Source organism: Pseudomonas sp. GW822-FHT06B12, from assembly GCF_058799675.1.
Genome location: NZ_JBXALR010000014.1, coordinates 1 through 56,458 on the forward strand (window position 1 = coordinate 1; position 56,458 = coordinate 56,458).

Annotated in this window: 53 protein-coding genes and 2 pseudogenes (1 of these 55 cut by a window edge); 38 read left to right on the forward strand and 17 right to left on the reverse strand. The window is 59.0% G+C overall.

The window, feature by feature from the left end; translation table 11 throughout:
• Window positions 1-257: 257 nt before the first annotated feature.
• Window positions 258-1,733, reverse strand: coding sequence for an inorganic phosphate transporter (locus AC1RKH_RS24500; RefSeq protein ID WP_493063392.1), 1,476 nt, complete (start codon window positions 1,731-1,733; stop codon window positions 258-260).
• A gap of 377 nt (window positions 1,734-2,110) precedes the next feature.
• Window positions 2,111-2,311 (reverse strand): hypothetical protein, encoded by a 201-nt coding sequence (locus AC1RKH_RS24505; RefSeq protein ID WP_071551521.1) that lies wholly within the window; start codon window positions 2,309-2,311, stop codon window positions 2,111-2,113.
• A 720-nt stretch (window positions 2,312-3,031) separates the two neighbouring features.
• Here AC1RKH_RS24505 and pcaR point away from each other — a divergent pair.
• The 11 genes from pcaR to pcaC all read left to right on the forward strand — a co-directional run bounded on the left by pcaR (window position 3,032) and on the right by pcaC (window position 13,901).
• Window positions 3,032-3,874 (forward strand): pca regulon transcriptional regulator PcaR, encoded by an 843-nt coding sequence (gene pcaR / locus AC1RKH_RS24510; protein ID WP_123428260.1) that lies wholly within the window; start codon window positions 3,032-3,034, stop codon window positions 3,872-3,874.
• Between the two features lie 186 nt (window positions 3,875-4,060).
• Entirely contained in the window at window positions 4,061-5,407 is a 1,347-nt protein-coding gene (gene pcaK, locus AC1RKH_RS24515) for a 4-hydroxybenzoate transporter PcaK (protein WP_493063393.1), read from the forward strand.
• A 283-nt stretch (window positions 5,408-5,690) separates the two neighbouring features.
• Window positions 5,691-6,548 (forward strand): CoA transferase subunit A, encoded by an 858-nt coding sequence (locus tag AC1RKH_RS24520; RefSeq protein WP_493063394.1) that lies wholly within the window; start codon window positions 5,691-5,693, stop codon window positions 6,546-6,548.
• Window positions 6,545-7,327 carry a CoA-transferase subunit beta gene (locus AC1RKH_RS24525; protein WP_493063502.1) on the forward strand — a complete coding sequence of 261 codons (783 nt, stop codon included), beginning with the start codon at window positions 6,545-6,547 and terminating at the stop codon, window positions 7,325-7,327. The genes AC1RKH_RS24520 and AC1RKH_RS24525 overlap by 4 nt, the downstream gene beginning before the upstream one ends.
• Window positions 7,324-8,529 carry a 3-oxoadipyl-CoA thiolase gene (gene pcaF / locus AC1RKH_RS24530; RefSeq protein WP_493063503.1) on the forward strand — a complete coding sequence of 402 codons (1,206 nt, stop codon included), beginning with the start codon at window positions 7,324-7,326 and terminating at the stop codon, window positions 8,527-8,529. Before AC1RKH_RS24525 ends, pcaF begins: the two co-directional genes overlap by 4 nt.
• Before the next feature lie 40 nt (window positions 8,530-8,569).
• The gene (gene pcaH / locus AC1RKH_RS24535; protein ID WP_123428250.1) at window positions 8,570-9,274 is read left to right on the forward strand and encodes a protocatechuate 3,4-dioxygenase subunit beta; all 705 of its coding nucleotides are present in this window, start codon (window positions 8,570-8,572) and stop codon (window positions 9,272-9,274) included.
• A 1-nt stretch (window position 9,275) separates the two neighbouring features.
• Entirely contained in the window at window positions 9,276-9,842 is a 567-nt protein-coding gene (gene pcaG / locus AC1RKH_RS24540; protein WP_493063395.1) for a protocatechuate 3,4-dioxygenase subunit alpha, read from the forward strand.
• Between the two features lie 136 nt (window positions 9,843-9,978).
• Complete coding sequence (locus AC1RKH_RS24545; protein ID WP_493063396.1) at window positions 9,979-11,274, forward strand: MFS family transporter; 1,296 nt, start codon at window positions 9,979-9,981, stop codon at window positions 11,272-11,274.
• Between the two features lie 49 nt (window positions 11,275-11,323).
• Complete coding sequence (locus AC1RKH_RS24550; protein ID WP_493063397.1) at window positions 11,324-12,685, forward strand: 3-carboxy-cis,cis-muconate cycloisomerase; 1,362 nt, start codon at window positions 11,324-11,326, stop codon at window positions 12,683-12,685.
• A 12-nt stretch (window positions 12,686-12,697) separates the two neighbouring features.
• On the forward strand, window positions 12,698-13,498 hold the full coding sequence (pcaD, locus tag AC1RKH_RS24555; protein ID WP_493063398.1) for a 3-oxoadipate enol-lactonase: 801 nt from the start codon (window positions 12,698-12,700) through the stop codon (window positions 13,496-13,498).
• A gap of 10 nt (window positions 13,499-13,508) precedes the next feature.
• Window positions 13,509-13,901 (forward strand): 4-carboxymuconolactone decarboxylase, encoded by a 393-nt coding sequence (gene pcaC / locus AC1RKH_RS24560; RefSeq protein ID WP_493063399.1) that lies wholly within the window; start codon window positions 13,509-13,511, stop codon window positions 13,899-13,901.
• A gap of 28 nt (window positions 13,902-13,929) precedes the next feature.
• Here the strand turns inward: pcaC and AC1RKH_RS24565 are convergent, their stop codons facing one another.
• On the reverse strand, window positions 13,930-14,829 hold the full coding sequence (locus AC1RKH_RS24565; protein WP_493063400.1) for a polysaccharide deacetylase family protein: 900 nt from the start codon (window positions 14,827-14,829) through the stop codon (window positions 13,930-13,932).
• 150 nt (window positions 14,830-14,979) lie between these two features.
• A complete protein-coding gene (locus tag AC1RKH_RS24570) occupies window positions 14,980-16,164 on the reverse strand; it encodes an OprD family porin (protein ID WP_493063504.1) in 1,185 nt (394 codons plus the stop codon).
• A gap of 690 nt (window positions 16,165-16,854) precedes the next feature.
• Here AC1RKH_RS24570 and AC1RKH_RS24575 point away from each other — a divergent pair.
• The 7 genes and pseudogenes from AC1RKH_RS24575 to AC1RKH_RS24605 form a co-directional block, all read left to right on the forward strand.
• Complete coding sequence (locus AC1RKH_RS24575) at window positions 16,855-17,112, forward strand: Os1348 family RiPP precursor (RefSeq protein ID WP_493063401.1); 258 nt, start codon at window positions 16,855-16,857, stop codon at window positions 17,110-17,112.
• A 113-nt stretch (window positions 17,113-17,225) separates the two neighbouring features.
• Window positions 17,226-17,702: a GNAT family N-acetyltransferase gene (locus tag AC1RKH_RS24580; RefSeq protein WP_493063402.1), complete on the forward strand. Its 477-nt coding sequence runs from the start codon at window positions 17,226-17,228 to the stop codon at window positions 17,700-17,702.
• A gap of 14 nt (window positions 17,703-17,716) precedes the next feature.
• Window positions 17,717-18,877 carry an aKG-HExxH-type peptide beta-hydroxylase gene (locus AC1RKH_RS24585; RefSeq protein ID WP_493063403.1) on the forward strand — a complete coding sequence of 387 codons (1,161 nt, stop codon included), beginning with the start codon at window positions 17,717-17,719 and terminating at the stop codon, window positions 18,875-18,877.
• Between the two features lie 16 nt (window positions 18,878-18,893).
• Entirely contained in the window at window positions 18,894-20,867 is a 1,974-nt protein-coding gene (locus AC1RKH_RS24590) for a multinuclear nonheme iron-dependent oxidase (protein WP_493063404.1), read from the forward strand.
• A 599-nt stretch (window positions 20,868-21,466) separates the two neighbouring features.
• Window positions 21,467-22,489, forward strand: coding sequence for an IS110 family RNA-guided transposase (locus tag AC1RKH_RS24595; protein WP_493063405.1), 1,023 nt, complete (start codon window positions 21,467-21,469; stop codon window positions 22,487-22,489).
• A 288-nt stretch (window positions 22,490-22,777) separates the two neighbouring features.
• Entirely contained in the window at window positions 22,778-23,152 is a 375-nt protein-coding gene (locus tag AC1RKH_RS24600; RefSeq protein ID WP_493063406.1) for a DUF6124 family protein, read from the forward strand.
• Between the two features lie 116 nt (window positions 23,153-23,268).
• A pseudogene (locus AC1RKH_RS24605) lies at window positions 23,269-23,334 on the forward strand (DUF6124 family protein); the annotation flags it as partial.
• A 77-nt stretch (window positions 23,335-23,411) separates the two neighbouring features.
• On the opposite strand, the gene adeC reads toward AC1RKH_RS24605, so the two are convergent.
• From adeC to emhA, 3 genes are read right to left on the reverse strand one after another with little or no spacing between them, the layout of a single operon-like run.
• The gene (gene adeC, locus AC1RKH_RS24610) at window positions 23,412-24,872 is read right to left on the reverse strand and encodes an AdeC/AdeK/OprM family multidrug efflux complex outer membrane factor (RefSeq protein ID WP_493063407.1); all 1,461 of its coding nucleotides are present in this window, start codon (window positions 24,870-24,872) and stop codon (window positions 23,412-23,414) included.
• On the reverse strand, window positions 24,869-28,036 hold the full coding sequence (gene emhB, locus AC1RKH_RS24615) for an efflux RND transporter permease subunit EmhB (protein ID WP_493063408.1): 3,168 nt from the start codon (window positions 28,034-28,036) through the stop codon (window positions 24,869-24,871). Before emhB ends, adeC begins: the two co-directional genes overlap by 4 nt.
• Window positions 28,037-28,039: 3 nt before the next feature.
• Window positions 28,040-29,197, reverse strand: coding sequence for an efflux RND transporter periplasmic adaptor subunit EmhA (gene emhA, locus AC1RKH_RS24620; RefSeq protein ID WP_123428213.1), 1,158 nt, complete (start codon window positions 29,195-29,197; stop codon window positions 28,040-28,042).
• 265 nt (window positions 29,198-29,462) lie between these two features.
• Here emhA and emhR point away from each other — a divergent pair, with 265 nt between their 5' ends.
• A complete protein-coding gene (gene emhR / locus AC1RKH_RS24625) occupies window positions 29,463-30,101 on the forward strand; it encodes an efflux system transcriptional repressor EmhR (protein WP_493063409.1) in 639 nt (212 codons plus the stop codon).
• 321 nt (window positions 30,102-30,422) lie between these two features.
• Here emhR and AC1RKH_RS24630 read toward each other — a convergent pair whose 3' ends face one another.
• From AC1RKH_RS24630 to AC1RKH_RS24640, 3 genes are read right to left on the reverse strand one after another with little or no spacing between them, the layout of a single operon-like run.
• Window positions 30,423-31,472 carry an alkene reductase gene (locus AC1RKH_RS24630; RefSeq protein ID WP_493063410.1) on the reverse strand — a complete coding sequence of 350 codons (1,050 nt, stop codon included), beginning with the start codon at window positions 31,470-31,472 and terminating at the stop codon, window positions 30,423-30,425.
• A 22-nt stretch (window positions 31,473-31,494) separates the two neighbouring features.
• On the reverse strand, window positions 31,495-32,661 hold the full coding sequence (locus AC1RKH_RS24635) for an MFS transporter (RefSeq protein ID WP_493063411.1): 1,167 nt from the start codon (window positions 32,659-32,661) through the stop codon (window positions 31,495-31,497).
• A 34-nt stretch (window positions 32,662-32,695) separates the two neighbouring features.
• Entirely contained in the window at window positions 32,696-33,001 is a 306-nt protein-coding gene (locus tag AC1RKH_RS24640; RefSeq protein ID WP_054596057.1) for an ArsR/SmtB family transcription factor, read from the reverse strand.
• A 154-nt stretch (window positions 33,002-33,155) separates the two neighbouring features.
• Here AC1RKH_RS24640 and AC1RKH_RS24645 point away from each other — a divergent pair, with 154 nt between their 5' ends.
• Complete coding sequence (locus tag AC1RKH_RS24645; RefSeq protein ID WP_493063412.1) at window positions 33,156-33,731, forward strand: acyl carrier protein phosphodiesterase; 576 nt, start codon at window positions 33,156-33,158, stop codon at window positions 33,729-33,731.
• 100 nt (window positions 33,732-33,831) lie between these two features.
• On the opposite strand, the gene AC1RKH_RS24650 is transcribed toward AC1RKH_RS24645, so the two are convergent.
• Both AC1RKH_RS24650 and olsB read right to left on the reverse strand, forming a co-directional pair.
• Window positions 33,832-34,623: a lysophospholipid acyltransferase family protein gene (locus tag AC1RKH_RS24650; protein WP_123428197.1), complete on the reverse strand. Its 792-nt coding sequence runs from the start codon at window positions 34,621-34,623 to the stop codon at window positions 33,832-33,834.
• A complete protein-coding gene (gene olsB / locus AC1RKH_RS24655; protein ID WP_123428195.1) occupies window positions 34,623-35,378 on the reverse strand; it encodes an L-ornithine N(alpha)-acyltransferase in 756 nt (251 codons plus the stop codon). Before olsB ends, AC1RKH_RS24650 begins: the two co-directional genes overlap by 1 nt.
• A 140-nt stretch (window positions 35,379-35,518) precedes the next feature.
• Between olsB and AC1RKH_RS24660 the strand changes: the two genes are divergently transcribed.
• The 5 genes from AC1RKH_RS24660 to AC1RKH_RS24680 all read left to right on the forward strand — a co-directional run bounded on the left by AC1RKH_RS24660 (window position 35,519) and on the right by AC1RKH_RS24680 (window position 39,851).
• On the forward strand, window positions 35,519-36,406 hold the full coding sequence (locus AC1RKH_RS24660; RefSeq protein WP_493063413.1) for an acyl-CoA dehydrogenase middle domain-containing protein: 888 nt from the start codon (window positions 35,519-35,521) through the stop codon (window positions 36,404-36,406).
• 194 nt (window positions 36,407-36,600) lie between these two features.
• The gene (locus tag AC1RKH_RS24665; RefSeq protein ID WP_493063414.1) at window positions 36,601-37,695 is read left to right on the forward strand and encodes a serine hydrolase domain-containing protein; all 1,095 of its coding nucleotides are present in this window, start codon (window positions 36,601-36,603) and stop codon (window positions 37,693-37,695) included.
• The gene (locus AC1RKH_RS24670; protein ID WP_123428189.1) at window positions 37,692-38,018 is read left to right on the forward strand and encodes an amidase; all 327 of its coding nucleotides are present in this window, start codon (window positions 37,692-37,694) and stop codon (window positions 38,016-38,018) included. The genes AC1RKH_RS24665 and AC1RKH_RS24670 overlap by 4 nt, the downstream gene beginning before the upstream one ends.
• An 83-nt stretch (window positions 38,019-38,101) precedes the next feature.
• Window positions 38,102-38,692 (forward strand): YceI family protein, encoded by a 591-nt coding sequence (locus AC1RKH_RS24675; protein WP_493063415.1) that lies wholly within the window; start codon window positions 38,102-38,104, stop codon window positions 38,690-38,692.
• A gap of 1 nt (window position 38,693) precedes the next feature.
• Window positions 38,694-39,851: a phospholipase D-like domain-containing protein gene (locus AC1RKH_RS24680; protein WP_493063416.1), complete on the forward strand. Its 1,158-nt coding sequence runs from the start codon at window positions 38,694-38,696 to the stop codon at window positions 39,849-39,851.
• A 139-nt stretch (window positions 39,852-39,990) separates the two neighbouring features.
• Here the strand turns inward: AC1RKH_RS24680 and bglX are convergent, their stop codons facing one another.
• Window positions 39,991-42,282, reverse strand: coding sequence for a beta-glucosidase BglX (bglX, locus tag AC1RKH_RS24685; RefSeq protein ID WP_493063417.1), 2,292 nt, complete (start codon window positions 42,280-42,282; stop codon window positions 39,991-39,993).
• 272 nt (window positions 42,283-42,554) lie between these two features.
• Between bglX and AC1RKH_RS24690 the strand changes: the two genes are divergently transcribed.
• Together AC1RKH_RS24690 and AC1RKH_RS24695 are read left to right on the forward strand one after the other, a co-directional pair.
• A complete protein-coding gene (locus AC1RKH_RS24690) occupies window positions 42,555-43,172 on the forward strand; it encodes a TPM domain-containing protein (RefSeq protein WP_123428803.1) in 618 nt (205 codons plus the stop codon).
• Between the two features lie 104 nt (window positions 43,173-43,276).
• Window positions 43,277-44,491 carry a class I SAM-dependent methyltransferase gene (locus tag AC1RKH_RS24695; protein ID WP_493063418.1) on the forward strand — a complete coding sequence of 405 codons (1,215 nt, stop codon included), beginning with the start codon at window positions 43,277-43,279 and terminating at the stop codon, window positions 44,489-44,491.
• A gap of 59 nt (window positions 44,492-44,550) precedes the next feature.
• Here AC1RKH_RS24695 and AC1RKH_RS24700 read toward each other — a convergent pair whose 3' ends face one another.
• The gene (locus AC1RKH_RS24700; RefSeq protein WP_493063419.1) at window positions 44,551-45,456 is read right to left on the reverse strand and encodes a DMT family transporter; all 906 of its coding nucleotides are present in this window, start codon (window positions 45,454-45,456) and stop codon (window positions 44,551-44,553) included.
• 329 nt (window positions 45,457-45,785) lie between these two features.
• Between AC1RKH_RS24700 and AC1RKH_RS24705 the strand changes: the two genes are divergently transcribed.
• The 3 genes from AC1RKH_RS24705 to AC1RKH_RS24715 are packed head-to-tail and all read left to right on the forward strand — an operon-like array spanning window position 45,786 to window position 47,089.
• Entirely contained in the window at window positions 45,786-46,367 is a 582-nt protein-coding gene (locus AC1RKH_RS24705) for a DJ-1/PfpI family protein (RefSeq protein WP_123428182.1), read from the forward strand.
• Between the two features lie 14 nt (window positions 46,368-46,381).
• Window positions 46,382-46,687 (forward strand): ribbon-helix-helix domain-containing protein, encoded by a 306-nt coding sequence (locus tag AC1RKH_RS24710; protein ID WP_141128042.1) that lies wholly within the window; start codon window positions 46,382-46,384, stop codon window positions 46,685-46,687.
• A gap of 57 nt (window positions 46,688-46,744) precedes the next feature.
• Complete coding sequence (locus AC1RKH_RS24715; RefSeq protein ID WP_493063420.1) at window positions 46,745-47,089, forward strand: YegP family protein; 345 nt, start codon at window positions 46,745-46,747, stop codon at window positions 47,087-47,089.
• Between the two features lie 144 nt (window positions 47,090-47,233).
• Here AC1RKH_RS24715 and AC1RKH_RS24720 read toward each other — a convergent pair whose 3' ends face one another.
• Together AC1RKH_RS24720 and AC1RKH_RS24725 are read right to left on the reverse strand one after the other, a co-directional pair.
• A complete protein-coding gene (locus tag AC1RKH_RS24720; protein WP_493063421.1) occupies window positions 47,234-48,121 on the reverse strand; it encodes a dihydrodipicolinate synthase family protein in 888 nt (295 codons plus the stop codon).
• Window positions 48,122-48,153: 32 nt separating this feature from the next.
• Window positions 48,154-48,936, reverse strand: a complete 783-nt coding sequence (locus AC1RKH_RS24725; RefSeq protein ID WP_493063422.1) for an aldolase — start codon at window positions 48,934-48,936, stop codon at window positions 48,154-48,156.
• Window positions 48,937-49,095: 159 nt separating this feature from the next.
• Here AC1RKH_RS24725 and AC1RKH_RS24730 point away from each other — a divergent pair, with 159 nt between their 5' ends.
• Window positions 49,096-49,638, forward strand: a complete 543-nt coding sequence (locus AC1RKH_RS24730) for a helix-turn-helix domain-containing protein (protein ID WP_493063423.1) — start codon at window positions 49,096-49,098, stop codon at window positions 49,636-49,638.
• A gap of 107 nt (window positions 49,639-49,745) precedes the next feature.
• On the opposite strand, the gene AC1RKH_RS24735 is transcribed toward AC1RKH_RS24730, so the two are convergent.
• On the reverse strand, window positions 49,746-50,765 hold the full coding sequence (locus AC1RKH_RS24735; RefSeq protein WP_493063424.1) for a DUF4917 family protein: 1,020 nt from the start codon (window positions 50,763-50,765) through the stop codon (window positions 49,746-49,748).
• 155 nt (window positions 50,766-50,920) lie between these two features.
• On the opposite strand from AC1RKH_RS24735, the gene yiaY reads away from it, so the two are divergent.
• The 7 genes and pseudogenes from yiaY to AC1RKH_RS24770 form a co-directional block, all read left to right on the forward strand.
• Window positions 50,921-52,069 (forward strand): L-threonine dehydrogenase, encoded by a 1,149-nt coding sequence (gene yiaY / locus AC1RKH_RS24740; protein ID WP_493063425.1) that lies wholly within the window; start codon window positions 50,921-50,923, stop codon window positions 52,067-52,069.
• A 93-nt stretch (window positions 52,070-52,162) separates the two neighbouring features.
• Window positions 52,163-52,903: a PA3715 family protein gene (locus tag AC1RKH_RS24745; RefSeq protein WP_493063426.1), complete on the forward strand. Its 741-nt coding sequence runs from the start codon at window positions 52,163-52,165 to the stop codon at window positions 52,901-52,903.
• Window positions 52,904-52,907: 4 nt separating this feature from the next.
• Window positions 52,908-53,321, forward strand: coding sequence for a fosfomycin resistance glutathione transferase (fos, locus tag AC1RKH_RS24750; RefSeq protein ID WP_493063427.1), 414 nt, complete (start codon window positions 52,908-52,910; stop codon window positions 53,319-53,321).
• Window positions 53,322-53,324: 3 nt separating this feature from the next.
• Window positions 53,325-53,498, forward strand: a pseudogene (locus AC1RKH_RS24755) (LysE family translocator); the annotation flags it as partial.
• Between the two features lie 106 nt (window positions 53,499-53,604).
• Window positions 53,605-54,948 (forward strand): sensor domain-containing protein, encoded by a 1,344-nt coding sequence (locus tag AC1RKH_RS24760; protein WP_493063428.1) that lies wholly within the window; start codon window positions 53,605-53,607, stop codon window positions 54,946-54,948.
• Between the two features lie 128 nt (window positions 54,949-55,076).
• Entirely contained in the window at window positions 55,077-55,601 is a 525-nt protein-coding gene (locus tag AC1RKH_RS24765) for a DUF4142 domain-containing protein (protein ID WP_493063429.1), read from the forward strand.
• Window positions 55,602-55,922: 321 nt separating this feature from the next.
• On the forward strand, window positions 55,923-56,458 hold the 5' end (the start) of the coding sequence (locus AC1RKH_RS24770; protein ID WP_493063430.1) for a type I restriction endonuclease. The gene runs 550 nt beyond the window's last position; only the first 536 of its 1,086 coding nucleotides appear in the window; the start codon lies at window positions 55,923-55,925; the stop codon falls past the right edge of the window.

Sequence of the window (56,458 nt, forward strand, 5' to 3'; positions counted from 1 at the left end):
CGACCTCCTCTCGATGTGTCCGGCTGCGCCGTACGGCGCTGCGCGCCCACCCCCTGATGAACACCTCCACTCGGCCTTCCGACGGGGCGGGCAGGTCAAAAGCAAAGCATGGCGGCCTGACAGCCGGCCTGAGTGGTAAAGGCGCGCCACTGGTGATGATCTTCGTAGGAGCTGCCGAAGGCTGCGATCTTTTGGGACACACGGGCATAAAAAAAGCGCGACCTCTGGGAGGGCGCGCTTTTTTGTACAGCTATGAATCAGCTACCAAGTGCCTTCGATGCCAGCCAGAACAAGCCGGCCGACAGGGCTACCGTCGCCGGCAGGGTCAGGACCCAGGCCAGCAGGATGGTTTTCACGGTGCCGCCTTGCAGGCCGCTTTTGTTGGCGATCATGGTCCCGGCTACACCCGAAGACAGTACGTGGGTGGTTGATACCGGCAGGCTGAAGATGTTCGCCAGACCGATCATGCCCGCAGTGGTGATCTGCGCCGACATTCCCTGGGCGTAGGTCATGCCTTGCTTGCCGATCTTCTCGCCGATGGTCAGTACCACGCGTTTCCAGCCGACCATGGTGCCCAGGCCGAGCGCCAGGGCGACCGCCAGAATCACCCAGAACGGGGCGTATTCAGTGGTGGTGGTCAGGTCTTTACGCAGCTTGTCCAGGTCAGCCTTTTCGCGGGCTTCGAGGCCAGGCAACTTACCGACTTTCTTCGCCGTGTCGTCCAGGCAGAGCAGGTAGCGACGCACTTCGATGCGGCTTTCCTGCGACAGCGAGTGGTAGTCCGCTACACCCTTGAGGGTGCTGAGCAGGGCGGAAATGGTTGGTTCGGTCTGTTGCGGATTGCAGCGGAATTTTTCCGGCAAATCGCCATCCAGGCTTTTGCCCAACGCCAGGAATTCACCCAGAGTATCGGCATTGCGCTTATAGAACTGGCTCAGGTGCAGGGTCGCATCGCGAGTCCGTTCGATCTGGTAGGTAGTGCTACTCAGGTCGAGTACGAACTGTGCCGGCACGATACCGATCAATACCAGCATGATCAGGCCGATGCCTTTCTGGCCATCGTTGGAACCGTGTACGAAGCTCACCGCCATCGCCGAGATCACCAGAACCAGACGGTTCCAGAACGGCGGGTGTTTCTTGTCATCAACCTTGCGGCGCTGGTCCGGTGTCTTGTGCATCTTGGACAGTGGACGCCACCATTTCAGGCCAATCAGCACCAACGCGGCCACCAGGAAACCGGCTATTGGCGAGAACACCAAGGATGCGCCGATATCGATCGCTTTCTGCCAGTTAACACCGTCAGCCAATGGAATGTCGTTGATCAGCGCGTTCGCCAGACCCACACCCAGGATCGAACCGATCAGGGTATGAGAGCTGGAGGCCGGGATACCGAAGTACCAGGTCCCCAGATTCCAGGTGATGGCCGCCGCGAGCAAGGAGAACACCATCGCCAGCCCGTGGCCGGTATTCACATTGATCAGCAACTCTACCGGCAGCAGGTGGACGATGGCATACGCCACGCCAACGCCGCCCAGCAACACGCCGAGGAAATTGAACACACCGGAAAAGAACACTGCCAGATGAGGCGGCATGGCTTTGGTGTAGATAACAGTGGCAACCGCGTTAGCGGTGTCATGAAAGCCGTTGATGAACTCGAAGGCGAGGACAAAGGCCAGGGCGAGCAAGAGGCTCACAAGCACCCAAGCATCCAGTCCGCTGAATAAATCGATCATGAAGGTTTTCTGACCCGGTCATAAGGGGGCGCGATTATGCCAGAAAACCCTGCTAATCAATGCACTTGCTGCTCATCGGTTACATTCTTCAACGATTTAGTGTGTAACAAGGCCCTAAACCCCAGCGTTGTCGTAGGTTTTTCAAGCCTTTGATTTCATTGGTGGTTGTGGCGCATGTCGGCATTTCAGTTGCTTCGACGGGAAGCTGAAATGGGTGTGTGAAATATCTGTAAGGAGGGCCAACCAAGCGCCATTTACCTTATTCGGTGGGAATGAGGTGGCAATCGCCCGCTTTTAGCGGGCGCGATATGGAGCGCCAATCCACTCAGCGTGTGGCTGAAGGCGACGCAGGCCCGGAAGATCTCAAACTGGAGCGATTACGGCTCTTCGGCTTTGAGTTCTTTTTCCATCTTCTGCAGTTCCTGGGTAAAGGCCTGATCGAGGATGCTGGCGCGTTTACGCCAAGGTTTACGTTCCGGGTCAGGTTGAGCGGCGTAGGTGGTGACTTCCCCGCCGTAAACTTCCTTGTAACGTTGTTCCTGGCGCTCAAGTTCCGCGCGCAGTTCGTCTTTCGTCACAGTGTTACCTAATTGAGTTGAGATAAATTCTGGTGATACGCACTGCTTTCGTTGTGTCGGTCACAAGCGTCTCGAGCAGAGTGTCCGGCAAGACACCCATTCTGACAGCGTTGTGCTTGACAGCTTCCTTCTTGCAGGCGGCCACGGCACCAGAGCAGAACCACTGACGTAGCATCAGTTTTCTTGTTTTTTGCAAACGCATTGGCCGGGCATTCGAAATGAGCGTCAAGCGCTTGCGAGCAGGAAGCGGGGTTGAAACCTCGCACTACCTGAGTGATTGGATCCGGTAGTTGCAAAAAACGCGGTCATCACTGAAGTGCATTATAGCGGCCGATCGGCAGAACACTATCTCGAATAACTTAAAAGTGCTTCGTCCTGTGAATTTGTTTTGTTGCCCGCAAGTTTTGTGCGCAGTGCACTGTTTGGCAATGTCTTTACAGACCCGTTTCCTGGCGCCATTAAGTCGTCCACATTGAGTGGATTAGAAAGCGGCTGTTATTCAGTGTCAGCAAAAGTGTGAAAACCTGTAATGAAAGATTCCAAGCTTTATAGGAAACGTACACACGGTCGCCCGTAGCCCTCATCCTGTATAGCCCTCCAGTCAGTTGATTGCGATTATCGATTAATGGTTCGATAATCGCCCAACCTTGGCTGCTCATGCTTGTGCTTGCGATCCGGAGCAGCTTGTAATAGCTGTCGAACTCTGGGGAATGACCTGAAATGAACGATCAATTGCGTAATTCCTTTGCTTCAGTGGCGCCGCCGATCGTTGCCTCGCCAGCCAAGCGAATTCAGGCGTTCACCGGCGATCCGGACTTCATGACTTCCCTGGCCCGTGGCCTGGCGGTGGTGCAAGCCTTCCAGGAGCGCAAGCGGCATTTGACCATCGCGCAGATCAGCCATCGCACGGAAATTCCCCGCGCCGCCGTACGTCGTTGCCTGCATACGCTGATCAAACTCGGTTACGCGACCACCGACGGTCGAACCTATTCGCTGTTGCCCAAAGTCCTGACCCTCGGCCATGCCTATCTGTCCTCGACGCCGCTGGCGGTGTCGGCCCAGCCGTACCTGGACCGCATGAGCGAGCAGCTGCACGAGGCCTGCAACATGGCCACGCTGGAAGGTGATGACATCTTGTACATCGCCCGTTCGGCAACGACCCAGCGTTTGATTTCCGTCGACCTGTCGGTGGGCGGGCGTTTACCGGCTTATTGCACCTCCATGGGTCGGATCCTTCTGGCAGCACTGGACGATGCTTCGTTGCACGACTACCTCGAACATGCCGAACTGCAGGCCAAGACCAGCCGCACTCTGCATACGCGCGAGTCGTTGTTCGAATGTCTTCAGGAGGTTCGGCAGCAAGGCTGGTGCATTGTCGACCAGGAGCTTGAGCAAGGCCTGCGCTCGATTGCCGTTCCGGTGTACGACGCATCCGGTCAGGTGCTGGCTGCGCTGAACGTCAGCACGCATGCCGGGCGCGTCAGCCGCAACGAACTGGAACAGCGTTTTTTGCCCGGATTGTTGAGCGCCAGTCGGGAGTTGAGTGCTCAGCTGTTTGCGTAAGCTGTTCGATAAACGCACAGACTCGCGTTTGGCGAATTGACGCTGTTTCCCTTCCCTCATTAATGTCGCGGCAGCGTCATCCGCTGCTGTTGGCCATACAGCCAGGCGCCGGATGACGACCCAATAATAATGAAGCGGCGATTGCCAGCACGTGTTCGCCTGCGTTTCTTGCCTGGAATAAAAATAATGAACCAGCCTCAATCCGCTGTCGGGAATTGCCTCGATGTGCAGTCCTTTATCAATGCCCAACCGCTGTCGCGCTATCAATGGCGGGTGGTGATCCTGTGTTTCCTGATTGTGTTTCTCGATGGTCTGGACACAGCGGCTATGGGTTTTATCGCACCCGCGCTGTCCCAGGATTGGGGCATCGACCGCGCCAGCCTTGGCCCGGTGATGAGTGCGGCGCTGATCGGCATGGTCTTCGGCGCACTGGGCTCTGGACCGCTGGCTGACCGTTTTGGGCGAAAAGTCGTATTGGTCGGCGCAGTGCTGTTGTTCGGTGCTTTCAGTCTGGCCTCGGCTTACAGCACTAACGTCGATCAGTTGCTGGTACTGCGTTTTCTGACCGGACTCGGCCTGGGCGCCGGTATGCCGAACGCCACCACGCTGTTGTCGGAATACACCCCGGAACGCAAAAAGTCCCTGTTGGTGACCAGCATGTTTTGCGGCTTCAACCTGGGCATGGCTGGCGGCGGTTTCATTTCGGCCAAGCTGATCCCGGCGTTCGGCTGGCACAGCCTGTTGCTGATTGGCGGGATTCTGCCGTTGATCCTCGGGGTGGTGCTGTTGCTGTGGTTGCCGGAGTCGGCGCGTTACCTGGTGGTGCGCAATCGTGGAACCGACAAGGTGCGCAAGGCGCTGGCGCCGATTGACCCGGCGGTTGTCGCCCAGGCATCGAGTTTCAGCGTGCCCGAACAGAAAACCGTAAAGGCCCGCAACGTGTTCGCAGTGATTTTCTCCGGCACTTATAGCACCGGGACTTTGTTGCTGTGGCTGACCTATTTCATGGGGCTGGTCATCGTCTATCTGCTGACCAGTTGGTTGCCGACCCTGATGCGTGACAGCGGCGCGAGCATGGAGCAGGCGGCGTTCATTGGCGCGCTGTTCCAGTTTGGCGGCGTATTGAGTGCGGTGGCGGTGGGTTGGGCGATGGACCGGTTCAATCCGCACAAGGTGATCGGCACTTTCTACTTGTTGGCTGGGGTGTTTGCCTACGCTGTAGGGCAGAGCCTGGGCAACATCACGCTGCTGGCAACGTTGGTGCTGGTCGCCGGGATGTGCGTCAACGGCGCGCAATCGGCGATGCCGTCGCTGGCGGCGCGCTTCTATCCGACTCAAGGCCGGGCGACTGGCGTGTCGTGGATGCTCGGGATCGGCCGTTTCGGGGCGATTCTCGGCGCCTGGATGGGCGCTACGTTGTTGGGCCTGGGCTGGAACTTCGAACAGGTACTGACCGCGTTGGTGATTCCGGCCGCGCTGGCCACCACGGCGGTGGTGATCAAAGGCATGGTCAGCCATGCGGATGCGAATTGAGTCGCGATCGTTCCCACGCTGAATGTTGATCGTTCCCATGCTCCGCGTGGGAATGCCTCAATGGACGCTCTGCGTCCGCTCTTGGGACGCGGAGCGTCCCTGGCTGCATTCCCACGCGGAGCGTGGGAACGATAGGGAGGCAACAATCTGTTCGATAAACGAACACTTAGTCGATTATCGGATTGTTTGGGTTTTTTCGGCGGCTTAATCTTCAGTCATTCCGGCGCTGCTCATCGCGCCTTGTCCTCCACATCGGTTTACTGAGAATCGGGAGTCCAACCCCATGGCTGAAATCCTTTCGCTGCACGACGCGGTGAAGCAATTCGTCAACGACGGCGATACCGTCGCGCTCGAAGGCTTCACTCACTTGATTCCGACCGCAGCGGGTCATGAAATCATTCGTCAGGGCAAGAAAGACCTGACGCTGGTGCGCATGACCCCTGATCTGGTCTACGACCAGTTGATCGGTGCCGGTTGCGCTCGCAAGCTGATTTTCTCCTGGGGCGGTAACCCGGGCGTGGGTTCGCTGCACCGTCTGCGCGATGCCGTCGAGAAACAGTGGCCGCATGCGCTGGAAATCGAAGAACACAGCCACGCCGACCTGGCCAATGCCTATGTTGCCGGCGCCTCCGGCCTGCCGTTTGCAGTGCTGCGGGCCTACGCCGGTTCCGACTTGCCAAAGGTCAACCCGTTGATCAAGACCGTGACTTGCCCGTTCACCGGCGAAGTGCTGGCGGCGGTGCCATCGGTGCGCCCGGACGTCACGGTGATCCACGCGCAGAAGGCCGATCGCAAGGGCAACGTCTTGCTCTGGGGCATTCTCGGTGTGCAGAAGGAAGCCGCATTGGCCGCCAAGCGCTGCATCGTCACGGTCGAAGAAATCGTCGACGACCTGAACGCGCCGATGAACGCCTGCGTCTTGCCGACCTGGGCCTTGAGCGCCGTTTGCCATGTGCCCGGCGGCGCGCATCCGTCCTACGCCCACGGTTACACCGAACGCGACAACCGCTTCTACCAGGCCTGGGATCCGATTGCCCGCGACCGTGAAACCTTCACCGCGTGGATCAACGAATACATCCACGGCAGCGCTGACTTCAGTGAATTCCAGGCCAAGCTGGCCGCGGCAATGGAGGCTCAATAATGGCTTACTCCACCAATGAAATGATGACCGTCGCCGCCGCTCGCCGACTGAAGAATGGCTCGGTGTGCTTCGTCGGCATCGGCCTGCCGTCGAAAGCGGCCAACCTGGCGCGTCTGACTTCCTCTCCAGACGTAGTCCTGATCTACGAATCGGGTCCGATCGGTGCCAAGCCGACGGTATTGCCGCTGTCGATCGGTGACGGCGAGTTGGCGGAAACCGCTGACACCGTCGTCCCGACCGGTGAGATTTTTCGCTACTGGCTGCAAGGCGGGCGCATTGACGTCGGTTTTCTCGGTGCTGCTCAGGTCGACCGTTTTGGCAACATCAACACCACCGTGGTCGGCGATTACCATCAGCCGAAAGTCCGTTTGCCGGGTGCCGGTGGCGCGCCGGAGATCGCTGGCTCGGCGAAAAGCGTGTTGATCATCCTCAAGCAGTCGGCTCGTTCGTTTGTCGACAAACTCGACTTCATTACCTCGGTCGGTCATGGCGAAGGCGGCGACTCGCGTAAGCGTCTCGGTCTGCCGGGGGCCGGTCCCGTGGGGATCATCACCGACCTGTGCATCATGGAACCGGAAGCCGGCAGCAACGAATTCGTGGTCACCGCGTTGCACCCAGGTGTCACCCGCGAGCAAGTGATCGCCGCCACCGGCTGGGCAATCCGCTTCGCCGAGCAGGTGGAACACACCGCCGAACCGACCGACATCGAGTTGACCGCGCTGCGCGATCTTGAAGCGCGTACCGCTGCCGCCCATGGCCAAGCACCGGGAGAAGCCTGATGCGCGAGGTTTATATCTGCGATGCGATTCGCACCCCCATCGGCCGTTTTGGCGGTGGTTTGTCGACGGTTCGTGCTGACGATCTGGCCGCCGTGCCGATCAAGGCACTGATGGAGCGTAACCCGAGCGTCGATTGGAGCGCAGTCGACGAGGTGTTCCTCGGTTGCGCCAACCAGGCCGGCGAGGACAACCGCAACGTGGCGCGCATGGCATTGCTGCTGGCCGGGTTGCCGGAAAGCATTCCCGGCGTGACCCTCAATCGACTGTGTGCCTCGGGCATGGACGCCATCGGCACCGCGTTCCGGGCGATTGCCAGCGGTGAGATGGAGCTGGCGATTGCTGGCGGCGTCGAGTCGATGTCTCGCGCACCGTTCGTGATGGGCAAGGCCGATGCGGCGTTCTCACGCAACATGAAACTGGAAGACACCACCATCGGCTGGCGCTTCATCAACCCGTTGATGAAGGCTCAGTACGGCGTCGATGCGATGCCGCAGACCGGCGATAACGTGGCCGACGATTACGCGGTTTCCCGCGCAGATCAGGACGCTTTCGCACTGCGCAGTCAGCAACGGACGGCGGCCGCGCAAGCTGCCGGCTATTTCGCCGAAGAAATCGTCCCGGTGCGCATTGCCCACAAGAAGGGTGAAAGCGTGGTCGAGCAGGACGAGCATCCACGCGCCGACACCACCCTGGAAACCCTGAGCAAACTCAAACCGGTCAATGGCCCGGACAAGACCGTCACCGCTGGCAATGCCTCGGGTGTGAACGACGGAGCGGCAGCGCTGATTCTCGCGTCTGCCGAAGCCGTGAAAAAACACGGTCTGACCGCCCGCGCTCGGGTATTGGGCATGGCCAGCGCCGGCGTCGCGCCACGGGTGATGGGCATCGGCCCGGTGCCGGCGGTACGCAAGTTGACCGAGCGCCTGGGCGTGGCGGTCAGTGATTTTGATGTGATCGAACTCAATGAAGCTTTTGCCAGTCAGGGTCTGGCGGTGTTGCGTGAACTCGGTCTGGCCGATGACGCGGCGCAGGTCAACCCGAACGGTGGCGCCATCGCTTTGGGCCATCCGTTGGGCATGAGCGGTGCGCGGTTGGTGCTGACGGCGCTGCATCAGTTGGAAAAAACCGGCGGCAAGAAAGCGCTGGCGACCATGTGCGTTGGCGTTGGCCAAGGTCTGGCACTGGCAATCGAACGGATCTGACGCGCACCAGCGCTATCGAACAAGAAAAGAGGACAGTTTCATGACTGACAAGCCTGGTTATCGTCGCCCGCAAGCGGGCACTCAGCCGGAATATCTGCACCCAGCCTATCAATCGACCAACCGCCGTTCGCCTTCCAGGCCGTTGGTGTTTTTGCCTCACTCATTGTCGGAAATCACCGGCCCGACTATCGGCGCCGAGTTCCTGCAAGAGCGGGACAACGACCTGACCGCCCAACATCAGGGTGAGCCTTTGGGTGAGCGGATCATCATTCACGGCCGCGTGCTGGATGAGAACGGCTTGCCGGTGCCGGGGATTCTGCTGGAGATCTGGCAGGCCAATGCGGCCGGTCGCTACAACCATGACCGTGATCTGCATGACGCGCCGCTGGACCCGAACTTCACCGGTACCGGTCGCACCGTGACCGACGCCGATGGCTGGTACCAGTTCCAGACCATCAAACCTGGCGCTTACCCGTGGGGCAACCACCACAACGCCTGGCGCCCGGCGCATATCCATTTCTCACTGTTCGGGCCGAGCATTCTGACGCGCCTGGTCACGCAGATGTACTTCCCGGGTGATCCGTTGCTGGCCTACGACCCGATTTACAACTGCGTGCCGGATACCAGCGCCAAAGAACGCTTGATCGCCAGTTTCGACCTGGAAAAAACCATTCCGTCCTACGCCCTCGGTTATCGCTGGGACATCGTTTTGCGCGGCCGCGATGCCACGCCGATGGAGAAATAAGATGACGCTGAACGCGACTACTTCCCACACCGTCGGGCCGTATTACCACATCGGTCTGACCTGGTTGAACCGCGAAAACCTGACCATCGAAGAAACGCTTGGGGAGCGTGTAACGATCACCGGGCAGGTGGTCGATGGCAACGGCGATTTCGTCAACGACGCGATGCTGGAAGTCTGGCAGGCCAACGCCGCTGGCAAGTATGACCATCCAGAAGACGAGCAGGACAAACCGCTGGACCCGAATTTCGAAGGGTTTGGCCGGGTGCCGGTAGACGCAGAAGGACGGTTCCGCTTCACCACCATCAAACCGGGGACGGTGCAAGGGCTCAAGGGCAGCACACAGGCGCCGCATCTGGTGGTACTGGTTTTTGCCCGAGGCCTGGTCAAGCACTTGCTGACGCGGATCTACTTTGACGGTGAACCGGCCAACGTCAGCGACCCGCTGCTGGCTTGTGTGCCGGAAGAACGTCGCACGACCTTGATGGCGAAAGCCGATGGGACGGGCACGTTGCAGTGGAATGTGATCTTGCAGGGCACCGATGCCGAGACCGTGTTTTTCGATTATTGAAGTTAAGGTCAAAAGATCGCAGCCTTCGGCAGCTCCTACTGGAGTTGCCGCAGGCTGCGATCCTTTTCGGCATCTGTGGAAAGGGGCTGTTGCAAAGTATGTCTAGACTCTCACTGTCCCCATTGAGTGAAACAACATGACAACAATAACCAGTCTCTACACCGCTGAAGAGCGTGGCAAAAGGATCTTTGCGATTGTCGGGGCGTCTTCCGGCAACCTGGTCGAGTGGTTCGACTTCTATGTGTACGCCTTCTGCGCGATCTATTTTGCCCCGGCGTTTTTCCCCTCCGACAACCCCACGGTGCAACTGGTTAACACCGCCGGGGTGTTCGCCGCCGGGTTTTTGATGCGTCCTATCGGCGGCTGGCTGTTTGGCCGGGTGGCCGACAAGCACGGGCGCAAGAACTCGATGATGATTTCGGTGCTGATGATGTGCGCCGGCTCACTGCTGATTGCCTGCCTGCCGACCTACAAGGACATCGGCGTCTGGGCACCGATCCTGCTGCTGGTGGCTCGCCTGATCCAGGGCGTGTCGGTGGGCGGTGAATACGGCACCACCGCGACCTACATGAGTGAGGTCGCGCTCAAGGGCCAGCGCGGATTTTTCGCCTCGTTCCAGTACGTGACTTTGATCGGTGGCCAACTGCTCGCGGTGTCGCTGCTGGTGATCCTGCAACAGTTCCTGACTGAGGACGACCTGCGTGCCTGGGGCTGGCGGATTCCGTTCGTGGTCGGTGCTGCAGCGGCATTGATTTCGTTGTTCCTGCGCCGTTCACTGAAAGAAACCACCAGCAAGGAAATGCGCGAAAACAAAGATGCCGGCAGCATGGCCGCGTTGTTCAAGAACAACACCGCCGCCTTTATTACCGTGCTCGGCTTCACCGCTGGTGGTTCGCTGATTTTCTACACCTTCACCACCTACATGCAGAAGTACCTGGTGAACACTGCCGGGATGCCCGCCAAGACTGCCAGTTACATCATGACCGGCGCATTGTTTCTATATATGTGCATGCAGCCGTTGTTCGGCACGCTCGCCGACAAGATCGGCCGGCGTAACTCGATGCTTTGGTTCGGTGCTCTGGGAACACTGTTCACCGTGCCGATCCTGCTGACCTTGAAGTCGGTGACCAACCCGTTCCTGGCGTTTGGGCTGATCACCGTCGCACTGGCAATCGTCAGTTTCTACACCTCGATCAGCGGTCTGGTGAAAGCCGAAATGTTCCCGCCGCAAGTCCGTGCGCTGGGGGTGGGCCTGGCCTACGCGGTGGCCAATGCGATCTTCGGCGGTTCGGCCGAGTACGTGGCCTTGAGCCTGAAATCGGTGGGTATCGAAAACTCCTTCTACTGGTACGTGACGGCGATGATGGCGGTCGCCTTCCTCTTCAGCCTGCGTTTGCCGAGACAGGCAGCGTATCTGGAAAACGATCTTTGACTTGTCGGCGCGCGCCTGAATCGGGCGCGCGCCGCGTAAGGAATCCCCTATGCAACGACCGGGCAATCAATTGTTCGATGCCTATTTCACGGCTCGAAATATGCGTGAGGTGTTCAGTGATCAGGGCCGGGTTCAGGCCATGCTCGATTTTGAAGCCGCATTGGCCCGGGCCGAGGCGCGGGTCGGACTGATTCCGGCGTCTGCGGTTGCACCGATCGAGGCGGCCTGCCAAGCCGAGCACTATGACTTTTCTGCCCTTGGCGAGGCGATAGCGATTGCCGGTAACTCGGCGATTCCGTTGGTCAAGGCGCTGGGCAAGCAGATCGCCGCGCATGATCAGAACGCCGAACGTTACGTGCATCTGGGCGCGACCAGCCAGGATGTGATGGACACCGGCCTGGTGCTGCAACTGCGTCAGGCACTGCACTTGATTGAGACCGATCTGGCGCGACTTGGTGAAGCGTTGGCGATCCAGGCCCGGCGCCATGTGCTCACGCCAATGGCCGGACGTACCTGGCTGCAACATGCGACGCCGGTCACGCTGGGGATGAAAATCGCCGGTTGGCTGGGAGCGGTGACCCGCAGTCGGCAACGTCTGCAAGTACTCAAGCCGGGCCTGTTGGTGCTGCAATTTGGTGGCGCCAGCGGGACCCTCGCGGCCCTCGGCGAGCAGGCCATGCCGATTGCCGAAGCGCTGGCGCAGGAGCTGCAACTCACGTTGCCGGAACAACCCTGGCACACCCAACGTGACCGGCTGGTGGAGTTTGGTGCAGCGCTTGGACTGATCGCCGGCAGCCTCGGCAAACTGGGCCGCGACATCAGCCTGCTGATGCAGACCGAGGCGGCGGAAGTCTTCGAACCTTCAGCACCGGGCAAGGGCGGTTCCTCGACCATGCCGCACAAACGCAACCCGGTGGGCGCGGCCGTGCTGATCGGTGCCGCGACGCGTGTTCCCGGTCTGCTGTCGACACTGTTCAGCGCCATGCCGCAAGAGCACGAGCGCAGCCTGGGGTTGTGGCATGCCGAGTGGGAAACCTTGCCGGAAATCTGCTGCCTGGTGTCCGGCGCGTTGCAGCAAGCGCTGTTGATAACAGAAGGGCTGGAGGTCGACGCCGAGCGCATGGCGAACAACCTCGAGTTGACCCAAGGCCTGGTGCTGGCCGAAGCGGTGAGCATCGTTCTCGCCCAACGGATCGGTCGCGACAGCGCGCACCATCTGCTGGAACTGTGCTGCAAGCGCGCGGTGGCCGAGCAGCGACATTTGCGTGCGGTGCTCGGTGATGAACCGCAAGTGACCGCCGAGCTGTCGAGCGCTGAACTCGATCAATTGATGAACCCTGCGCACTACCTCGGTCAGGCTCAAACCTGGGTTGAGCGTGCGCTGGCCGAACATTTTGCCTTGACTGCCTGAAGGAGAATTTCTGTGGGATTCGTACAACTCGCCGACGGCGAACTGAACTACCAACTCGACGGTCCGGAACACGCCCCGGTGCTGGTGCTGTCGAACTCGCTGGGCACGGACCTGCACATGTGGGACGTGCAGATTCCGGCGCTCACCGAACACTTTCGGGTGCTGCGTTTCGACACCCGCGGGCATGGCCGTTCGCTGGTGACGCCGGGGCCGTACAGCATCGAGCAGTTGGGCCGTGACGTGCTGGCATTGCTGGATGCCCTGAAAATCGAGCGCGCCCATTTTTGCGGTCTGTCCATGGGCGGGCTGATCGGTCAGTGGCTGGGGATCAACGCCGGCGAGCGTCTGCACAAACTGGTGGTGTGCAATACCGCGGCAAAGATCGGTGATCCTTCTGTGTGGAACCCGCGTATCGAAACCGTCCTGCGCGACGGCCCGGCAGCGATGGTTGCACTGCGCGATGCATCGATTGCCCGTTGGTTTACCCCGGACTTCGCCGAGGCCAATCCGGCAGTGGCGAAGCGGATCACCGACATGCTCGCCGCCACCTCGCCACAAGGTTACGCGGCCAATTGCGCAGCGGTACGCGATGCCGACTTCCGTGAGCAACTGTCATTGATCAACGTGCCGACCCTGGTCATCGCCGGCGCCGAAGACGCGGTCACGCCACCTTCCGGCGGGCACTTTATTCAAGAGCAAGTGAAGGGCGCCGAGTACGCCGAGTTCTACGCTGCGCATTTGTCCAACGTTCAGGCCGGTAGTGCGTTCAGTGACCGGGTGCTGAGTTTTCTGTTGGCTGAAAAGTCTATCTGAGGAGCGATTTGTGGACGAGAAACAACGTTACGCCGACGGCATACAAGTGCGTCGCGCAGTGCTCGGCGATGCCCATGTCGATCGCAGCCTGGCAACCCTGACCGAGTTCAATTCGGAATTTCAGGACATGATCACCCGCCACGCCTGGGGTGACATCTGGACCCGCCCTGGCTTGCCACGCCACACCCGCAGCCTGATCACCATTGCCATGCTGATCGGCATGAACCGCAACGAAGAGCTGAAAATGCACCTGCGTTGCGCGGCGAACAATGGCGTCACCCGCGCCGAGATCAAGGAAGTGCTGATGCAGAGCGCGATCTACTGCGGCATCCCGGCGGCCAATGCGACCTTCCACCTGGCCGAGTCGGTGTGGGACGAGTTGGGCGTTGAATCGCGCGAGTAACGACCTCAGGTCCTGACACGGTGCGCCCTCAATGGGAGTTGCTGTCCCAGAACCAACTCCAAATGCCTGGCAAATGCACCGGTTGGTTGGCATCACGAACCGTGCGGGCCAGAGCCGCATCTCGCAAGGCTACATGTTCGTCGTAAAAAGGTTTGGTGGCGGTGGTCACGCCCGTCTCGCGGGCGCTGTCGAGGAGTATCTGTAGATACTCCTCCATATGCCAGGACGTGTAGCGATTGAGGTCGTGAAACGTCACCACCACCGGAATGACGCCATCAACCGTCGGCAGTTCTCCGGCCGCTATCCGTTCGCGCACCTCGGACATTTGCCTCAGCATGTTGGCACGTCGGCGTGGGCTGCCATTGAACCCCCAGATTTTGCCGTCATTGGCGCTCAGGTCGGTCAGCAACACCTGCAAGCCATGTTGTTGATAGGCGGCGAACGTGCGCTTGTCGTAATTCCAGAACGGTGGGCGCAACAGCATCGGCGGGCTGCCGGTGATCGACGCTATGTCCGCAGAGCCTTGGGTGAGCGACCGTTCGAGTTCTTCCGGGGAGAGCGAGCGGTGATTGGTATGCCCCGGCGTAGCGGTATGGAAGCCCAGGATGTGACCTTCAGCATGTTCACGCCGCATGATTGTGCGGCCCAGTTCGCTGCCACCGGCGCGGGAGGCCTGTGTCTGCACGAAGAACACAGCCTTGATGCCCGGCTCAATCGGGTTGTTGGCCAGCACGTCGAGAACGGCAGTTGTTGGATTGAAAAAACCGGACGCGCTTGGACCGTCGTCGAAGGTCAGCAGAAAACGGATCGGCGGGGTCGAGCGCAGAATCTCTTCGGTCTTCGGGGTCAATTCGATCGGCGGGCCGATGCAGCCGCTGAGGCCGACCGTAAGGGCAAGGACTGATAAGACAGCAGCGATCAGTTTCATGATTTTGCTTTGGCCTACGACAGATCAGGATGAATGCAGACTGTCGGCGCGCAGTTATTCACCGCACCGCAAGACCGTCGCTCCTATGGAAGTCTCCATAGGAGCATAACGGTGCTGAACGGTTCATGTACTCGCGGTATTTTTATCGAATCAGAGCAGGTTGATCGGATAGCTGACGATCAGGCGGTTTTCGTCGAATTCGTTGTTGCTGTAATCCCGACGCATGGTCGAGTTGCGCCACCGGACGTTGAGGTTTTTCAGGCTGCCGCTTTGCACGGTGTAGCCGACTTCGGTCTCGCGGCCCCATTCCTTGCCGTTGGTGACGGTCCCGGTGTGTACGTTGTCACCGCTGATGTAGCGGTTCATCAGGGTCAGGCCGGGAATGCCGGCGGCGGCGAAGTTGTAGTCGTGGCGCAATTGCCAGGATTTCTCCTGGGCGTTGTCGTAGCTCGAGTTGTAACTATCGTTGGCCAGCGTCCCGCCGCTGGTGCCGTTGACCCGCATCCAGGCGTTGTCGCCGGTGAGTTTCTGCAAGCCGACATAGAAGGTGTTGCCACCATATTTGGCCGAGAACAGCCCGGACCAGGTTTTGTTATCGAGGTCGCCGGCCCGTGCGCTGCCATCTTCCTTGCCATAGAAGAAGCCCAGGTTGGCACCGAGGGTCCAGTCACCCAACGGCTGGGAGTGGACCAGATTGATAAATTGCTGACTGTAGATGTCCTTGAGTTGGGCGTTCCATACCCCGATTTGTGTGCGTTTGTCGTTGAAGCTGTATTCGGCGCCCTGGAAGTTGAAGCGGTCGGACGTGACGGCGGGTTTGCCGGTCATCGACATGTCGCTCATGCTGCTGTCGTCACGCGGGCTGTTGCCGCGCATCTGACCACCGTAGAGCGTCAGGCCGTCGATTTCCTTCGAGGTGATCTGCCCACCGCGAAAGGTTTGCGGCAACGAACGCCCATCGTCCGAACGCAGGATCGGCAACACCGGCATCCACTCACCGACTTTCAACTCGGTCCGGGACAGCTTCGCCTTGAAGGCCACACCCAGACGCCCGAAGTCATCGGCCGGGCGCCCATCGTGGTCCAGCGGCAGTAACTGCGTGCCCCCGGTGCCGCGTCCGCCATCGAGTTTCAACGAGTACAGGCCCAATACGTCCATACCGAAACCGACGGTGCCCTGAGTGAACCCGGATTTGGCATCGAGGATGAAGCTTTGCGTCCATTCTGCCGCCGTGTGTTGCGCATGGGTCGGGTTTGTAAAGTTGCGGTTGAAGTAGAAGTTGCGCAGGTTCAGGTTGGCGCTGGCGTCTTCGAGAAAACCCGACTCCTGAGCCATGACGGGCAGAGTCGCGGTCAGCAGGCTCGGCAGAATAAGGGCGGTTGTCAGAGTGAATGGCTTCATGTGCTCGGTTTCTCTAATTGTTAGGGATGCAGCAGGGCGCAGCCGCAACCTTGGGGTTGCAGTCAAAAAAAAGAATTCGCGAAGGGCGTGGTCGGCGTAATTAGCCGGAGCGGGCGGGGTGCGCAATCATGGTGTCGAACCTGTTGTTTTTGGTTTTTGTAGGTGCGAGGGAATGGTGCAGGGGATCGACGAGGGGATTCAATCAGATGAACGGGGTTTTGGGCGATTAACGAACACTAATCGACACCGGCCCGGTCGCATGGCGGTATGAAATATTGTTAATTAAATCCCATAGTTGTCCGGGTCAATAATGGGTGTTCGGCGTTGTGTTCTATTAATGGCGCTGGTGTTCTTTGGCTGCTGTTAAATAGAAGTGCTTATTACTTTGGTTGTAAGCGGTTTCCTACAGTTATTACTGTCATTAAACGACTGTCGATAATCGCCAGTTAGCCTTAAGAAACGGTGTTATCGATTATCGTGAAACGGTTTAAAGGGAGCCATGGGTATGGCTGGAAAAGAGCAGAGGCCTTGCTATATTCAAAGTCCTCAGGGCGGGCAAGGAAAAGTCTCATGCGTCGTCAGGAGGTACGTTTTCGTCATGCGGAAATAACAAGGAGAAGTACCATGAGCAATAAAGTCAATCAGCAGACCCTGGCCACGGTTGTTGGACGTGCCGTGCTGGATCCGGGGTTTGCCGATGCACTTCACAATGATCCTGCCACGGCAGCTAAAAATATCGGTGTGCATCTAAGTGCTGATGAAATTGCGGCGGTTAAAGGCATTGACGCTGCAAAACTGACGGCCGCCTCTGCCGGTATCCGAAGCAATTTGGGTATACGTGCGGTGTTTGATGTACAGCAACAGCAAGCGCGCATGGATTAAAGGCCGGTGATGTCATTTGGCGTGCCCCGAAAGGTGGGTCTTTCACGGTGGTACGCCGAATGGCTTTATGAAATGTCATGAAGCAAAGCGGTCGAGCGCGGAGTGAATGACTGATGTCTGTCACCTTGGCTCCAATGGATAACGCGGACTTTGTCAGGTTCGCCGAAAGAGCCGTTGCCGAATATGGCGACGGTATGCTCGTCGCGGGTGAATGGGCCCGGGAGGAAGCGGTGCAAAAGGCCCGAAGTGTATTCGAGCAATTATTGCCGCAAGGGCGACTGACTGAAAAAAACCAGCTCTGGGTGATCAAGGATCAAGAGCGTCGCATTGGCGAGTTGTGGGTCGCCGAGCGACGCACCGGTGCCGGCAAGAGTGCCTTCATTCTGGATATTTACATTGACCCCGGAGAGCGCCGCCAGGGTTATGCAAAGCAATCACTGTTGGCCCTCGAGTCCTGGGCACGTCAGGCGGGATGCGAAGAAGTGCGACTGCATGTCTTTGGTCGCAACGCTGCGGCGCGTCGTCTTTATGAACAATCAGGGTATGGCATCGCCAGTCTGACGATGGCGAAGCCGTTGCCGCCTACCTAAGGGAAGGTTGAAAAATGGAAATCGGGAACAGTGGTCTGCGTGAGCTATCCGATGACGAGTTGTTTCAGGGCACGACATTCCTGCCGGACACGGAGCTTTCACGATTTGAAGTATTGCTGGAGCGTGTCAGTCGAAATCGCTACACAAGCTTTGTTGCGCTGTACACCGAACTGTTTCAACTGTTTCCCGATGCTCCGCAGGTGGCGGAGTTTTTCGAGCAGGCGTTTAATCTTATCGTGCCGCCGACCCGCGAGCAGCGCGTGATTATTAATGATCCGGTGTTTCAAGTGTGGAGTGTGTTGACCACTCATTATGCCAACTTGGTCATCACGAAAAAGGCGGCGAATACCGATGCGTTAGAGCAACTGTTGATCGAGTTCCCACTGATGTTGGCGCGAGTGAAAAAAACCGACAGTGTTCACATGAATGATTATTGCCCTCCCGTGTATCGGTTTGATGTTGATCCGTTGGTGACGAGAGTGGCGCCGCCTAGTTATGAATTTCCGGAAGATGAAGCCACCCGTAAACAATTGGAGCGTCATGGTCATTCCGTACATTTTTTTTGCGATGTGGTGAATATTGCCTTGTTGCGGATAGAACACACGTGGCCCGCCTGCCGCGAACAGTTTAGAAAACTGGTCAAGTCCATTTGCTATTTGCCTGATGGTTTATTTCGAAGCTGTTCGGCTTCGCGCTTCACCGGGATCATTCTCGTATCAAGCCGGGATGATTCGATACTCGATCTGGAAGAGTCGCTGGTGCATGAGGCCACTCATCAGTTGCTCTACAACATTGTCGAAGTGTGCCCGGTCGTCAAGGATGAGACCTCGCGGGAGGCGTTGTTCACCTTGCCGTGGTCGGGGCAGAAGCGTGACCTCTATGGCTATTTCCATGCGTTTTTCGTGTATGTCGCGCTGGTCAAATACCTGGGACGGGTTCGCTCGCGCTCGCCTCATGAGCTGCAACGGGCGCAAAAACGGCTGGTGTTCATTCTGCAAGGCTTGATCAAGGCGTTGCCCGATTTCGACGCCAGCACGGATTTCACACCTCAAGGGCGCCAACTGCTGGGAAACCTGATCAAAGAAGTCAGAGCGCTGGAAAGTCAATACGCCGGGCTATTGGCGATATCGGGGGCTGCGGCGGGGGCTAATCGCATGCTGGGCCTGACCGGTTGACGCCTGGGAGGCAAACATGGCGATGTTTGATGCTTCGCAATTTCCCGAGGCCGGCGTCGGGCTGGAATACCATTTGCCACGGCACACGCTGCAGGATGAGTTATCGGAGGAGGGGCTCGACCCGACCGTCGAACGGATTCTCGCTGAGGGTTTGCCATACTTCGATTACCTCGAGTTTCAACCGACGCACTGCATTCTGGAACCGCGTCTGCTTGAGCTCGGTGCGCAAGTACCGAGCTTGCTGCATTCTTCCAGTTTGTCCCTGGGCAGCGTGGGCATCGCGATGGACCGCGAGTTTCTGCAAATGACTCGGCGGCTGTGCGAGAAAACCCGCTCGCCCTGGCTGGCCGAGCATATTTCCTGGTCACGGTTTCACGGTGGTGACACTCAGCACTTCATTTTACCGACCCTGGCCCAAGAGGTGGCTGACACGGTGGTGGCCAACGCCATTGAATTGCGTGACCTCACGGCAACGCTGCTGGTTCTGGAAAACGCGCCGCGGTTGTTTTCGTTGCGCGATGCACAAGAACAATCTGAAGGAGCGTTTATCTCCAGGGTGGTGGAGCGCAGTGGCTCGGGCTTTCTGCTGGACCTCGACAGCGCGATCGCGACCGCCAGATCCCTGGGTTACGACCTGAACAACTACTTGCGTTCGCTGCCGCTGGACCGGCTGATTGAAATACATACCGGCCATCCGCGGCGGGATTGGGACATCTTGCGTCACTTGTTTGATTCATCACCGGTGAAAGCGATCACCTTGGAGTGGGACATTTCTCACAAAGCTGAGGACGGAGCGCTGTTGTCGTTGATCAATGCGATCAAGTCCCTGCAGCCCAAAACCTTGTTCTGGAAGGGCTGTGACCGGCAGGAGCGGCAAACGCAACCCGAGCAGGGGGCACAAACCCTGTTGAAACTCAGGGAAAACACTTGGCTCAGCGTCGGCTCGGCGTCGTTTTTTATCCGCGATCGGCAGTGCAACCTGGATCTGGAGTTTGGCGTAGCGTTTCTGCCGTTGCTGCGCCATTTTCTGACGCCTCAGACGCTGGGTAGTGCCTTGTTGCTGCCGGGTGTTTTGCAGAGTCCCGAGCAGGACGACAATCTGGCGTTCCTGCGGGAACTGATCAGCCTGGGTGTCTTGCAGCCGGTCGAGACGCCATCTGGTACTGACACTTCCGTTGAGCGTAGCCACCCGGCCAGCCTTTGGGCCCATTGGGACGCGGCGCTGGAGTTTTACCTGAGTACCCGGACCGGGTCGCACACGCCCTACATCAGCGTCAGCGATCTGGAAACGCAGCTTGAGCAAAAGGCTTCGGCGCGACGTCAGCCGTCGGCGTTCAAGGATTATTTGTCCCATCCGTTCATTGCCCTGGAAAACCCGCTGCTGGTGCCTTCCTGCGCGATCGCTCAACCGGCGTTGCTCGATTCGCTGTGCGATCGCCGCACATCGCGAACCTTCAGTGATCAACCGTTGAGCGCGCAGCATCTGTCCCTGTTGCTCTACTACTCCTGGGGTGCGACGGTCATGGAACAGAACCGCATGGGGGATTATTTCCTGAAGAAAACCTCACCGGCCGGCGGTTCGCTGCAGGGCACCGAGGTGTATGCGGTGCTGATGAATGTGCAAGGTTTCGAACGCGGTCTTTACCACTATTCGGTACGCCGTCATGGGCTTGAGCTGCTGTCACGGGAAGACCCGCGAGTCTGGATCAGCGAAGCCTGTGGCGAACAGCCGTGGATCAAGGGTGCAGCGGCGGTGTTTGTATCCACAGCGCGGGTCGAGCGGATGTCCTGGAAGTACGAGTTCAGCCGGGCACTGCGGGTGGCGCTGATGGATGCCGGGCATCTGAGTCAGACCTTTTCACTGGTGGCCACCGCCCTGGGCCTGGGCTGTTTCACCACCGCGGCATTACGCGATGAACTGTTCGAAAACCGGCTGGGACTCCACTATCTGGAAGAACCGGTGTTTCTGGTCAATGGGGTTGGAGGTTGAGGCGTTCTGTCAGTTGAAATGGGCCCCATAAAAAACGGTGATAAAGGCTAATACCAGTCAGTTAAGCCGTAACGCGACCCGTAGCAGCTGTCGAGCCTGCGAGGCTGCGTTCGAGGACGCAGTCCTCGCAAATCCTGTATACGCGGTACGTCTGAAAAAACGTGTTGCCTGATTTTACGACCGCTTCGCGGCCGAACGCAGCCTCGCGGGCTCGGCAGCTGCTACGGGTGTTTAAGCTTGCCTACGCAGTGCCCATCAGAGGCTACAGCGCCTTGCGTCACGGCCTACACCTGCGCCAGAATCCGCCGGCTTGTGCGCTTTGGTCGTCGCCTCTATTGTTTCCGTGTCACTGCTCATCAGTGATCGGGTTTAGTAGCCCGCGTTAACTTTCCAACGGCTGCATGAGCGTCATCCAGTCAGGGCTTCCCTGCACTTGATGGTAGCTGTGCGCATGGCGCCCTCGGGCGCGCCGGTTTTGGTGGGTTACCCGGTCTACTAACTTGCGCACAGCTGCCACCCTAATGAGATGGTCAGCCCAGTACGGGAACCCCGATAAATCTAAACTTACCGGGGTTCTCACTTACTTGCGGAGACCTCTCATGGACACCTTGGACTTGCTCGGCCTGGATATTGGAAAAAGTACCTTTCATCTCATAGGGCACGACGCCAAAGGCAAGGAAGTATTGCGCAAGAAATTCAATCGCAGCCGCTTGCTTGAGTTTGCCGCAAGGTTGAAGCCCTGCACCATAGCGATGGAGTCTTGTGGCGGTTCACACTGGCTTGCCAGGAAGCTCTTGTCCTTCGGTCATCAAGTGAAATTGATCGCGCCGCAGCATGTAAAACCTTACGTCACCGGCAACAAAAACGACTACATCGACGCTGAGGCCATCTGCGAAGCCGCATCCCGTCCTAAAACGCGTTACGTCGCCATCAAAACCGTGGAACAGCAAGTGCTATCGACCCAGCACCGTCTACGGGAGGCGCTGGTAGGCCACCGGACTCAAACGATAAATCGCATTCACGGGTTCTTACTTGAGTTCGGGATCGCACTACCTGCAACAAAAGCGGCTATGAATCAGGTTCACCAAATTCTGGACGACCCTACCGCAGAGTTACCGCAACAGCTGAAGTCCTTTATTGAACATCTACTGGAAGAGATGAAACGGCTCAACGACGAGATTAAGGCGATTGACCGAAGTATCAAAGAGCAAGTGGACACTGATGATGCGGGAACACGCCTGATGAGCATCCCCGGCATCGGCCCTATCATCGCTAGCGCGCTGCTGGCCGACGTCGGCGACGCTTCCAATTTTCGCCCATCGCGAGACTTCGCCGCTTCGCTGGGACTGGTGCCGAGGCAGTATTCAACAGGCGATCAAACCGTCCTTTTGAACATCAGTAAACGAGGTGATAAATACCTTCGAAAGCTTATGATTCAAGGCTCGCGTGCAGTTCTGGTGCACATAGATAAACGTACCGATGCTTTAGGGACTTGGTGCAGAGGCCTACTGATACGAAAGCACCCGAACAAAGTCGCCTGCGCCTTGGCCAATAAATTGGCAAGGATCGTATGGGCTGTTTTAGCTCGCGGAGTTAGCTACAACCCACAATCCATGGCTTGATCGAAATTCACTACCGGCTTTTGCGACGACAAGATGATGACGATAAACAGCTCAACTCCTGCATGAAAACCTGGTAAACGAGACAGCTCTCGAAGCTGGCACCCTTTTTAAGGACAGGCAGGAGCGACTACTCATCAAGGGCCAGACGGCAAAACTGCCGACCATGAGCCCGGATACATTAGCGCAAGCATGCTTTACCGCTCATCGCTCGTGGTTGTAGGAGATGGGCTGACCATACATTTCGTTTAGTAGCGCAATGGTTGCAGCCCTACTTACGGATGACCCCCAATGTTCAAACCTACGCCAAATCCTCCAGAAACCGACACTGTTTCCCCCTACGCCTCTCTCGATTCAAAAGAGCTACACGCCGCCGCGCACCGCGCGCTCGACCATTACCTGGTGCTGCCCGAGACCAAGCAATTGTTAGCCGACCGACGCCCCGGCTGCATTTTCGTGATCGCCCCCGACGTCGACAGCGAAACCCTGCTGGCCCACGCCTGCGAGACCCTCGCCTCGGCCAATGTCATGGCCAGCGATCTGGCGTTCGACCTCGAAGGCCCCAAGCGCAATACCGCGCTGGCGATTCAACAGATGATTTCTCTGGCCGAACTGGCGGTGAATCGAGCGCTGGATCACCTCGATCCACCGGACTCACCGCAGTAGCACGCCAAAACGCTGATCGTTCCCACGCTCCCGCGTGGGAATGCAGCCCGTGACGCTCCGCGTCACTGGACGCGGAGCGTCCCTAGAGGCATTCCCACGCAGAGCATGGGAACGATCAACGAAATACCGCGCTGGCGATTCAGCAGATGATTTCTCTGGCCGAATTGGCGGTGAATCGGGCGCAGGCTCCTACGCGGGACACAACTCAAAAAAAAGCCCACCAAATGGTGGGCTTCGTTTTTGCTTCAGAACATTGCTATCAGAACATCTTCAGCTTCGGTGCTTCTTCTTTCACCGGTTCGTTCTTCGCGGTTTGCGCGTTCCAGCCACCACCCAGTGCCTTGTACAGGTTCACTTCGCTGACCAGTTGTGACAGGCGGTCGGTGATCAACGATTGCTGTGCGCTGAACAACTGACGCTGGGCGTCGAGGAAGGTCAGGTTGCTGTCGACACCGATGCGGTAGCGACGCTCGGCCAGGCGGTAGTAGTTCTGGTTGGCGGCAACCAGATCACGCTGGGCCTGCAACTGTTCGTTGAAGGTCAGGCGTGCGGCGAGGCCGTCAGAGACTTCCTGGAAGGCGGTCTGGATCGACTTCTCGTACTGCGCGATCGTGATGTCTTTCTGGATTTTCGAGTAATCCAGGCTGGCGCTCAGGCTACCGGCATTGAAGATCGGCAGGTTGATTTGCGGCTGGAACAGCCACGTCCCCGAACCACCCTTGAACAGACCGGAGAGGTCTGGGCTGAGGGTGCCGGCATTGGCGGTCAGGCTGATGCTCGGGAAGAACGCTGCCCGTGCCGCGCCGATGTTGGCGTTGGCGGCCTTGAGCTTGTGTTCGGCTTCAAGAATGTCCGGGCGACGTTGCAGCAGGTCGGACGGCAGACCGGCTGGCACTTCGCTGAGCAGATCATCGGACAACGGCTGGCTCGCTGCCAGGTTGGCCGGTATGCCGGTGCCCAACAGCAGCGCCAGGCTGTTTTCATCCTGGGCAACCAGGCGAGTGAATTTCGCCTGTTGTACCCGGGCAGTCTCCACGGCCGTACGCGACTGGCTCAGGTCCAGCGCCGAAGCCACGCCGACTTCGTTGCTACGGCTGGTGAGCCGGTAGCTTTCTTCGAAGGTGGCGAGGGTGTCCTGGGACAGTTTCAGCTGTTCCTTGTCGGCCTGCCAGGTCAGATAAGCGTTGGCCACGCTGGCCACCAGGCTGATCTGGGTGCTGCGGCGTGCCTCTTCAGTGGCGAAGTAGTTTTGCAGCGCTTGTTCGTTCAGGCTGCGAACGCGACCGAACAGGTCGAGTTCATAGGCGCTGACGCCCACGGTAGCCGAGTAGCTGGCGCTGATGGCCTCTTTACCGGTCTGCGAGGCTCGCGCCGGAATCCGCTGACGGCTGCCGGTGCCGGTCGCCGAGACGGCCGGGAACAGGTCGGCGCGCGAGATGCGGTATTGAGCCGCAAAGGCGTCGATGTTCAGCGCCGCGACACGCAGGTCGCGGTTGTTTTCCAGAGCGGTCTGGATCAGCTGTTGCAGCGCCGGGTCATGGAAAAACTGCTTCCAGCCTTGTTCGGCGGCTGCCTGGTTCGCGGCCTGGGCCGGCGAGTACGCCGGACCTTGTGGGTATTGCGCCGCAATCGGTGCCGCGGGCTGCTGATAATCTGGTATCAGCGAGCAGCCACCGAGCACGAACGCGGCGACGGCTAGGGAGAGTAGCGACTTGCTCATTGGCCAGCCTCTTTAGGAGTTTCTATAGCGCCGTCATCCTGATCCGCAGTTTTGCGTTGACCCATCGACGACACGGTGACAAAGAACAGTGGGACCCAGAAGATCGCCAGAACCGTGGCCGTCAGCATACCGCCGATGACCCCGGTACCGATCGCATGCTGGCTACCCGAACCTGCGCCGGTGGAGATGGCCAGAGGTACCACGCCGAGGACGAAGGCCAACGAGGTCATAATGATCGGTCGCAGACGCATCCGACACGCTTCGATGGCGGCGTCCGCCAGGCTGCGCCCTTGTTCATGCAGTTCCTTGGCAAACTCGACAATCAGAATGGCGTTTTTCGCCGCCAGACCGATGGTCGTCAACAGACCTACCTGGAAGTACACGTCGTTGGACAGGCCGCGCAGGCTGGTAGCGAGCAGGGCACCGATGATCCCCAGCGGTACAACCAACATCACCGCAATCGGAATCGACCAGCTTTCGTACAGCGCCGCCAGACAGAGGAAGACCATCAGCAACGACAAGGCGTACAGCGCAGGTGCTTGCGAGCCGGACAGACGTTCCTCGTATGACAGACCGGTCCAGGAAATACCGACACCGGCCGGCAGTTTCTGGGCCAGGGCTTCGACTTCGGCCATCGCCTCACCGGTACTGTAACCAGGCGCCGGAGCACCGAGGATTTCCATCGCCTCTACGCCGTTGTAACGCGCCAGCTTCGGCGAGCCGTAGATCCACTCGCCCCTGGCGAACGCGGAGAACGGAACCATGGTGCCCTGGCTGTTGCGTACGTACCATTTCTTCAGATCTTCAGGGCTCATGCGAGCACCTGGCTGGCCTTGTACGTAAACCTTTTTCACTCGACCACGGTCGATGAAGTCGTTGACGTAGCTACTGCCCAGCGCAATCGACAGGGTGTTGTTGATATCGCTCATCGTGACGCCCAGGGCGCTGGCTTTTTCGTCATCGATTTCCAGTTGGTATTGCGGCTCGTCGTTCAGGCCGTTCGGACGCACCTGCGACAGCACCTTGCTCTGCGCCGCCATGCCGAGGAACTGGTTGCGGGCAGCCATCAACTTGTCGTGACCGATGCCGGCGCGGTCCTGCAGGAACACGTCGAAGCCGGTAGCGTTACCCAGTTCCAGTACCGCAGGTGGCGCGAAGGCGAACACCATGGCGTCACGGAAGGTGAAGAAGTGTTGTTGGGCGCGGGCAGCGACCTTGAACACGCTGTTGTCGGCGTTACGTTCGTCCCATGGTCTGAGCATGATGAACGCCATGCCCGAACTCTGGCCACGACCGGCGAAGTTGAAGCCGGTCACGGTAAACACCGAGTTCACCGCATCGCCTTCACCGCCATCCTTGCCAGGACGCAGCAGGAATTCTCGCATCTCGTCCACGACCACTTGGGTACGCTGGGAGGTGGAGCCGGCCGGGGTCTGGACCTGGGCAAACAGTACGCCCTGGTCTTCTTCCGGGAGGAACGCTGTCGGGATCCGCGCGAACAGCCAGATCATGCCGACCACGATGACCAGGTAGGCCAGCAGGAACGGGGCCTTGTGCTTGAGCATGTTGCCGACACCGCGCTCGTAGCTTCTGACGCTACGGTCGAAGTTGCGGTTGAACCAGCCGAAGAAGCCGCGTTTCGGAACGCCGTGCTCGCCTTTCGGAATCGCCTTGAGCATGGTGGCGCAAAGCGCCGGGGTGAAGATCAAGGCCACCATGACCGACAACGCCATGGCCGACACGATGGTGATCGAGAACTGCTTGTAGATCACCCCGGTCGAACCGCTGAAGAACGCCATCGGCAGCAGTACCGCCGACAGAACCAGGGCGATACCGACCAGTGCACCCTGGATCTGGCCCATGGATTTCTTGGTGGCTTCCTTGGGTGACAGTCCTTCTTCGCTCATTACCCGTTCGACGTTTTCCACCACGACGATGGCATCGTCCACCAGCAAGCCGATGGCGAGCACCATGCCGAACATGGTCAAGGTGTTGATGCTGAAACCGAACGCCGCGAGGATCCCGAACGTACCCAGCAGAACCACCGGTACGGTCATGGTCGTGATGACCGTGGCACGGAAGTTTTGCAGGAACAGGAACATCACCAGGAACACCAGCACGATCGCTTCGACCAGGGTTTCAACCACACCCTTGATCGACTCGGTTACCACTGGCGTGGTGTCGTACGGGAACACCACTTCCATCCCTTCCGGGAAGAACGGCTTGAGGTCGTTGATGGTCTTGCGCAGGGCTTTGGCGGTGTCGAGGGCGTTGGCACCGTTGGCCAGTTTCACCGCAAGACCGGAAGCCGGGCTGCCGTTGAACTGGGCGCTGATGCTGTAGTTCTCGCCACCGAGGCCGACATCGGCGACGTCAGACAGGCGAACCTGTGAGCCGTCCTTGTTGACCCGAAGCAGGATTTCCTTGAACTGCTCGGCCGTCTGCAAGCGGGTCTTGCCGATGATCGTGGCGTTCAGTTGCTGACCGGGCAGGGCTGGCAGGCCGCCGAGCTGGCCGGAGGAGACCTGGACGTTCTGCGCGGCGATGGCGGTTTTGACATCGACCGGGGTCAGGTTGAAGTTGTTCAACTTGGCCGGGTCGAGCCAGATACGCATGGCGTACTGGGCTCCGAACACCTGGAAGTCACCGACACCCGCAGTCCGCGAGATCGGGTCCTGCATGTTCGAAACGATGTAGTTGGACAGGTCGTCCTTGGTCATGCTGCCGTCGCGCGAGACCACGCCGATGACCATCAGGAAGTTTTTCACGGACTTGGTCACGCGGATACCCTGTTGCTGCACTTCTTGTGGCAGCAGCGGGGTGGCCAGGTTCAGTTTGTTCTGGACCTGGACCTGCGCGGTGTCGGAGCTGGTGCCCTGCTCGAAGGTCGCGGTAATGGTCATGCTGCCGTCGGAGTTACTTTCCGAGGACACATAACGCAGGTTATCGATACCGTTGAGCTGCTGCTCGATCACCTGCACCACGGTGTCCTGCACGGTCTGTGCAGAAGCGCCCGGGTAGGTGACGGAAATGGCGATCGCCGGCGGGGCGATGCTCGGGTACTGGTTGATCGGCAATTTGAGGATCGATAGAGCCCCGACCAACATGATCACCAGGGCAATTACCCAGGCGAAAATCGGACGGTCGATAAAAAATTTCGACATGATTTACTCCCCTTTGCCGCCTGCTACTTTGTTTGTTGCCTGCGCAGGGGCCGGGTCTTTCGTGGCTACGTTAGTGGCGTCGCTGACTTTGACGACAACGCCCGGTTTGACGAACTGCAGACCTTCGGTGATCAAGCGATCGCCGGCCTTGAGGCCGTCTTCAACCAGCCATTGGCTGCCAACGGTGCGGCTGGCCTTGAGCTGGCGCAGTTCGACCTTGTTGTCCGCACCGACCACCAGAGCGGTTGGCGTGCCTTTTAGGTCGCGAGTCACGCCTTGTTGCGGAGCAAGAATCGCCGCCGCGTTCACACCGGCTTGCAGCTGTGCATGAACGAACATGCCCGGCAGCAGGGTGTGGTCAGGGTTCGGGAACACCGCGCGCAAGGTCACGGAACCGGTGGTCTGGTCGACCGACACTTCAGAGAACTCAAGCTTGCCCTGTTGCTTGTACTGGCTGCCGTCTTCGAGAGTCAGCTTGACCATGGCGGCATTCTCGCCAGCCTTTTGCAGACGACCGCTTTCCAGTTCGCGGCGCAGTTCCAGCAGCTCGACCGAGGACTGGGTAACGTCGACGTAGATCGGGTCCAGTTGCTGGATCACGGCCATGGCGTCGGCCTGACCATTGTTGACCAGCGCACCTTCGGTGACCGAAGAGCGGCCGATGCGACCGGAAATCGGCGCGTAAACCTTGGTGTAGCGCACATTGATCTGCGCGCTTTTCAGGGCCGCTTCCGATTGCAACCGGTTGGCCACGGCCGTGTCGTATTCCTGACGGCTTACGGCTTGCTCGTTGACCAGTTGTTTGTAGCGATCGGAAATCGACTTGGTCGATTGCAGATTGGCTTGCGCACTGTTCAGCGTGGCTTCATAGACCGAAGGATCGATCTGATAAAGCTGTTGGCCTTCCTTCACTTCGCCGCCTTCTTTGAACAGGCGCTTGAGAATGATGCCATTGACCTGAGGGCGAACTTCCGCGATGCGGTAGGCCGTGGTGCGGCCCGGCAGTTCGGATGTCAGGGTAAAGGCTTGAGGTTGAAGGGTTACGACGCCGACCTGAGGGGCTGGAGCGGCGGGGGCCGCCTCTTCCTTTTTACATCCGCTGAGCAGCGATGCCAGGGCGACGGCAGTAACCAGAGCGGTAACAGCTGGCTTGAATTGCATGAAGATCCTCGGGTCAGGCGCGCTAAATGCGCACAAGAAAGGTGGAAAGGTAAAAAAACTGTGCCGGGTGGATAAGTAGCTTGCTAAGGAATATACTTACGTTCATGGTTGTTTGTAAATAGCCTTGCTCAGTACCCACCCGGTTACAAAAGTCGATGCAAGGCATGAATTGTAGGCCGGGGACGAGACCCAGAGAGCTCGCCCCACATTTGTTCAGACGGTGCACAGACATCGCTGAAGCATTCCTGATTGAGGTTTTACTGGCATGGTCCGTCGCACTAAAGAGGAAGCTCAAGAAACCCGAAGCCAGATACTCGAAGCGGCAGAGAAAGCCTTTTACGAACGGGGCGTGGCGCGCACGACGCTGGCGGATATCGCCACCCTGGCCGGCGTTACGCGTGGGGCCATCTACTGGCATTTCAGCAACAAGGCGGATCTGGTTCAGGCCATGCTCGACAGCTTGCATGAGCCGCTGGATGAGATGGCCAGGGCGAGCGAAAGTGAAGACGAAGCGGATCCGCTGGGATGCATGCGCAAACTGCTGATTCATTTGTTTCATCAAGTTGCCCTGGACCCGAAGACTCGACGCATCAATGAGATTCTGTTTCATAAGTGCGAATTCACCGATGAAATGTGTGATCTGCGCCAGCAGCGCCGTGCGGTCAGCCTGGATTGCAATGTGCGTATCGAACTGGCGTTGCGTAATGCGATGAAACGGGGCCAGCTCCCGGACACGCTTGACGCGGCCCGCGCGGCGATCAGCGTTCATGCCTATATCGACGGTATTCTGTACCAATGGCTGTTGGCGCCTGACAGCTTCCAGCTGCACGCTGAAGCCGCGCGTTGGGTCGATACCGGGCTGGACATGCTGCGCTTTAGCCCAAGCCTTCGACAAAATGCGTAATTGAGTCCGGTTGTGTCAACACATAAGGCGAGCGAAGATCTTGTCTTCGTTCGCCTTGTTACGATGGAGTGCTTTTATATACGCACGCTCGCCAAGTTGATAGATAGCGAGCTACGTATTTTGTAGGGAATTTGTTGCGGGTTTGTGAATGAGTGTGAGTAACCAGATTTTGAATAGCTTTGCGATTGCCGGGATCGCCATCATTTGCTTGAGCGGTCTGGCGGTGGCGTGAGGGCAGCGCAAGCGCTAGCCCTGAAATGATCAAAATGCCAAAAGCCCCGGCTCGCGAGAGTCGGGGCTTTTGTTTTTAGCGCGATTTACTTACAGCGTTGGATAGTCGATATAACCGACCGGCCCTTTGCCATAGAACAGTTCCGGACGCGCTTCGTTCAACGGCGCATCGGCCTGCAAACGCGCCGGCAGGTCCGGGTTGGCAATGAACGGCACACCGAAGGCAACCGCATCGGCCTTGCCACTGGCGAGCCAGGCGTTGGCGCTGTCTTTGGTGAAACGCTCGTTGGCGATGTACGGGCCACCAAAGGCTTCTTTGAGTTGTGGGCCGAGGCTGTCGCCGGCTTCTTTCTCGCGGGAGCAAATGAACGCGATGCCGCGTTTGCCCAGTTCGCGAGCGACATAGGTGAAGGTTTCGGTCAGGTTGTCGTCGCCCATGTCATGGGAGTCGGCGCGTGGAGCCAGATGCACGCCTACGCGGCCCGCGCCCCAGACTTCGATCGCGGCGTCGGTCACTTCCAGCAACAGGCGAGCACGGTTTTCCAGGGAGCCACCATAGTTGTCGGTGCGCTGGTTGGTGCTGCTTTGCAGGAACTGGTCGAGCAGGTAGCCGTTGGCGCCGTGGATTTCCACGCCGTCGAAACCGGCGGCTTTGGCGTTTTCCGCACCGACGCGGTAAGCGTCGACGATGTCGGCGATTTCAGCGGTTTCCAGTGCGCGCGGCGTTGGGAAGTCGGCCAGTGGGCGAACCAGGCTGACGTGGCCTTTTGGCTGGATGGCGCTTGGTGCAACCGGCGCTTCGCCGTTCAGGTAGGAAGGGTGGGAAACCCGGCCAACGTGCCACAGTTGCAGGAAGATTTTGCCGCCGGCGCCGTGGACCGCTTTGGTCACGTTGCTCCAGCCACGGACCTGGTCATTGGACCAGATGCCCGGGGTGTCCGGGTAGCCGACGCCCATCGGCGTGACCGAAGTGGCCTCGCTGAGGATCAGGCCGGCAGAGGCGCGCTGCACGTAGTATTCAGCCATCAGCGCGTTTGGCACTCGGCCTTCGTCAGCGCGGCAGCGGGTCAGCGGCGCCATGATGATGCGGTTCGCCAGTTGCAGGTCGCCAAGTTTGATCGGATCGAAAATAGTCGTCATGGGATACAACCCTCGTTAGTGATCAGTTAGTAGCAGGAGCCAGCTCGGCATTGCCGCTCTGACGGAAAGTAATCAGCGTCACCAGCAGCGCCAGGATCGCCAGCGCAGCGGCCGCAAGGGGCACGCTGGCCAGCCCGAAACCGTGGGCGATGACGCTGCCGCCGACCCAGGCACCCAAGGCGTTGCCAAGGTTGAAAGCGCCAATGTTCAGGGTCGACACCAGGTTTGGCGCGGCTTTGCCGAAGGTCACCACGTTGACTTGCAGCGCCGGTACGGCGGCGAAGGCGGCGGTGGCCCAAAGGAACAGCGTGATTTCGGTCGGAATCACGGCGACGCTGGTCCAGCTCAGCGCGGTCGAGACCACCGCCATGGAAATGAACACGCCGATCAAGGTCGCGGCCAGGCGCTTGTCCGCCAGTTTGCCGCCGATGATATTGCCCACTGTCAGGCCGAGGCCGATCAGCAGCAGAGTCCAGGTCACGCCTTTGGGCGAAACTCCGGTGACGTCGCCCAGCAGCGGTGCGACGTAAGTGAAGAGGGCGAACATGGACGCGGAGAACAGTACGGTCATGCTCAGCGACAGCCAGATCCCGGCGCCTTTGAGGGCGGCCAGTTCGGCACGCATGTCGAGTTTTTCTTCGTCGCGTTTGGCCGGCAGGAAGCGGATCAGGCCGATCAGCGCAATCACACCGATTACGGTTACCGCCCAGAAGGTCGAACGCCAGCCGGCTTCCTGACCCAGCGCAGTGCCCAGCGGTACGCCAAGCACGTTGGCCAGGGTCAGGCCGGTGAACATCAGGGCAACCGCCGAAGCACGTTTGTTGGCGGGCACCAGACCTGCCGCCACCACTGAGCCGATACCGAAGAACGCACCATGGCACAGGGCGGTGACGACACGGGCGAACATCAGCACCTCGTAATCACTGGCCAGGGCGCAGAGCAGGTTGCCGACGATGAAAATGCCCATCAACGCGACCAGCGCAGCCTTGCGTGGCAATTTGGCGGTGGCCATTGCCATGAACGGCGCACCGACGGCGACGCCCAGGGCGTAGCCGGTCACCAGCCAGCCAGCACCGGGGATCGACACACCGAGGTCGGCCGCCACATCGGGCAGCAAGCCCATGATGACGAACTCAGTGGTGCCGATGGCGAAGGCGCTTAGGGCCAGAATGAGGAGCGAGAGGGGCATTGTTGATTCCTTATCGGCGTACTGACGTAAAGGGTCAGAGCTCTTTGCTGAAGGTGCGGAGGAATTCCTGAATGGTTTCCTCGTTGCGTTTGAAAAAATGCCACTGGCCGACTTTACGGCTGCTGATCAGGCCGGCGCGTTGCAGGGTCGCCAGATGGGCGGAAACAGTGGACTGCGACAAGCCGCAACGTTGATCGATCTGCCCGGCGCAGACACCGTGCTCGTTGCTGTGGGACTGGTCGGGGAATTCGACGGTCGGGTCTTTGAGCCAGTGCAGGATTTCTCGCCGTACTGGGTGTGCCAGGGCTTTTATTATTTCGTCGAGGTCGATGGTGGACATGGCAGTGCTCGGGTTGGGTAAAACGTTATATCGCGATGAAGCGAACTTTAAATCGGTATTTCGCGATATACAAATATGATTTTGGTCTGAGGTCAGCCTAAATCGGTATATCGAGTTATAACGATATGGATGGCGCGGTGCTAAGCTACGCGGCATGAACTATCTCGCACATCTTCACCTCGGTGGCCAGCGTCCCGGTCAATTGCTCGGCAGTTTGTATGGCGATTTCGTCAAGGGTCAGCTGCATGGGCAGTTCAATCCAGAGATCGAAGCGGCCATTCAGTTGCATCGCAGCATCGACGTGTTTACCGACCGCCATCCGTTGGTCGATGTGGCGCTGTCGCGGTTTACGCTGACGCGACGGCGGTACGCCGGCATCGTGCTCGATGTGTTTTTCGATCATTGCCTGGCGCGGGACTGGGCGTTGTATGCCGACCTGCCGCTTTCGCGTTTCACTTCGGATGTCTATCGGGTGCTGGCCGCCGAACCGCAGTTGCCGGGGCGGCTGGCGCAGATCGCTCCGTACATGGCAGCGAATGACTGGCTCGGTTCTTATCGGGAATTTGCGGTGCTGGACCAGGTGCTGCGGGGGATTTCACGGCGCCTGTCGCGGCCTGAAGAACTGGCCGCGGCGATGGATGAACTGCGACGGTTGTATGAACCGTTGAGTGATGATTTCCGGTTGTTCTATCCGCAGTTGCAGGCATTCGCTGCAACGCCGCGAAACTAATGTGGGAGCGAGCCTGCTCGCGATGAGGGCCTGACAGCCAACATTGTCGGTGACTGACAAACCGCTATCGCGAGCAAGCTCGCTCCCACAGGGTACAGCGTCAAGCGGCTATGGCCGGACGTAACGGAGTTGGCTGTGTTTCTGGCAACGCTCCAAACAGCGCCTTCTGCACCGCTTGCTGCGCCGCAAAGGCCAGCGCCGCACGTTCCTGGCCGTGGCAGGCAATCGGTTTGAGCAGGTGGATTTCGACGTCACCCTGATCGTTGGCGAACAAGCGCATCAGGTGTGAGAGCAGGTCGTCATCGCCAATGAACGGTGCGAGCGGGTCGATCTGGCCGTCGCGCAGATAACGAACGGCCACCGGTTGCAGCGCCACGTCTGCGTCGATGGCAGCGGACAACAAGCGACCGTGGAAGGTGCGCAACGAGCGACCGTCGGTGGTGGTGCCTTCCGGGAACATCAGCAGCGGATGGTCTTGTTCAAGATGACGGCTCATCTGTTTGCGAATCAACTGGCTGTCACCCGAACCCCGACGTATGAACAGGCTGCCGGCCTTGGCCGCGAGCCAGCCAGCCACCGGCCAGGTGCGTACTTCGGCCTTGGATAGAAAGGACAGCGGCGTGAGCATGCCCAACAGCGGGATGTCGGTCCACGACACATGGTTGCTGACCCAGAGCATCGGTTGTTGCGGCAGTTCGCCGTGAACCGTCACGCGAAAGGGCAGGGCATTGCTCAACCGGGTCATGAAAAACCGCGACCAGCGTTGGCGCCGGACCATCGAGTTGGCCACGCCCATGCGCTCGAACAGCCCGAACACGCTGGCCATGCTCAAGCCCAGCGCAACCACCAGCAGCACTCGCGCGATCCGCGCGTACACCCGTAACCGGCGCATTACACGGCCGCCTTGAAGTGTTTGGCGTAACGCGGGCACAGTTCGTCGCGCTTGAGCAGGATGAACACGTCGGCGACCTGGAAATCCTCATCCCAGCACGGCTCGCCACAGATCTTCGCGCCCAGGCGCATGTAGGCCTTGAGCAGTGGCGGCATTTCGGCGATCACGTTGGACGGGATGTCGAGGGCCGGCAGCGGTTTTTTCGGCTCGGCACGCAGGTGTTCGGTGCATAGATAACGTTCACGCAAGCGCTGCATGATCGCCTGGGCCTGAATCCCGCCGTCCTGCATCGGGATGCTCGCGCAACCCATCAGGTAGCTATAGCCGCCCTGATTCAGCACTTCGGCCAGTTCGCCCCAGAGCACGGCGATGGTGCCGCCGTTGCGGTAGGCCGGGTCGACACAGGTGCGACCGATTTCCAGGATCGGCCCTTGCAAATGCACCAGGCCGTGCAGGCTGAATTCTTCTTCACTGTAAAAACGCCCCAGGCTGCTGGCGGCCTGGTGGTCGAGCAAACGCGTGGTTGCTACCAGGCGTCCGGTATTCAAATCGCGTACACCGATGTGCGCGCAGTGAACATCATAGTCATCCATGTCCAGACCCAACTCTGCGCCTTTGAGCTTGGCGTTGAACTCGCCGCTGAAAACGTTGAAGCGCAGGGCCTGGGCTTCCTGCAAAGCTTGCGCGCCGATCAGGCGTTCGGCTTGCAGGCGGCGTTCATTGCCGGTGTCGCTGATGCGGGCGATCTGAGTCATTGCGAATCTCCGTACGGGCTGCTCACCCGTCTTGGGTTGCAGTCGATCGACTTTGTTGTGCAAAGTCAGGCTATGTAGCCCCGGTGTCATCGCCATGAAGCTTTGGTGATGCTTGTGTGACAGCCCTTGAGGATCCGTTTATGCCATGGCAAGCCCTGTTGAACTGCGACCAGCGCCAGCCCGAAAACCTTGATCTGGCAGAGGGTTATGCGACGTTGCTGCATGTGTTGGGCGCGGTGACGCCGTTCGAGTTGGCGGTGCGCGGCGGGCGGATGATGGCAACGCCGGGGTTGGCCTTTCTGGTGGGTTACCAGGCTGCGTTGCGCATGCTGTGGCCCAGCGCACCACCCAGTCTGGGGGCATTGTGTGCGACCGAACAGCGCAGCCTGCGCCCGGCGGACATGCAAACCCGCCTCGCGGATTTGCGTTTGAGCGGACGCAAGGATTTCGTCACCGCTGGCGATGCGGCGGATTGGCTGCTGATTGCCGCGCGCAGCGAGGAGGCGGGCCAGTCACCGCGTTTGAGCCTGGCGGTGGTGTATCCCGGCGAGCCTGGCGTACGGGTTGAAAAGCTTCCGGCAATCGCGTTGATGCCGGACATCAGTCACGGTCGGCTGTATCTGGACAACGCGCTGTGTGAACTGCTCGCCGGCGATGGATGGGACGCGTACGTCAAACCGTTCCGCACCCTTGAAGACATCTATGTACTCAGCGCCATGAGTGCCTGGTTGTTCGGTGTCGGTCGCGACAGCGAGTGGCCGCAAGGTCTGCAACTGCAGTTGCTGGCGCTGTTGGCCGGGTGCGCGGAAGCCAGCCGCCAACCGCCGAACAGTAGCGCCGGGCATGTGTTGCTGGGTGGGCTGTTTGCACAGTTCGAAGGGCTCAAGGCGTCGCTCAATGAAGCCTTTGCCGACGGACCGCCGCAATGGGCAGCGTTGTGGAAACGCGATCAGGCGGTGCTGGAGCTGGCGGCGGGCGCGCGAGCCAAGCGGTTGGCCAAGGCGTTGGCGGGATCTTCGCTGAATTGAAGGCCCCCATCGCGAGCAATCGAGCGTCGACCGGCTGCTCCCACACTGGATGGTGGCGTGCCGCAGATCCATGTTCTACATAGTTCCCTGTGGGAGCGAGCTTGCTCGCGATGACGGTCTCACTGACAGCGCATTTCTCGAACTGTCATTTATCTCGACTACGCTCAGAGGGTTAATCCCTATGAGCGTCTGCCGTGTTCAAACGCCTGCCTCTGCTGTTCATGTTGCTGGTCAGTCTTCCTGTTCTGGCGGAAAACTGGCCTGCCGAGCACTGGTCGCCCGGCCCGAAAACCACTGGGCCGGCGCTTCAGGCGTTGGAAGAATATGCCTTTACGCCGCGCGACGACGTTACCCGCAAAGGCGTTCGTACCGATGCCTTGCTGGTGATTCGTGACGGGCAATTGATCTACGAACGTTACGCCGGCGCCACGACGGCTGACACACCGCACCTGACCTGGTCCGTCAGCAAAAGCCTGATGGCCGCGGTGCTGGGCGTGGCCTATGGCGAAGGCTTGTTCAAATTGCAGGACCCGGCAGCGAAGTTTTATCCACCCTTGCAAAGCCATCCGAATGTTTCCATCGCCGATCTGCTGCATTGGGCCTCGGGGTTGGACTGGCAGGAAAATTATGAATATGCGCCGCTGAATTCTTCAGTGGTGGCGATGCTCTACACCCATGGACGCCAGGACATTGCAGCGTTCGCCGCCGCCCATGACGAGTTCAGCGCAGCGGGCGAGGCGTTTCGTTATTCCAGCGGTGACAGCAATCTGCTGTCCGCAACGCTGAAGACCATGGTCGGTGCGCAACGCTACGCCGACTATCCATGGAGCGCATTGTTCGGTCCCTTGGGCATTCGCAGTGCAGTTTGGGAGACCGATGCCACAGGGACTTTTGTTGCCTCGTCCTATACCTATATGACGGCTCGCGATCTGGCGCGGATTGGCCTGCTGATGCAGCGCGACGGTCGCTGGGGTAACCGGCAGTTGCTGCCAAAGGACTGGGTCGAGTTCAACCGCCAACCGTTCAATCGCTTCAAAGCCAATCAGGATGAAGCCGTTCCCGGGGGGCATTGGTGGCTCAATCGTGCGGTTGACGGCGCCGAGAGGCCCTGGGAGGACGCACCTGATGACACCTTCGCCGCACTCGGCCATTGGGGGCAGGCGCTGTATGTGGTGCCCAGCGAGAATCTGGTGATCGTGCGTTACGGCGATGATCGCGACGGCAGTTACCGGCATAACGAATTGCTCAGGCTGGTACTGGCGGCATTTGCGCAGAAGGTGCAGCCATGAACCTCGGTTTTATTCGCCGTCGACCAAGGCTCAGCGTGTTGCTGTTGTTGATCGCCGTGTTGCTCGGCTGGATCTGGCAGGAGCGGGTTGCGTTATGGGCCTTCCCGGACATCATCAGCGCCTACACCGCCAAGGAATATTGCTCGTGTCGTTACGTCGAGAACAACCCGGCGGACTATTGCCAAGGCTATGTGAAGCAGTACGTACCCATTAGCGGGTTTCTCGATGACGCTCCAAACAAGCGTGTGACGGCCAGCGGCATGGGACGCAGCCATACCGCCGCATGGATCGGTGCGCGTCAGGGTTGCCGGTTGACTCCATAGGGGCGATCTTTTGACTTGTGCAGTTTGCAAGCGCGTTCACTCAGGCTAAGGTTCGGCTCAGGTTTACTTGCCCATGAGTGTTTATGTTCAAGCGGTTTTGCTGCACAACCCTGGCTTTGCTGCCGTTAGCTTTCGTTACCTTGCCTGCACACGCCGACTGGTACCTGGACGGAGAGTCCTCACGTTTGTCGTTTATTTCCACCAAGAACGCCAGCCTTTCCGAAGTTCAGCGTTTTCTGGTGCTGCATGGCAAGGTCGACGCCAAAGGCCAGGCGCAAGTGCAGGTCGAACTGGAGTCGGTCAACAGTGGAATTGCGCTGCGCGATGAGCGCATGCGCAAGGAGCTGTTCGAGATCAAGACGTTCCCTGAAGCGCTGATCAGCGCGCAGATCGATCTGCGGCCGATCAAAGACCTGGCCCCCGGCGCGCAACTCGAACTGCGCTTGCCGCTCACCATCAGCCTTCATGGCAAAGAGCAGGATTACAACGTCGAGTTGCTGGCGACACGGCTCGATGATCGACGCTTTCAAGTGGTGACCCTGGAACCGCTGGTACTCAACGCTGCGGATTTCGATCTGCTGCCAGGGCTGGAAACTCTGCGCACAGTCGCCGGTCTGTCGGCCATCAGTTTGTCGGTACCGGTGGGTGCGGTACTGATTTTCACGGCGCGCTGACATGAAGGGCGCAGTGTTTCCCTGGCGCGAAGGCAATCGCTATGAGCTGTTGATTGACGGGCCGCAGTTTTTCCCACGGATGCTGGCGGCGATTGCCAATGCACGGGAACAGGTTGAACTGGAGCTGTACCTGGTGGAGGCGGGCGTCTGCGCCGAGGCGCTGGTTCAGGCGCTGGTGCAAGCGGCTGAGCGCGGTGTGCGCGTACGTTGCCTGTTCGATGATTACGGCAGCCTGGCGTTCACTCTGAGCCTGCGGCGGCGCTTGATCGAAGCTGACGTGGAGCTGCGTTTCTATAATCGGTTGAGCTGGCGGCGCTGGGTGCGCAATCTTTACCGCGACCATCGCAAGTTGCTGTTGGTCGATCAGACGCTGGCGGTGGTCGGTGGCACGGGTGTCACCGACGAGTTCTGGACGCCAGGCCATGACACCAGCGAGTGGCATGAAGTGATGGTGGAAATCATCGGTCCGCTGGTGCTCGACTGGCAGTTGCTGTTTGACCGTCAATGGATCGCCAACCGCCACCGCCGTGCCTGGAAACCTGCCTCACACTTCGGTTTACCGCGCTTGCCACGGGTGCCGTCGATGGGCGAAGGGATGGGCCGGGTGGCGTATGCCGACGCAAGGCAACACCGGGACATTTTGCAGTCGCTGTTTCGTGCCTTGAACAGCGGTCAGCGGCGAATCTGGCTGGCCACGCCTTACTTCCTGCCGACCTGGAAAGTCCGCCGTTCGCTGCGCAAGGCCGCCGCCCGGGGCATCGATGTGCGCCTGCTGCTGACCGGGCCGCGCACCGATCACCCGTCGGTGCGCTACGCCGGGCATCGCTATTACCCACGCCTGCTCAAGGCCGGGGTGAAGATCTTCGAATACCAGCCGTGTTTCCTGCACCTGAAAATGGTCCTGATCGATGACTGGGTGAGCATTGGCTCGTGCAATTTCGATCACTGGAATCTGCGCTTCAACCTGGAAGCCAATCTGGAAGCCCTCGACCCAACGCTGACCCTGGCGGTGGCGGCAAGTTTCGAGAAGGACTTTGCCCTGAGTCAAAGGGTCAGTCTTGAGGAATGGCAACGCCGGCCATTATGGCGACGGGTCAAGCAGCGGGTGTGGGGATGGGTGGATCGGCTGGTGGTGAATTTGCTGGATCGGCGGGGATGAACACAATCCCCAAACACCAAAAAACAATGTGGGAGCGAGCTTGCTCGCGATGAGGCCATAACATTCAACATCTCTGTTGCCTGTTATATCGCCATCGCGAGCAAGCTCGCTCCCACAGGTACTTCATGTAACTTCAGGTTTAAAGCAACTCGAAGCTCTGCTGCGTCACGTCCTCGGAATCGAGGCCGATCTGCACGTTGAACTTGCCAGGTTCTGCCGCGTATTTGAGCTGGGCGTTGTAGAACTTCAGGTCGTCCTCTTCGATGGTGAAGTGGATGACTTTCTGTTCGCCAGCCTTGAGCATTACCTTCTGGAAGTTCTTCAGCTCCTTGAGCGGGCGAATCATCGAACCGACCACGTCCTGAATGTACAGCTGTACCACGGTTTCGCCGTCGCGCTTGCCGGTGTTTTTAACGGTCACGCTGGCGTCGATCTTGCCGGTCTTGTTCAGTGTGGTCGACGACAGGGCCATGTCCGACAGGCTGAAGCTGGTGTAGCTCAGACCATAGCCGAATGGAAACAGAGGACCGGTGGTGTCATCGAAATACTGCGAGGTGTAGTTGCCCGGTTTGCCTGGGGTAAACGGGCGACCGATACTCAGGTGGTTGTAGTAGGTCGGAATCTGCCCTACCGAACGCGGGATGCTGATCGGCAGCTTGCCGGACGGGTTGTAGTCGCCGAACAGCACGTCAGCAATCGCGTTGCCACCTTCGGTGCCGGTGAACCAGGTTTCGAGGATCGCGTCAGCCTGTTCCTTCTCGTCGAGAATCGTCAGCGGACGGCCGTTCATCAGCACCAGCACCAGCGGTTTACCGGTGGCTTTCAGGGCCTTGATCAGGTCGCGCTGGTTGGCCGGGATGTTCAGGTCGGTACGGCTTGAGGACTCGTGGGACATGCCACGCGACTCACCGACTGCTGCCACGATGACATCGGACTGCTGAGCCGCTTTCACCGCTTCGTCGATCATGACCTGCGCCGAGCGCGGATCATTCACCACTTCCGGAGCATCGAAGTTGAGGAAGTTCAGGTAATCGAGGACTTTCTTGTCCTCGGTGATGTTGGCGCCACGGACGTAAGTCAGCTTGGCCTGATCGCCGAGGGCATGGGTCATGCCATCCAACAGGGTGACCGATTGTTCCGGTTTACCGGCAGCCGCCCAGCTGCCCATCATGTCGATCGGTGCCTTGGCCAGTGGACCGACCAGAACGATTTTTGCGGTTTTCTTCAGTGGCAGGGTTTCGTTCTGGTTCTTCAGCAACACCATGCTGCGACGGGCAACGTCACGGGCTTCGGCGCGGTGCAGACGGCTGTCGGCGTAGGTGTCGGCCGGGTCATCCTCAGCCTTGCCGATCCGCAGGTACGGGTCTTTGAACAGGCCCATGTCGTACTTGGCGCCCAGCACTTCACGCACGGCGTTGTCGATGTCGCTCTGCTGGATCTCGCCGGACTTCAGCAGCCCCGGCAATTCCTTACCGTACAGGGTGTCGTTCATGCTCATGTCGATGCCGGCCTTGATCGCCAGCTTCGCCGCTTCGCGACCGTCACGGGCCACGCCGTGCTTGATCAGCTCGAAGATCGCCCCGTGGTCACTGACTGCCAGGCCCTTGAAACCCCACTCTTTACGCAGCAAGTCCTGCATCAGCCACAGGTTGGCAGTGGCCGGTATGCCGTTGATCGAGTTCAACGCAACCATCACCCCACCGGCGCCGGCATCAATGGCGGCGCGGTACGGTGGCAGGTAGTCCTGGTACATCTTCACCGGGCTCATGTCGACGGTGTTGTAGTCGCGACCGCCTTCGACCGCGCCGTACAGGGCGAAGTGCTTGACGCTGGCCATGATGCTGTCGGCCGCGCTCGGGGTCTCGCCCTGATAGGCCTTGACCATCACTTTGGCGATGCGCGAGACCAGGTAGGTGTCTTCACCGAAACCTTCGGAGGTGCGGCCCCAACGCGGGTCGCGCGCGATGTCGACCATCGGCGCGAAGGTGATATCGAGGCTGTCGGCTGCGGCTTCCTTGGCGGCGATGCGCCCGCTGCGGCCAATCGCATCCATGTCCCAGCTCGAGGCCAGGGCCAGCGGGATCGGGAAAATGGTCCGGTGGCCGTGGATCACGTCATAGGCGAAGAACATCGGGATCTTTAACCGGCTGCGCATGGCCGCGTCCTGCATCGGACGGTTTTCCGGACGAGTGATCGAGTTGAACGTGCCGCCGATGTTGCCGGCGGCGATTTCCTTGCGGATCAGCTCGCGGGGCATTTCCGGGCCGATGCTGATCAAACGCAATTGACCGATTTTTTCGTCCAGGGTCATCTGTTTCATCAGATTGCTGACGAAAGCATCCTTGTTCTCAATAGGGGCAGGCTTGGTTTCGGCCCATACCGAGTGACTGGCCAGACCGATGGAAAGGCCCAGCAAACACAGCTTCTTCATGAATAGTGATCTCAAAAGCCTAAACGGACGCAGTGGTTACGCGCCGGTCAGCCAAAAAATAGGGAGCGTCTGTTGTTGTTCGGATAAATGCAGCAAACTTCTGAACTCTTTTCGCGCTGGGCATCTTTTAGCCGATTGGCTCGATGCAATCCAGTGGCGGGGGCAGATTATGCCCCAAACGCTCAAGGGGCATGAACCTGTGAAGACCAAGGACTGGGGGCATGGTTTCTGGGGCAGCAGGCGATAACAATAATGAACGAGCATTCAACACCATGGCATTACTGAGTGAGTACGAACAGCGTCAGGTCGCTGAAGCGATTGCCCGTGTCGAGCGCGACACCGACGCTGAACTGGTCACCGTGCTCGCGGCGCGGGCTGACGACTACGCGTATATCCCTTTGCTCTGGGCCAGCCTGCTGGCGCTGATCGTGCCGGGTATCGTGCACTACGTTTCCGGCTGGCTGAACATGCACACCTTGCTGCTGGTGCAATGGGCGAGTTTCATCGTGTTGTGCCTGGTGTTCCGGATTCCATCGATCACCACGCACCTGATCCCGCGCTCCGTGCGCCATTGGCGCGCCTCGAACCTGGCGCGTCGACAGTTTCTGGAGCAGAACCTGCACCACACCGTCGGCAGCACCGGCATGCTGATTTTCGTCTGCGAGGCCGAGCGTTATGTGGAGATTCTGGTGGACGAAGGGATTTCCAGACGCCTGGACAACAAAACCTGGGAGCCGATCGTCGCAGCCTTCACCCGACAGGTGAAACAGGGCCAGACGTTGCAAGGCTTTGTGACCTGCATCGAAGCCTGCGGCGAACTGCTCAAGGTGCATGTGCCGGTGACACATGTGCGCAATGAGTTGCCGAATCGGTTGGTGGTGTTGGGGTGAAGGGGGATTTCAAACCGTTCGGTAAATAACTGCGTGTCCCGACGCGCCATCCCCCCTAAAATACCCACCATTCCCCGATCCGCACCGCCCGAGGCGTTTTTTACATGTCTGTTACCGCAACTCCCGCCAGCCTCACGCCGGATCATCATGCGCAATTCATCGACCTGCTGAGCACCAGCCTGGCGCAGAACGCCTTCATCAAACTGGTGCTGGCCAAGTACGTCGGCGCTGAAGTCGACTTGCAGCGCATTATCATCAAGCAACTGACGGTCAAGGAGCAGCCGTGCCTGTCCTTCGTCTACCGCTACAAGACGCGCGACATCACCAAGAATTTCCCGATCGAAGAGGGCATCGCGACGATTGCTGCGCTGTTGCCGCAGGACTTCAAAAACGCTCACCTGCTGGCGGTGACCGATGAAGCCCAGCTCGAATACAGCAAGAAGGGCAAGAGTTCGCTGTTCAAGAGCAAGCCCCAGCAATTGCGCGAAGTGCCGTCCGCCGAACACAACCGTGAGAAGAACCGTTTTCTGGACCTGACCCGGCCGTTCCTTGCGGACCTGGGCGTGACCAACAAGCAGCATGAACTGATCCCGGCGATGTCGCGCAAGTGGAAGCAGATCAACAAGTTCATCGAAGTCTTCAGCCATGCGCTGACGTCGTCACCGCTGGCGCTGGATAAACCGGTACGAGTCGCGGACTTTGGTTCAGGCAAGGGTTACCTGACCTTCGCCATTCACGATTACCTGCGCAATACCTTGCACGCCGAAGGCGTGGTCACCGGTGTCGAGCTGCGTGAAGACATGGTCACCCTGTGCAACACCGCTGCCGCGCGCCTGGAGCATCCGGGGCTGGTGTTCAAATGTGGTGACGTGCGCAGCGTGGCGCCAAGCGAACTGGACGTGATGATCGCCTTGCACGCCTGTGACATCGCCACCGACTATGCGATCCACACCGGCATTCGCTCCGGTGCGGCGATCATCATGTGTTCGCCGTGCTGCCATAAGCAGATTCGCCTGCAGATCCAGAGTCCGGCGCTGCTCAAGCCGATGCTGCAATATGGTTTGCACCTCGGTCAGCAGGCAGAAATGGTCACTGACAGCCTGCGGGCGTTGTTCCTCGAAGCGTGCGGTTATGAAACCAAGGTCTTCGAGTTCATCTCCCTGGACCACACCAACAAGAACAAGATGATTCTGGCGGTCAAGCGCGCTGAACCGGTGGACCCGGCCCAGCTGTTGGTGAAAATCCAGGAGCTCAAGGCGTTCTACCACATCACCGAGCATTGTCTGGAAACCCTGCTGCGGGCTGACGGCTACCTCTAACCCTGTGGGAGCGAGCTTGCTCGCGATGGCGGCGCTACATTCAGCATAAATGTTGAATGCTATGGCCCCTTCGCGAGCAAGCTCGCTCCCACATTAGGTTTGATGGCGGTCTTGCGCCCGAGCATCACGGTGACGATCACCCCGACCGCAAACAGCCAGGTAATCGGTTCGATGTGTTCACCAAAGAACAGCGCCGAGAAGGCGATGGTGAAGAAGATCTGCAGCAGCTGGATCTGACTGACCCGGGCGATGCCACCCATCGCCAGCCCGGCGTACCAGGCGAAGAAACCGATGAACTGCGAGAACAACGACACGTAGCCGAACGCCCACCAGGTTTTCGCCGAAATCTCGCCTTGGTGCTGTAGCGCCAAATACGTCACCGGGCCGATCAACAGCGGTGTCGACAGCACCAGCGCCCAGCAGATCACTTGCCAGCCGCCCATCTCCTTGGCCAACCGGCCACCTTCGGCGTAACCCAGACCACCGATGGCTATCGCCCCGAGCATCAGCAAATCACCGGCCTGAATGCTGCCGGCACCGCTGATCAACGCATACCCCAAAACCAGCGCGCTGCCCAATGCGGCACAGGCCCAGAAGGCTTTCGACGGTCGTTCATGGGACAACCACGCTGCATACAACGCCACGCACAACGGCTGCAAACCGTTGACCAGCGCGCCATGGGACGCTGGCAGGGTTTGCATGGCCCAGGCCGAGAGCACCGGGAAGCCGAGAATCACCCCGGCGATCACCAGCATCAGGCCATTGACCTGTTTCCAGGTTGGCCATTTCTCCCGTCGCCAGAGCAACAACATCGCCGCCGGAATCGCCGCGAACAATGCTCGGCCCAGACCATTGAGCAGCGGATGGACTTCCTGCACCACGATCCTGGTGAAGGGCAGGGTCAGGCTGAAGATGACGACGCCGAGCAGGCCCAGAGCCATGCCGGTGTTTTCGCGCGAGGACATAACAGTAACCAGAGTTGTAAAGTGGCAGGAGAGTTTTCATCTAGCCATAAACCCCGGACTTACGCGCTTACAGCTGAGTACAAAGTTATCCGTACAGTTGGGGGTAATCCCCCCAACGTAGGAACTGCCGAAGGCTGCGATCTTTTAGCGACTCCAGCAGCGCCACAGATCAAAAGATCAAAAGATCAAAAGATCAAAAGATCGCAGCCTGCGGCAGCTCCTACAAAAGCGTGGCGTAGGCGTAGTAGCTGGTTATTACCCATCCCACCGGATTCGGACTACCTTGAATACTCCTTCCTGCCCACGTTTTTACCAGAGGAGTCATCCCCATGGCCGCGAAAAAAATTCTGATGCTGGTCGGCGATTACGTCGAAGACTATGAAGTGATGGTGCCGTTTCAGGCGCTGCTGATGGTCGGTCACACGGTACACGCGGTGTGCCCGGACAAAACCGCCGGGCAGACCGTGCGCACCGCGATCCATGACTTTGAAGGTGATCAGACCTACAGCGAGAAACCCGGTCACCTGTTCGCGTTGAACTTTGACTTCGCCAAGGTCGATGCGGCGGATTACGACGCGTTGCTGGTGCCCGGTGGTCGTGCGCCAGAGTACTTGCGCTTGAACGAAAAAGTTCTGCAACTGGTGCAAGCCTTCGACAAGGCAGGCAAACCGATTGCGGCGGTCTGCCATGGTGCGCAATTGCTGGCGGCGGCGGGAATTCTTGAAGGCCGCGAATGCAGCGCGTATCCAGCCTGCGCGCCAGAAGTGCGTTTGGCCGGTGGTACGTTTATCGATATTCCGGTGACTGAAGGCCACGTACAAGGCAATCTGGCGACTGCCCCAGCCTGGCCGGCGCACCCGAGCTGGCTGGCCGGTTTCCTCGGTCTGCTGGGCACCAAAATCACCTTGTAAGCGGAGGTCTGCGCATGTGCGAGCTGTACGTCAAAGCCGACCCGATCCTGTACGAGTCACGCTCGCGCTCGCTGCGCATCTGCGGAGTGGTGACCACGCTACGGCTGGAAAACCAGTTTTGGGACATCCTCAGCGAAATCGCTGAAGTCGATGGCATGACCACCAACCAGTTGATCGCCAAGCTCTACGAAGAGGTGATGGACTACCGGGGCGAAGTGGTGAATTTCGCCTCGTTTTTGCGGGTCAGTTGCACGCGTTACCTGAGCCAGCGTCGGGTGACGGCGCCGGAGTTGTCGGTGGTGCGCGCGGTGGTGAAGTAGGGTGGCCTGGTCTTTACTCTGAAGCGCGCAACCTCTCAATCGACAAGGAGAACGAGCATGTCTGGATGGTACGAGTTGAGCAAAAGCATCACTGGCCAATTCCGCTTTGTGCTGAAGGCGGCCAATGCCGAGACCATTCTCACCAGCGAGCTGTACACCACACGCAGCGCCGCCGATAGCGGCATCGCCTCGGTTCAGAGCAATAGCCCACTGGATGAACGCTACGAGAAAAAGTCCACCAAGGATGGCCATCCTTACTTCAATCTCAAGGCCGCCAACCATCAGATCATCGGCAGCAGCGAGGCTTATTCCTCCGACGCCGCGCGGGAAAAAGGCATCGCCAGCGTCAAGGCCAACGGGCCGACCACGGTGATCAAGGACAAAACCTTGCCGGTCTTCTGATCACACCTCTTCAAGACCTGTACAGATATCCTGTGGGAGCGAGCTTGCTCGCGATGGCGGCATAACATTCGACGGATATGTTGAATGTCAGATCGCTATCGCGAGCAAGCTCGCTCCCACAATGGTTATGTATGCGCCTGAAGATCAGCGCAACGTGTTCAACAACCCTTGCAGCTGGCTGCGACCGGTTTCACCCAGTGGGAATATCGGCAGACGCGGATCGCCAGCTTCCAGCCCGGTCATGCGCAGACCGGCCTTGATGGTCGCCGGTAAACCGCCCTTGAGGATGAAGTCCAGCAGCGGCAACTGGCGATAGAACAACTCCCGCGCCTTGCTCAGGTCATTGGCCAACACCGCCTGATGCAGCGCGCCAGTGAGCTGCGGGATCAGGTTCGGTGCCGCCGTGCACCAGCCTTTGACGCCCGCCGCGAAAGCCTCCAGCGCCAGCGTATTGCTGCCGTTGTAAAACGGCACCTGACCTTCGCCGAGCCATTGCAGTTTGTGCATGCGCTGGATATCGCCAGTGCTCTCCTTGACCATGGTCACGTTTTCCACAGCATTGAAAATCCGCAGGATCAGCTCCACCGACATGTCGGTGCCGCTGGTGGCCGGGTTGTTATAGAGCATGATCGGCACGCCGATGCTTTCGCCGATGGCGCGGTAGTGGGCGAGGATCTCGGCTTCGCTGAGTTTCCAGTAGGACGCCGGCAACACCATCACCACGTCGGCGCCATGCGCCTCGGCGAAACGCGCGCGGCGCACGGCTTTGGCGGTGGTCAGGTCGGAGACGCTGACGATGGTCGGCACGCGCCTGGCCACATGCTTGATGCTGAACTCGCTGACCTGATCCCACTCCGCATCGCTCAGGTACGCACCTTCGCCGGTACTGCCCAGCGGGGCGATGGCGTGTACGCCACCGTCGATCAAACGATCGATGGAGCGACCCAGCGTATCCAGATCGATGCCTTCGCCATTCGCGGTGAACGGGGTGATGGTGTAGCCGATGATGCCGTGAATAGAAGGGGTAGACATGAGGTCTCTCCGTTTAAGCAAAGGGGGTGGGTTCAGTTCAGGCAATCGGCGTGTTGACGCAGGTTCTGCCGAGCGTAGTAGTTGAAGGCGGCGCCGTGGCGTTTGGGTTTGGAAATCCAGTCATGAGCTTCGCGACCGAGCGCCGGCAGAATCGGTTTGAGTTCACCGGCCGACATCGCCAGCAGTTGCAACTTGGCCGCACGTTCGATCAATTGCGCGATGACACAGGCTTCCTCGATGGTCCGCCCGGTTGATAGCTGACCGTGGTGGGAAAGCAGAATCGCCCGTTTGTCACCCAGGGCGCCGGCGATGATTTCACCTTCTTCGTTACCCACCGGCACACCTGGCCAGGCTTCGAGAAAGGCGCAGTCTTCATAGAGCGGACAGAGGTCCATGTGCGAGATTTCGAGCGGCACTTCCAGCATCGACAACGCCGCAATGTGCGTTGGGTGCGTATGAATGATGCAGTTCACATCCGGTCGAGCGCGGTACACCCAGCTATGGAAACGGTTGGCCGGGTTGGGCATGCCGTGACCTTCCAGAACTTCCAGGTCTTCGTTGACCAGCAGCAGGTTGCTCGCGGTGATTTCGTCGAAACCCAGGCCCAGTTGTTGGGTGTAATAGGTACCGGGTTGCGGGCCACGGGCGGTGATTTGCCCGGCCAGACCAGCGTCGTGGCCGTTCTCGAACAGAATGCGGCAGGTCAGCGCCAGCTTTTGCCGGTCGGTCCACGTATTATCCGCCAGCGTGTTTTGCATCTGCGAAAGCGCCTGCTTGATGAGTTGGTCCTTGGGTAGTGCTAATGTCTTGGCCATATCGGGTGTCCTTTGCAGTAATCAATGGACGTCGGATGTGTTTCTCCCACTGCTCGCAAAGTCGTTGGGTGAACACAAATGACACTTAAGAGGCTATATGACACTTTGTGTCATTGGCAAGGACTAATCGTTGCCTCCTTGATGGATTAATCGCTCCACATGTCTATCCGTTTGAAATTACTGCGAAAAAAACTCGGTGTTACGCTGGAGGCCCTGGCCGAAAAATCCGGCATGACCAAGAGTTATCTGTCGAAAATCGAGCGCGGGCTGAACACCCCGTCCATCGCTGCGGCGCTGAAACTGGCCAAGGCGCTGAACGTCAAGGTCGAGGAATTGTTCTCCGAGGAAACCATCAGCCTCGACAGCTACAGCCTGGTGCGTGCCGAAGAGCGCCAGTCGCTGGCGGCCAATGACCAGGCTCCGGGTTACGCGGTGCTGGCCCATCAGGTCAGCGAGCGCAGTCTGCTGCCGTTCATTATTTATCCGCCCAAAGAGTTCAGCGACAAGACCTTCAAGGAGCACATGGGCGAGGAGTTTCTGTTCGTCCATGAAGGCCAGGTAGAAGTCGACTTCATGAGCGAACGAGTGATTCTGAACCGTGGCGATGCGCTGCACTTCAACGCGCAAAAACCCCATCGCCTGCGCTCGGTGGGCGAGTTGCAGGCGCAGTTGCTGGTGGTGGTGCATAGCGGCGAGGAATGAGTCGATTTCAAAAGCATCGCGAGCAAGCTCGCTCCCACAGGGGGTGTGTACGTCGCAGATCAAATGTGGGAGCGAGCTTGCTCGCGATGGCGTCAGCCCCGGCGCCGCTAAACCTCGACTGGAACGGATAGTTTCGGGCTACCCAACGCATGGCTCTTGGAATCAAAAAACCGCAGCTCCACCGCAGTCCCCTCAAACACCTTCGCATAATGCCGCTTCTGGCTCTGGATGAACGCGGCGCTGCGCGGGTAAATCGAGACCGCCACAGTCTTCGGTTGCGCCTGACGCAGGGCATGAATGATGTGATTGTCCTGCTTGCCAAGGCTGTGGCCGAAGATGCACAGCGCGTCGCTTTGCTTGAGCAACTGGTCGTAGCAGAACGACAGGTAATCCGAACTGCGGATGGTTTTGAGCTTGTCTTCAGAGCTGCCTTCGCTGACGAACAGCGGTACATCGTCCAGCGTCTTGATCGTGTTGTTGATCGCAAAACTGCCCAGCAGCGTGCCTTCGGTCGAGGTCAGTTTGCGCGCTGTGCCGTCCTGGTTGCGCACCAGGTGCAGGCCGCCGTGCAGGTAGAGCAGGCGGGTTTTATCAGCGGCGCTGGCACTCAGCTCAAAGCTCGGCTCAGAGCCATGGAACAGGTCGCTGATGGTGTCGGGGTTGTGCTGGATCGCCCAGTAATTGAGCAGGTCGTAGTTGGTGGTGAACACCGTCGGATACGTGCTCAATTCCTGATGGATCGCTGCCAGGCTTGTGGCCTGCACCAAGCGCCACGGGATGTGCACGGCGTGCACGGTGTTGATCAGCGCTTCCTTGATCGCGTAGTAGCGATTGCGCGGTGCGGCGGAACTCACGGCCAGGGCCTTGTTCACTCGGCTGGTGGTTTTCAGCGCCCCCAGCACTTGTTCGAAACTGCGGGTTTGCATCGCGTCGAACACGCTCAGTTCGGACTGGCTCAACGGCTTTTCTTCGACCGTGCGGGCGTTGTCGAACAGCGAGTCGTAACCGAAGTCATCCCACACCGCGCGACTGGCGCCGTTGCCCACCAGCAGGCCGCTGAACGAGGTGGTTGCGCGCAACGCATTCCAGTCTTCTAGTCGGGCATCAAATTCCTGGAAATCGGTCATCGCGTCGGTCATCTCAAGCAGGTGGAGTGCAGGGCGCAGACTTTATCACGACCGGGTGTTGAGCCAGATCAACATGCGCGGTAACTGATGGGTCGATCCTTTGGGTATCCGCTGAATCGGGGTTGCCGGTTCGGCCCTATCGAAGAGGATCGGTCATGACCAGCACGTTTTTCATTCCCGCCGTGAACATCATGGGCACCGGTTGCCTCGACGAAGCCGTGAACGCCATTCGCAACTATGGCTTTCGCAAGGCCTTGATCGTGACGGACGCAGGATTAGCCAAGGCTGGCGTGGCAGCCCTGATCGCCGAAAAACTCGCGATGCAGGACATCGACTCGGTGATTTTCGACGGTGCCAAACCGAACCCGAGTATCGCCAACGTCGAGAGCGGCCTAGAACTGCTCCAGCGCAGCCAGTGTGATTTCGTGGTCTCCCTGGGCGGCGGCTCGCCGCACGACTGCGCCAAGGGCATCGCGCTGTGTGCTACCAACGGCGGGCATATCAGCGACTACGAAGGTGTCGATCAGTCGGCCAAGCCGCAGCTGCCGCTGATCGCGATCAACACCACAGCCGGCACCGCCAGCGAGATGACCCGTTTCTGCATCATCACCGACGAATCGCGTCACGTGAAAATGGCCATTGTCGACCGCAACGTTACGCCGCTGCTGTCGGTCAACGACCCGGCGCTGATGGCCGCCATGCCCAAAGGCCTGACCGCCGCCACCGGCATGGACGCCTTGACCCACGCCATCGAAGCCTACGTTTCCACGGCGGCCAACCCGATCACCGACGCCTGCGCGCTGAAAGCGATCGAGCTGATCAGTCGCAACCTGCGCCTGGCCGTACACGACGGCAGCGACATGATCGCCCGGGAAAACATGGCGTATGCGCAGTTCCTCGCGGGCATGGCGTTCAACAATGCATCGTTGGGTTTCGTGCATGCCATGGCTCACCAGTTGGGCGGTTTCTACGACTTGCCCCACGGCGTGTGCAACGCGGTACTGCTGCCGCACGTGCAGAGTTTCAATGCCGCCGTCTGCGCCGAACGTCTGACGGTAGTGGCGCACGCTCTGGGTGCCGACACGCGCGGCGTCAGCCCGGAAGAGGGCGCCCAAGCGGCCATCATGGCGATCCGCGCGTTGGCCAAGGATGTGCAGATCCCCGGCGGTTTGCGCGACCTCGGCGCCAAGCTGCAAGACATCCCGATCCTCGCCGCCAACGCCTTGAAAGACGCCTGCGGCCTGACCAACCCACGGGCGGCGGATCAGCGGCAGATCGAGGAGATCTTTCGTAGCGCGTTTTGAATGGCGGCGTTGAACGGGTTGAATCGACAGACCGGGCAGGCGATAGTGCATGGCCGATTTTTATCGATTGATGATGTTCACAAGGAACAGGGAATGACCTTGAAATACAGCTGGTTGGGATGTGTGGCAATGAGTGGTGCGCTGGGCGCCACCCAGGCGTATGCCGAATGCGAAAAACCGCCGTTACCCGAGGGTGTACCGGGCTATTCGGTATGCAAGGACTGGCCGGCTTACGATGGTCAGACCATCACCGCGCTGTCGCAGATTGAGCCGGATCCCACCCAGAGCGATGAGCCTGATGGCATGGGCATGTACGACTTGAAACTGGCCGTGATTTCCAATGTCGACGGCAAGCCGCTGGCCCGCTACTCCAAAGCCTCGGTGTTCAGTTCCGATGCCGTCCGGTTCGATGGGCTGAGCATCGACACAGCGCGCTACAAACTCACCTCCGACCTGCGAGCGTTTGGCGTGCGTGCAGGCTTCACCGGTTCGTCGCGGGCCAACCCTTTCGACGAGGCCTGGCTGTCGCTGTATGTGCGCGAAGGCAACTCGTTGCGCCCGGTGCTGGAACAACTGGTGATCGAGTCGAGCAACGGTGAGTGGGATACCAACTGCGCCGGCGAGTTCTCGCATACCAAACGCACTCTGGACATGGCCAAAACCAGCAGTCATGGTTTCGCCGACCTGATCGTCAAATCGGTGACCACCGGCTCACAAAACTCGGTGAAGAATGGCGATTGCGAATCCAAAGATACGGTGGGGAAAACGGTACTGACGACGCTACGGTATGACGGTCAGCAGTATGTTGTGCCGAAAGAGTTAAAAGGGCTCTGAACCGATGCTCTCAGGCCTCAACCACCTGACCCTGGCAGTCACCGACCTCGACCGCAGCGTGGCGTTCTATCAGGGCCTGTTGCAACTGCATCTCGACGCCACGTGGGACAGTGGCGCCTATCTGTCGTTGCCGGGGTTGTGGCTGTGTCTGTCTCTCGATCCGCTGCGCGAGCCTGAGGCGGCGGTCGATTACACGCATTACGCGTTCAGCGTCGGCGCCAGCGACTTCCCGGTGTTCGTTGAACGACTGCGAGCAGCCGCAGTTCTAGAGTGGCGAGACAATCGCAGCGAAGGCGCGTCGTTCTATTTTCTGGATCCGGATGGGCACAAGCTCGAAGCCCATGTCGGGGATCTGGCGTCGCGGCTTGACGCGTGTCGCCAGAAACCCTATGCCGGGATGAAGTTTTTCACACCGTAACAGGGCGGTATCGCCGCATACGCTATTCTGATCGGCAGTGTGGGCACTCGTCGGGTGCGCACGCTGTATCAGCGTCATGAGCTGGCAATTACCCGGATTTGCGGGGTAATGTTCATCGGTTTCGCCGTCAACACCTTGCTGCATGCGGTGCCGGGGTTGTTGGCGAACAAGGTTTGAGGCTGCACGCAAGGCTGCGACAGCTGCATCAGGACATCCTGTTTCGCGATGGCCGGGTCCAGGGATTGATACTCACGGCTGTACCTTTGGACAGTGTCTATCTTTGATGACCACCAGTAATTCCGCGCCGCTGGCAAGTTACATCGATCTTTTGCTCGACGTCGTGTGTGCGGTCGATAGCCAGGGGCGTTTCGTATTTGTCAGCGCCGCCTGCGAGCAAGTGTTCGGGTACACCCCCGACGAGCTGATCGGCCAGCCGATGATCGAGATGGTCCACCCGGCCGATCGCCAGCGAACCCTGGACGCTGCCAGGGAAATCATGCGCGGCCAGCCGAACCCGAACTTTGAAAACCGCTACCTGCGCAAGGATGGTCAGGTGGTGCATCTTCTCTGGTCGGCGCGCTGGTCTGAAGTCGACCAATTGCGCATCGCCGTAGCCCGTGACATCACCGAGCGCAAACAGGCTGAGTCCCGACAGGCCGCACTGTACGCGATCTCCGAAGCTGCCCATGCTGCGGAGGATCTGCTGGCGCTGTTCAAACGCATTCATCAACTGATCGGCGAATGGTTGCCGGCGTTGAACTTCTCGGTAGCGCTCTACGACGAGCACTGCAAGCAATTGAATTTCCCGTACCACGTCGACGATCACGAGCACGATCCAGTGTTTACCGTTACTGGCCAGCTCTGCGCCGAGGTGATTCGCACGGGGCAGTCGGTGCTGGTGACGCCCGACCAACCTGCCGCGATGCCCGGACTTTGCGAGGTCATGAACGGCCAGGATGCACCCTGCTGGCTGGGTGTGCCGCTGAACTCACAGAAAGGCACCATCGGTGCGCTGATTGTCAAAAGCGTACCCGGTGGCGAACGCTATACCGAGCGCGACAAGGAGCTGCTGCAATACGTCTGTGCCCAGGTCGCGGCGGCCATTGAGCGCAAGCAATTGCACACCCGGTTGCAATACATGGCACAGCACGATCAATTGACCCGTTTGCCTAACCGCGAACTGTTGCGTGAACGCATGACCGCCGCCCTTGGTAAAGCCAGAATAGAGTGCGGACGCATGGCGTTGCTGTACGTTGACCTGGACCATTTCAAACAGGTCAATGACACCTACGGCCATGGTGTCGGCGACATGTTACTGCAAGCCGTGGCTAATCGACTGCAAGGCTGCGTGCGTGAGTCCGACACGGTAGCGCGCATTGGTGGCGATGAGTTTGTCGTCCTGCTCGACAGTGTTCAGGCGGCCGAAGACGCGGCGCGGGTGGCGAGCAAAATCCGCCAGGTACTCGGCCAGCCGATGCGTCTGGACAGCCATAGCCTGAACATCATGCCGAGCATTGGCATCGCGCTTTACCCCGAGCATGGCAGTGAGGAGAAGCAATTGTTCAAGCACGCAGATGAGGCCATGTACGCTGCCAAGCGCTTGAGCGGGCGCCTGGACCGCACCTGATTCGACTTTGGCACGGGCGCCGTTCGTCGCGGCAGGCTCAACTTTTCTAAACCTTTGTGGTGTTTTAACTTCAGACGTCAGGCGGGGATGCCCGCTGCACTCATTTGCCTGTTCAGGAGGGCGTGACCATGAAACGTATGGCCAGCCGGTTATCGACCATCAGTTTTGCCGTGTTGCTGGGCCTGGGCGCCAGCAGCGCTTTTGCCCAGTCGCCAACCGAATTCATCAATGACGCCTCGGCCAAAGGCATGGCCGACATTGAAGCCAGCCGCCTGGCTCACCAGAAAACCGAATCCAAAGAGGTCAAGGATTACACGATTGTGGTGATCAACGACCGCACCACGGCCAACCAGCACCTGGCGAAAATCGCCAAAAAACTCGATCTGCCCGTTGCCCCTAGAGACGAGGTGGCCAGCAAGGCCAAGGCGCTGATTCCTGAGGTCAAGGACGGCGACTCGTTCGATGCGGCCTTTGCCGCCAGCCAGGTACAGACCACCCAGGAAGCCATCGAGCAGCTGAAGCAGGAAGCACAAACCACCAACGTACCGGAGATCAAGGCCTTCGCCGCAGAGACCCTGCCCAAACTCGAAAACCACCTGCAAATGGCCAAAGCCCTTCAGGCCAGCCGTCAATCGGGGCGGGTGGATGGCTGATGCAGGTGCTGATCAGCACTGATTCAAATCCTGCTGTTGCTTGTCAGCAGCAGGTGAACCTTCCTGCGAAATCGTCTCGCTGTCACCGATGCTGTGTTTCCAGCCCTGCATCTCGTTTTGCGTTTCGTTGGTAGAGCGCGGTCATTCATCTTCCTAAACGGCTATAGGACCATCCCTGTCTTTCGTATTCGTAGGAACGCTCTTCTTCTGACCCTTATCCACGTTCGGTTTCTTTCTTTGTGCCGGTTTGTGTCTAGTATCAATGGCAGTCAATTTGCCAGCATGCACATACACGGATCGGAAACAGATAAGAGGCCACTCATGGAATTTATCGAAAAGCTTGCAAGTCTCGCCGCGAAAGTTCGCTTGCAAGGGGCTGCCATTCAAACGGAAGAGGCGACCAAAAACGCCTTTGTCATGCCTTTTATCAGCACAGTGCTGGGCTACGACGTTTTTGACCCGTCGGAGGTAACCCCTGAGTTCGTTTGCGATGTTGGAACTAAAAAGGGAGAAAAAATCGACTACGCGATCATGAAGGAAGGGGAAGTTCAGATTCTGATCGAGTGCAAAAAAATTGGTGAGCCACTGCACATCAATCACGCATCGCAGCTGTTCCGATACTTCCACGTCACCAGCGCCCGAATCTCGATCCTCACCAATGGCCAGGTCTACAAGTTCTTTACGGACCTGGACGCCCCCAACAAGATGGACGAAAAGCCTTTTCTGGAACTCGATCTGCTCGATATTGACGAGTATTCAGTTCCGGAACTGACGAAGCTGACCAAGTCCGCATTCGATGTCGACTCGATTATCAGCGCAGCGGGCGAGTTGAAATACGTCAGTCAGATCAAGAAAGT

Excerpts from the sequence above, each read along its gene's own strand:
- AC1RKH_RS24650 (WP_123428197.1), bottom strand. The coding sequence starts at position 34,623 with ATGCGCCGGTTACGGGTGTACGCGCGGATCGCGCGAGTGCTGCTGGTG.
- AC1RKH_RS24695 (WP_493063418.1), top strand. The coding sequence starts at position 43,277 with ATGTCTGTTACCGCAACTCCCGCCAGCCTCACGCCGGATCATCATGCG.
- yiaY (WP_493063425.1), top strand. The coding sequence starts at position 50,921 with ATGACCAGCACGTTTTTCATTCCCGCCGTGAACATCATGGGCACCGGT.
- AC1RKH_RS24635 (WP_493063411.1), bottom strand. The coding sequence starts at position 32,661 with ATGCCCCTCTCGCTCCTCATTCTGGCCCTAAGCGCCTTCGCCATCGGC.
- AC1RKH_RS24545 (WP_493063396.1), top strand. The coding sequence starts at position 9,979 with ATGACAACAATAACCAGTCTCTACACCGCTGAAGAGCGTGGCAAAAGG.
- AC1RKH_RS24745 (WP_493063426.1), top strand. The coding sequence starts at position 52,163 with ATGACCTTGAAATACAGCTGGTTGGGATGTGTGGCAATGAGTGGTGCG.
- bglX (WP_493063417.1), bottom strand. The coding sequence starts at position 42,282 with ATGAAGAAGCTGTGTTTGCTGGGCCTTTCCATCGGTCTGGCCAGTCAC.
- AC1RKH_RS24550 (WP_493063397.1), top strand. The coding sequence starts at position 11,324 with ATGCAACGACCGGGCAATCAATTGTTCGATGCCTATTTCACGGCTCGA.
- AC1RKH_RS24585 (WP_493063403.1), top strand. The coding sequence starts at position 17,717 with ATGGAAATCGGGAACAGTGGTCTGCGTGAGCTATCCGATGACGAGTTG.
- AC1RKH_RS24675 (WP_493063415.1), top strand. The coding sequence starts at position 38,102 with ATGTTCAAGCGGTTTTGCTGCACAACCCTGGCTTTGCTGCCGTTAGCT.
- AC1RKH_RS24590 (WP_493063404.1), top strand. The coding sequence starts at position 18,894 with ATGGCGATGTTTGATGCTTCGCAATTTCCCGAGGCCGGCGTCGGGCTG.
- olsB (WP_123428195.1), bottom strand. The coding sequence starts at position 35,378 with ATGACTCAGATCGCCCGCATCAGCGACACCGGCAATGAACGCCGCCTG.
- AC1RKH_RS24705 (WP_123428182.1), top strand. The coding sequence starts at position 45,786 with ATGGCCGCGAAAAAAATTCTGATGCTGGTCGGCGATTACGTCGAAGAC.
- pcaG (WP_493063395.1), top strand. The coding sequence starts at position 9,276 with ATGACGCTGAACGCGACTACTTCCCACACCGTCGGGCCGTATTACCAC.
- AC1RKH_RS24730 (WP_493063423.1), top strand. The coding sequence starts at position 49,096 with ATGTCTATCCGTTTGAAATTACTGCGAAAAAAACTCGGTGTTACGCTG.
- AC1RKH_RS24575 (WP_493063401.1), top strand. The coding sequence starts at position 16,855 with ATGAGCAATAAAGTCAATCAGCAGACCCTGGCCACGGTTGTTGGACGT.
- AC1RKH_RS24520 (WP_493063394.1), top strand. The coding sequence starts at position 5,691 with ATGGCTGAAATCCTTTCGCTGCACGACGCGGTGAAGCAATTCGTCAAC.
- AC1RKH_RS24765 (WP_493063429.1), top strand. The coding sequence starts at position 55,077 with ATGAAACGTATGGCCAGCCGGTTATCGACCATCAGTTTTGCCGTGTTG.
- emhA (WP_123428213.1), bottom strand. The coding sequence starts at position 29,197 with ATGCAATTCAAGCCAGCTGTTACCGCTCTGGTTACTGCCGTCGCCCTG.
- pcaK (WP_493063393.1), top strand. The coding sequence starts at position 4,061 with ATGAACCAGCCTCAATCCGCTGTCGGGAATTGCCTCGATGTGCAGTCC.
- AC1RKH_RS24690 (WP_123428803.1), top strand. The coding sequence starts at position 42,555 with ATGGCATTACTGAGTGAGTACGAACAGCGTCAGGTCGCTGAAGCGATT.
- AC1RKH_RS24600 (WP_493063406.1), top strand. The coding sequence starts at position 22,778 with ATGTTCAAACCTACGCCAAATCCTCCAGAAACCGACACTGTTTCCCCC.
- AC1RKH_RS24640 (WP_054596057.1), bottom strand. The coding sequence starts at position 33,001 with ATGTCCACCATCGACCTCGACGAAATAATAAAAGCCCTGGCACACCCA.
- AC1RKH_RS24670 (WP_123428189.1), top strand. The coding sequence starts at position 37,692 with ATGAACCTCGGTTTTATTCGCCGTCGACCAAGGCTCAGCGTGTTGCTG.
- pcaR (WP_123428260.1), top strand. The coding sequence starts at position 3,032 with ATGAACGATCAATTGCGTAATTCCTTTGCTTCAGTGGCGCCGCCGATC.
- AC1RKH_RS24680 (WP_493063416.1), top strand. The coding sequence starts at position 38,694 with ATGAAGGGCGCAGTGTTTCCCTGGCGCGAAGGCAATCGCTATGAGCTG.
- fos (WP_493063427.1), top strand. The coding sequence starts at position 52,908 with ATGCTCTCAGGCCTCAACCACCTGACCCTGGCAGTCACCGACCTCGAC.
- AC1RKH_RS24565 (WP_493063400.1), bottom strand. The coding sequence starts at position 14,829 with ATGAAACTGATCGCTGCTGTCTTATCAGTCCTTGCCCTTACGGTCGGC.
- AC1RKH_RS24715 (WP_493063420.1), top strand. The coding sequence starts at position 46,745 with ATGTCTGGATGGTACGAGTTGAGCAAAAGCATCACTGGCCAATTCCGC.
- AC1RKH_RS24595 (WP_493063405.1), top strand. The coding sequence starts at position 21,467 with ATGGACACCTTGGACTTGCTCGGCCTGGATATTGGAAAAAGTACCTTT.
- AC1RKH_RS24660 (WP_493063413.1), top strand. The coding sequence starts at position 35,519 with ATGCCATGGCAAGCCCTGTTGAACTGCGACCAGCGCCAGCCCGAAAAC.
- AC1RKH_RS24580 (WP_493063402.1), top strand. The coding sequence starts at position 17,226 with ATGTCTGTCACCTTGGCTCCAATGGATAACGCGGACTTTGTCAGGTTC.
- AC1RKH_RS24710 (WP_141128042.1), top strand. The coding sequence starts at position 46,382 with ATGTGCGAGCTGTACGTCAAAGCCGACCCGATCCTGTACGAGTCACGC.
- AC1RKH_RS24645 (WP_493063412.1), top strand. The coding sequence starts at position 33,156 with ATGAACTATCTCGCACATCTTCACCTCGGTGGCCAGCGTCCCGGTCAA.
- AC1RKH_RS24500 (WP_493063392.1), bottom strand. The coding sequence starts at position 1,733 with ATGATCGATTTATTCAGCGGACTGGATGCTTGGGTGCTTGTGAGCCTC.
- emhR (WP_493063409.1), top strand. The coding sequence starts at position 29,463 with ATGGTCCGTCGCACTAAAGAGGAAGCTCAAGAAACCCGAAGCCAGATA.
- AC1RKH_RS24570 (WP_493063504.1), bottom strand. The coding sequence starts at position 16,164 with ATGGCTCAGGAGTCGGGTTTTCTCGAAGACGCCAGCGCCAACCTGAAC.
- adeC (WP_493063407.1), bottom strand. The coding sequence starts at position 24,872 with ATGAGCAAGTCGCTACTCTCCCTAGCCGTCGCCGCGTTCGTGCTCGGT.
- AC1RKH_RS24735 (WP_493063424.1), bottom strand. The coding sequence starts at position 50,765 with ATGACCGATTTCCAGGAATTTGATGCCCGACTAGAAGACTGGAATGCG.
- AC1RKH_RS24725 (WP_493063422.1), bottom strand. The coding sequence starts at position 48,936 with ATGGCCAAGACATTAGCACTACCCAAGGACCAACTCATCAAGCAGGCG.
- AC1RKH_RS24700 (WP_493063419.1), bottom strand. The coding sequence starts at position 45,456 with ATGTCCTCGCGCGAAAACACCGGCATGGCTCTGGGCCTGCTCGGCGTC.
- pcaH (WP_123428250.1), top strand. The coding sequence starts at position 8,570 with ATGACTGACAAGCCTGGTTATCGTCGCCCGCAAGCGGGCACTCAGCCG.
- AC1RKH_RS24720 (WP_493063421.1), bottom strand. The coding sequence starts at position 48,121 with ATGTCTACCCCTTCTATTCACGGCATCATCGGCTACACCATCACCCCG.
- AC1RKH_RS24760 (WP_493063428.1), top strand. The coding sequence starts at position 53,605 with ATGACCACCAGTAATTCCGCGCCGCTGGCAAGTTACATCGATCTTTTG.
- AC1RKH_RS24630 (WP_493063410.1), bottom strand. The coding sequence starts at position 31,472 with ATGACGACTATTTTCGATCCGATCAAACTTGGCGACCTGCAACTGGCG.
- emhB (WP_493063408.1), bottom strand. The coding sequence starts at position 28,036 with ATGTCGAAATTTTTTATCGACCGTCCGATTTTCGCCTGGGTAATTGCC.